At 59.4% G+C, this 56,202-nt stretch carries 53 protein-coding genes (1 of these 53 only partly in view); 32 read left to right on the top strand and 21 right to left on the bottom strand.

Annotated elements, in window-relative coordinates; all coding sequences use genetic code 11:
• The 3 genes in view from Q0478_RS07275 to Q0478_RS07265 are tightly spaced (at most 3 nt apart) and all read left to right on the top strand, a layout consistent with a single transcriptional unit that may run on beyond the window.
• Positions 1 to 866 carry the 3' portion of a YicC/YloC family endoribonuclease gene (locus tag Q0478_RS07275; RefSeq protein WP_298677713.1) on the top strand. The gene continues 22 nt to the left of window position 1, outside the view, so only the last 866 of its 888 coding nucleotides appear in the window; the start codon falls outside the window, past its left edge; it ends in the stop codon at positions 864 to 866.
• 3 nt (positions 867 to 869) lie between these two features.
• The gene (gene gmk, locus Q0478_RS07270; protein ID WP_298677711.1) at positions 870 to 1,511 is read left to right on the top strand and encodes a guanylate kinase; all 642 of its coding nucleotides are present in this window, start codon (positions 870 to 872) and stop codon (positions 1,509 to 1,511) included.
• Positions 1,508 to 2,029 carry a gamma carbonic anhydrase family protein gene (locus tag Q0478_RS07265; protein ID WP_298677708.1) on the top strand — a complete coding sequence of 174 codons (522 nt, stop codon included), beginning with the start codon at positions 1,508 to 1,510 and terminating at the stop codon, positions 2,027 to 2,029. Before gmk ends, Q0478_RS07265 begins: the two co-directional genes overlap by 4 nt.
• On the opposite strand, the gene Q0478_RS07260 is transcribed toward Q0478_RS07265, so the two are convergent.
• The gene (locus tag Q0478_RS07260) at positions 2,026 to 2,436 is read right to left on the bottom strand and encodes a hypothetical protein (RefSeq protein ID WP_298677705.1); all 411 of its coding nucleotides are present in this window, start codon (positions 2,434 to 2,436) and stop codon (positions 2,026 to 2,028) included. The two genes, Q0478_RS07265 and Q0478_RS07260, sit on opposite strands and share 4 nt — an antisense overlap.
• Before the next feature lie 264 nt (positions 2,437 to 2,700).
• Here Q0478_RS07260 and Q0478_RS07255 point away from each other — a divergent pair, with 264 nt between their 5' ends.
• The 7 genes from Q0478_RS07255 (at position 2,701) to phoB (ending at position 10,052) form a co-directional block, all read left to right on the top strand.
• Complete coding sequence (locus Q0478_RS07255) at positions 2,701 to 3,762, top strand: ATP-binding protein (protein WP_298677702.1); 1,062 nt, start codon at positions 2,701 to 2,703, stop codon at positions 3,760 to 3,762.
• Positions 3,763 to 3,896: 134 nt separating this feature from the next.
• Positions 3,897 to 4,937: a substrate-binding domain-containing protein gene (locus Q0478_RS07250; RefSeq protein ID WP_298677700.1), complete on the top strand. Its 1,041-nt coding sequence runs from the start codon at positions 3,897 to 3,899 to the stop codon at positions 4,935 to 4,937.
• 63 nt (positions 4,938 to 5,000) lie between these two features.
• Positions 5,001 to 6,461, top strand: coding sequence for a phosphate ABC transporter permease subunit PstC (gene pstC / locus Q0478_RS07245; RefSeq protein ID WP_298677697.1), 1,461 nt, complete (start codon positions 5,001 to 5,003; stop codon positions 6,459 to 6,461).
• The gene (pstA, locus tag Q0478_RS07240; RefSeq protein WP_298677695.1) at positions 6,458 to 7,816 is read left to right on the top strand and encodes a phosphate ABC transporter permease PstA; all 1,359 of its coding nucleotides are present in this window, start codon (positions 6,458 to 6,460) and stop codon (positions 7,814 to 7,816) included. Before pstC ends, pstA begins: the two co-directional genes overlap by 4 nt.
• A gap of 51 nt (positions 7,817 to 7,867) precedes the next feature.
• Positions 7,868 to 8,635 carry a phosphate ABC transporter ATP-binding protein PstB gene (gene pstB, locus Q0478_RS07235; protein WP_298677692.1) on the top strand — a complete coding sequence of 256 codons (768 nt, stop codon included), beginning with the start codon at positions 7,868 to 7,870 and terminating at the stop codon, positions 8,633 to 8,635.
• An 11-nt stretch (positions 8,636 to 8,646) separates the two neighbouring features.
• Positions 8,647 to 9,366, top strand: a complete 720-nt coding sequence (gene phoU / locus Q0478_RS07230) for a phosphate signaling complex protein PhoU (RefSeq protein ID WP_298677689.1) — start codon at positions 8,647 to 8,649, stop codon at positions 9,364 to 9,366.
• Positions 9,363 to 10,052, top strand: a complete 690-nt coding sequence (phoB, locus tag Q0478_RS07225; RefSeq protein ID WP_298677687.1) for a phosphate regulon transcriptional regulator PhoB — start codon at positions 9,363 to 9,365, stop codon at positions 10,050 to 10,052. The genes phoU and phoB overlap by 4 nt, the downstream gene beginning before the upstream one ends.
• A 146-nt stretch (positions 10,053 to 10,198) precedes the next feature.
• Here phoB and Q0478_RS07220 read toward each other — a convergent pair whose 3' ends face one another.
• Positions 10,199 to 11,098: a LysR substrate-binding domain-containing protein gene (locus Q0478_RS07220; protein ID WP_298677684.1), complete on the bottom strand. Its 900-nt coding sequence runs from the start codon at positions 11,096 to 11,098 to the stop codon at positions 10,199 to 10,201.
• 109 nt (positions 11,099 to 11,207) lie between these two features.
• Between Q0478_RS07220 and Q0478_RS07215 the strand changes: the two genes are divergently transcribed.
• On the top strand, positions 11,208 to 12,431 hold the full coding sequence (locus Q0478_RS07215; protein ID WP_298677681.1) for an acyl-CoA dehydrogenase: 1,224 nt from the start codon (positions 11,208 to 11,210) through the stop codon (positions 12,429 to 12,431).
• Positions 12,432 to 12,585: 154 nt separating this feature from the next.
• Here the strand turns inward: Q0478_RS07215 and tsf are convergent, their stop codons facing one another.
• Positions 12,586 to 13,461 carry a translation elongation factor Ts gene (gene tsf / locus Q0478_RS07210; RefSeq protein ID WP_298677678.1) on the bottom strand — a complete coding sequence of 292 codons (876 nt, stop codon included), beginning with the start codon at positions 13,459 to 13,461 and terminating at the stop codon, positions 12,586 to 12,588.
• A gap of 71 nt (positions 13,462 to 13,532) precedes the next feature.
• On the bottom strand, positions 13,533 to 14,303 hold the full coding sequence (gene rpsB, locus Q0478_RS07205; protein WP_298677675.1) for a 30S ribosomal protein S2: 771 nt from the start codon (positions 14,301 to 14,303) through the stop codon (positions 13,533 to 13,535).
• A gap of 221 nt (positions 14,304 to 14,524) precedes the next feature.
• Between rpsB and Q0478_RS07200 the strand changes: the two genes are divergently transcribed.
• The 3 genes from Q0478_RS07200 to Q0478_RS07190 all read left to right on the top strand — a co-directional run bounded on the left by Q0478_RS07200 (position 14,525) and on the right by Q0478_RS07190 (position 17,241).
• A complete protein-coding gene (locus tag Q0478_RS07200) occupies positions 14,525 to 15,424 on the top strand; it encodes a PfkB family carbohydrate kinase (RefSeq protein WP_298677672.1) in 900 nt (299 codons plus the stop codon).
• A complete protein-coding gene (locus tag Q0478_RS07195) occupies positions 15,417 to 16,334 on the top strand; it encodes a pseudouridine-5'-phosphate glycosidase (protein WP_298677671.1) in 918 nt (305 codons plus the stop codon). The genes Q0478_RS07200 and Q0478_RS07195 overlap by 8 nt, the downstream gene beginning before the upstream one ends.
• A gap of 166 nt (positions 16,335 to 16,500) precedes the next feature.
• Entirely contained in the window at positions 16,501 to 17,241 is a 741-nt protein-coding gene (locus tag Q0478_RS07190; protein ID WP_298677669.1) for a DUF502 domain-containing protein, read from the top strand.
• Positions 17,242 to 17,255: 14 nt separating this feature from the next.
• Here the strand turns inward: Q0478_RS07190 and Q0478_RS07185 are convergent, their stop codons facing one another.
• A complete protein-coding gene (locus tag Q0478_RS07185; protein ID WP_298677667.1) occupies positions 17,256 to 18,029 on the bottom strand; it encodes a 3-hydroxybutyrate dehydrogenase in 774 nt (257 codons plus the stop codon).
• Between the two features lie 301 nt (positions 18,030 to 18,330).
• On the opposite strand from Q0478_RS07185, the gene Q0478_RS07180 reads away from it, so the two are divergent.
• Positions 18,331 to 20,151, top strand: a complete 1,821-nt coding sequence (locus Q0478_RS07180) for an extracellular solute-binding protein (RefSeq protein ID WP_298677664.1) — start codon at positions 18,331 to 18,333, stop codon at positions 20,149 to 20,151.
• 198 nt (positions 20,152 to 20,349) lie between these two features.
• On the top strand, positions 20,350 to 21,003 hold the full coding sequence (locus tag Q0478_RS07175) for an MIP/aquaporin family protein (RefSeq protein ID WP_298677661.1): 654 nt from the start codon (positions 20,350 to 20,352) through the stop codon (positions 21,001 to 21,003).
• A gap of 1 nt (position 21,004) precedes the next feature.
• Here Q0478_RS07175 and Q0478_RS07170 read toward each other — a convergent pair whose 3' ends face one another.
• On the bottom strand, positions 21,005 to 21,631 hold the full coding sequence (locus tag Q0478_RS07170; RefSeq protein WP_298677659.1) for an XRE family transcriptional regulator: 627 nt from the start codon (positions 21,629 to 21,631) through the stop codon (positions 21,005 to 21,007).
• Between the two features lie 53 nt (positions 21,632 to 21,684).
• On the opposite strand from Q0478_RS07170, the gene Q0478_RS07165 reads away from it, so the two are divergent.
• The 5 genes from Q0478_RS07165 (at position 21,685) to Q0478_RS07145 (ending at position 27,763) form a co-directional block, all read left to right on the top strand.
• A complete protein-coding gene (locus Q0478_RS07165; RefSeq protein WP_298677656.1) occupies positions 21,685 to 23,199 on the top strand; it encodes a class I adenylate-forming enzyme family protein in 1,515 nt (504 codons plus the stop codon).
• A gap of 52 nt (positions 23,200 to 23,251) precedes the next feature.
• On the top strand, positions 23,252 to 23,890 hold the full coding sequence (locus Q0478_RS07160; RefSeq protein ID WP_298677653.1) for a DsbA family oxidoreductase: 639 nt from the start codon (positions 23,252 to 23,254) through the stop codon (positions 23,888 to 23,890).
• The gene (locus tag Q0478_RS07155) at positions 23,887 to 24,189 is read left to right on the top strand and encodes a potassium channel family protein (RefSeq protein ID WP_298677651.1); all 303 of its coding nucleotides are present in this window, start codon (positions 23,887 to 23,889) and stop codon (positions 24,187 to 24,189) included. Before Q0478_RS07160 ends, Q0478_RS07155 begins: the two co-directional genes overlap by 4 nt.
• A complete protein-coding gene (locus tag Q0478_RS07150; protein WP_298677648.1) occupies positions 24,186 to 25,394 on the top strand; it encodes a multidrug effflux MFS transporter in 1,209 nt (402 codons plus the stop codon). The genes Q0478_RS07155 and Q0478_RS07150 overlap by 4 nt, the downstream gene beginning before the upstream one ends.
• 164 nt (positions 25,395 to 25,558) lie before the next feature.
• Positions 25,559 to 27,763 carry an NADP-dependent isocitrate dehydrogenase gene (locus Q0478_RS07145; protein ID WP_298677645.1) on the top strand — a complete coding sequence of 735 codons (2,205 nt, stop codon included), beginning with the start codon at positions 25,559 to 25,561 and terminating at the stop codon, positions 27,761 to 27,763.
• Between the two features lie 51 nt (positions 27,764 to 27,814).
• On the opposite strand, the gene Q0478_RS07140 is transcribed toward Q0478_RS07145, so the two are convergent.
• On the bottom strand, positions 27,815 to 28,021 hold the full coding sequence (locus Q0478_RS07140; RefSeq protein WP_298677642.1) for a DUF6356 family protein: 207 nt from the start codon (positions 28,019 to 28,021) through the stop codon (positions 27,815 to 27,817).
• A 115-nt stretch (positions 28,022 to 28,136) separates the two neighbouring features.
• Here Q0478_RS07140 and Q0478_RS07135 point away from each other — a divergent pair, with 115 nt between their 5' ends.
• From Q0478_RS07135 to Q0478_RS07125, 3 genes are all read left to right on the top strand, one after another.
• Positions 28,137 to 28,592 (top strand): Lrp/AsnC family transcriptional regulator, encoded by a 456-nt coding sequence (locus tag Q0478_RS07135; protein WP_298677640.1) that lies wholly within the window; start codon positions 28,137 to 28,139, stop codon positions 28,590 to 28,592.
• Positions 28,593 to 28,603: 11 nt separating this feature from the next.
• Positions 28,604 to 28,933, top strand: coding sequence for an SMR family transporter (locus Q0478_RS07130; RefSeq protein ID WP_298677636.1), 330 nt, complete (start codon positions 28,604 to 28,606; stop codon positions 28,931 to 28,933).
• Between the two features lie 101 nt (positions 28,934 to 29,034).
• Positions 29,035 to 31,530 carry a penicillin acylase family protein gene (locus Q0478_RS07125; RefSeq protein WP_298677634.1) on the top strand — a complete coding sequence of 832 codons (2,496 nt, stop codon included), beginning with the start codon at positions 29,035 to 29,037 and terminating at the stop codon, positions 31,528 to 31,530.
• An 18-nt stretch (positions 31,531 to 31,548) separates the two neighbouring features.
• On the opposite strand, the gene hflX is transcribed toward Q0478_RS07125, so the two are convergent.
• The 9 genes from hflX to dusB form a co-directional block, all read right to left on the bottom strand.
• Positions 31,549 to 32,829, bottom strand: coding sequence for a GTPase HflX (hflX, locus tag Q0478_RS07120; protein ID WP_298677632.1), 1,281 nt, complete (start codon positions 32,827 to 32,829; stop codon positions 31,549 to 31,551).
• Positions 32,826 to 33,065 (bottom strand): RNA chaperone Hfq, encoded by a 240-nt coding sequence (gene hfq / locus Q0478_RS07115; RefSeq protein ID WP_089891201.1) that lies wholly within the window; start codon positions 33,063 to 33,065, stop codon positions 32,826 to 32,828. The genes hflX and hfq overlap by 4 nt, the downstream gene beginning before the upstream one ends.
• Positions 33,066 to 33,193: 128 nt before the next feature.
• Complete coding sequence (locus Q0478_RS07110; protein ID WP_298677627.1) at positions 33,194 to 34,708, bottom strand: TrkH family potassium uptake protein; 1,515 nt, start codon at positions 34,706 to 34,708, stop codon at positions 33,194 to 33,196.
• A gap of 5 nt (positions 34,709 to 34,713) precedes the next feature.
• Entirely contained in the window at positions 34,714 to 36,090 is a 1,377-nt protein-coding gene (gene trkA, locus Q0478_RS07105) for a Trk system potassium transporter TrkA (RefSeq protein ID WP_298677624.1), read from the bottom strand.
• Positions 36,091 to 36,183: 93 nt separating this feature from the next.
• A complete protein-coding gene (locus tag Q0478_RS07100) occupies positions 36,184 to 37,593 on the bottom strand; it encodes a sigma-54 dependent transcriptional regulator (protein WP_298677621.1) in 1,410 nt (469 codons plus the stop codon).
• A gap of 7 nt (positions 37,594 to 37,600) precedes the next feature.
• Positions 37,601 to 39,859: a PAS domain-containing sensor histidine kinase gene (locus tag Q0478_RS07095; protein ID WP_298677618.1), complete on the bottom strand. Its 2,259-nt coding sequence runs from the start codon at positions 39,857 to 39,859 to the stop codon at positions 37,601 to 37,603.
• A gap of 99 nt (positions 39,860 to 39,958) precedes the next feature.
• Positions 39,959 to 41,326: a sigma-54 dependent transcriptional regulator gene (locus Q0478_RS07090; RefSeq protein ID WP_298677616.1), complete on the bottom strand. Its 1,368-nt coding sequence runs from the start codon at positions 41,324 to 41,326 to the stop codon at positions 39,959 to 39,961.
• Between the two features lie 2 nt (positions 41,327 to 41,328).
• Positions 41,329 to 42,399, bottom strand: coding sequence for an ATP-binding protein (locus Q0478_RS07085; RefSeq protein WP_298677613.1), 1,071 nt, complete (start codon positions 42,397 to 42,399; stop codon positions 41,329 to 41,331).
• Positions 42,396 to 43,379 carry a tRNA dihydrouridine synthase DusB gene (dusB, locus tag Q0478_RS07080; protein WP_298677611.1) on the bottom strand — a complete coding sequence of 328 codons (984 nt, stop codon included), beginning with the start codon at positions 43,377 to 43,379 and terminating at the stop codon, positions 42,396 to 42,398. The genes Q0478_RS07085 and dusB overlap by 4 nt, the downstream gene beginning before the upstream one ends.
• A gap of 180 nt (positions 43,380 to 43,559) precedes the next feature.
• Here dusB and Q0478_RS07075 point away from each other — a divergent pair, with 180 nt between their 5' ends.
• The 4 genes from Q0478_RS07075 (at position 43,560) to Q0478_RS07060 (ending at position 46,993) form a co-directional block, all read left to right on the top strand.
• Entirely contained in the window at positions 43,560 to 44,696 is a 1,137-nt protein-coding gene (locus Q0478_RS07075) for a bifunctional 2-C-methyl-D-erythritol 4-phosphate cytidylyltransferase/2-C-methyl-D-erythritol 2,4-cyclodiphosphate synthase (protein ID WP_298677608.1), read from the top strand.
• On the top strand, positions 44,693 to 45,190 hold the full coding sequence (locus Q0478_RS07070) for a phosphatidylglycerophosphatase A (RefSeq protein ID WP_298677605.1): 498 nt from the start codon (positions 44,693 to 44,695) through the stop codon (positions 45,188 to 45,190). The genes Q0478_RS07075 and Q0478_RS07070 overlap by 4 nt, the downstream gene beginning before the upstream one ends.
• Positions 45,187 to 45,666, top strand: coding sequence for a CinA family protein (locus Q0478_RS07065; protein WP_298677602.1), 480 nt, complete (start codon positions 45,187 to 45,189; stop codon positions 45,664 to 45,666). Before Q0478_RS07070 ends, Q0478_RS07065 begins: the two co-directional genes overlap by 4 nt.
• A 148-nt stretch (positions 45,667 to 45,814) precedes the next feature.
• Positions 45,815 to 46,993, top strand: coding sequence for an ammonium transporter (locus Q0478_RS07060; RefSeq protein ID WP_298677600.1), 1,179 nt, complete (start codon positions 45,815 to 45,817; stop codon positions 46,991 to 46,993).
• A 32-nt stretch (positions 46,994 to 47,025) separates the two neighbouring features.
• On the opposite strand, the gene Q0478_RS07055 is transcribed toward Q0478_RS07060, so the two are convergent.
• Positions 47,026 to 48,303 carry an MmgE/PrpD family protein gene (locus Q0478_RS07055; RefSeq protein ID WP_298677597.1) on the bottom strand — a complete coding sequence of 426 codons (1,278 nt, stop codon included), beginning with the start codon at positions 48,301 to 48,303 and terminating at the stop codon, positions 47,026 to 47,028.
• Positions 48,300 to 48,746: a type II toxin-antitoxin system RatA family toxin gene (locus Q0478_RS07050; RefSeq protein ID WP_298677771.1), complete on the bottom strand. Its 447-nt coding sequence runs from the start codon at positions 48,744 to 48,746 to the stop codon at positions 48,300 to 48,302. The genes Q0478_RS07055 and Q0478_RS07050 overlap by 4 nt, the downstream gene beginning before the upstream one ends.
• A 70-nt stretch (positions 48,747 to 48,816) precedes the next feature.
• Between Q0478_RS07050 and hpt the strand changes: the two genes are divergently transcribed.
• The gene (hpt, locus tag Q0478_RS07045) at positions 48,817 to 49,374 is read left to right on the top strand and encodes a hypoxanthine phosphoribosyltransferase (protein WP_298677595.1); all 558 of its coding nucleotides are present in this window, start codon (positions 48,817 to 48,819) and stop codon (positions 49,372 to 49,374) included.
• A 73-nt stretch (positions 49,375 to 49,447) separates the two neighbouring features.
• Positions 49,448 to 50,347, top strand: coding sequence for a cytochrome c (locus tag Q0478_RS07040; protein ID WP_298677592.1), 900 nt, complete (start codon positions 49,448 to 49,450; stop codon positions 50,345 to 50,347).
• Between the two features lie 32 nt (positions 50,348 to 50,379).
• Here Q0478_RS07040 and lipA read toward each other — a convergent pair whose 3' ends face one another.
• Together lipA and Q0478_RS07030 are read right to left on the bottom strand one after the other, a co-directional pair.
• Complete coding sequence (lipA, locus tag Q0478_RS07035) at positions 50,380 to 51,333, bottom strand: lipoyl synthase (protein WP_298677590.1); 954 nt, start codon at positions 51,331 to 51,333, stop codon at positions 50,380 to 50,382.
• Positions 51,334 to 51,420: 87 nt separating this feature from the next.
• Complete coding sequence (locus Q0478_RS07030) at positions 51,421 to 52,530, bottom strand: DUF6456 domain-containing protein (protein WP_298677587.1); 1,110 nt, start codon at positions 52,528 to 52,530, stop codon at positions 51,421 to 51,423.
• Positions 52,531 to 52,758: 228 nt separating this feature from the next.
• Between Q0478_RS07030 and Q0478_RS07025 the strand changes: the two genes are divergently transcribed.
• Positions 52,759 to 53,136, top strand: a complete 378-nt coding sequence (locus Q0478_RS07025; RefSeq protein ID WP_298677585.1) for a DUF6477 family protein — start codon at positions 52,759 to 52,761, stop codon at positions 53,134 to 53,136.
• On the opposite strand, the gene Q0478_RS07020 is transcribed toward Q0478_RS07025, so the two are convergent.
• The gene (locus Q0478_RS07020; RefSeq protein WP_298677582.1) at positions 53,133 to 54,680 is read right to left on the bottom strand and encodes a trimethylamine methyltransferase family protein; all 1,548 of its coding nucleotides are present in this window, start codon (positions 54,678 to 54,680) and stop codon (positions 53,133 to 53,135) included. The two genes, Q0478_RS07025 and Q0478_RS07020, sit on opposite strands and share 4 nt — an antisense overlap.
• A 218-nt stretch (positions 54,681 to 54,898) precedes the next feature.
• On the opposite strand from Q0478_RS07020, the gene guaA reads away from it, so the two are divergent.
• Positions 54,899 to 56,202, top strand: a 1,304-nt coding sequence (guaA, locus tag Q0478_RS07015) for a glutamine-hydrolyzing GMP synthase (RefSeq protein WP_298677580.1), incomplete at its 3' end; no start/stop codon positions are given.

The following is a 56,202-nucleotide window of genomic DNA, read 5'->3' as shown; positions in this document are numbered from 1 at the left end:
TTGCCTCGGGCAAGGGCAGCCACGGAGCCCACAGCTGGAGCTGGGAGCTGCGGGCGGTCAACGGCAAGGGGCAGGATATCCGCATTCGGGTGCCCGACTGGATCACCGGGCTGGAAAGCCAGCTGCGCAGCACCCTCTCCAAAGCCACAGCGCGTGGCAATATCACCGTCAATCTGCGCCTGACCCGAGAGGAGGCCAGCTCGGAAGTGGCCCTCAACATGGCCCAGCTGGAAGCGGTTTTGAGCGCGATGGCAACGGTTGAACAGCGCGCCATGGATCTGGGCCTGTCGCTGGCGCCCAGCACCGCGAGCCAGGTTGTCGCGCAGCGTGGCGTCTTGGAGCAGCAGAGCGGCGAAGATGACCCCGCACCGCTCGCGGCGGCGCTTCTGAGCGATTTTGGCCCCGTGCTGGCCAGTTTCCTGGAGATGCGCCACACTGAGGGGGCCGCGCTGGAGCGGCTGATCAGCGCTCAGCTTGACGAAATAGAAGCCCTCACCAAGGCCGCCTTTGAGGCCACGCTGGCCCGCCGCGACGCCCATGCCCAAGCGCTGCGGGCAAGCCTTGCGCGGGTCGCGGAGGCGGTTGAGGTCGATGAAACACGCATCGCCCAAGAGCTCGCCCTTCTGGCCGTAAAAGCCGATATCACCGAGGAACTTGACCGCCTGCACGCCCATGTCGCTGCGGCGCGCGCCCTTTTGGAGCAGGGCGGGGCCATCGGGCGCAAGCTCGATTTTCTGGCCCAGGAGTTCAACCGCGAGGCCAATACGCTGTGTTCCAAAGCCCAAATGAGCGCCCTCACAAGCCTCGGGCTTGATCTCAAAGCCGTCATCGAGCAGATGCGCGAGCAAATCCAGAACGTGGAGTAAATCATGTCCGACCGTCGTGGCCTTCTGATCATTCTGTCCTCGCCCTCGGGCGCGGGCAAATCAACCCTCTCCAAACGGCTCATCGCCTGGGATCCGAGCATTTCCTTTTCGGTCTCGGCCACAACCCGCGCCCCGCGTGACGGCGAGACCGACGGGGCGGATTACCATTTTCTGACCGAGGAAGCCTTCAAGAAAACCGTCGCCGAAGAAGGGATGCTGGAGCATGCCCATGTCTTTGGCAATTTCTACGGCTCCCCGCGCGCGCCCGTCGAAGCGGCAATCGGGCAAGGCAAGGACGTGCTCTTTGACATCGACTGGCAGGGCGCACAGCAGATCCGCAATTCCGCCCTCGGCGCCCATACGCTCAGCATCTTTATTTTGCCGCCCTCGATCAAGGAGCTGCACCGCCGGCTTGTGAGCCGTGGGCAGGACTCTGCGGAGGTGATCGAAAAGCGGATGCGCAAGAGCTGGGACGAGATCAGCCGCTGGGACGCCTATGATTATGTGCTCATCAACGAAGATCTGGACGCCACCGAAGAGCGCCTGAAAACCATCATCACGAGCCGTCGCCACCGGCGGATTCAACAGCCTAAGCTTGTGGACCATGTGCGCAAGCTGCAAGCCGAATTTGAGGATATGCAATGACCCTTTACGCTCTGGGCGACAAGGCCCCGCAAATTGACCCGGACACATGGGTGGCCCCCGATGCCAACCTGATCGGAGATGTGGTGCTAGAGGCGGGGGCGTCTGTCTGGTTTGGGGCCACCATCCGCGCCGATCACGAGCGCATCACCATCGGTGCAGGCACGAATGTGCAGGAAAACACCGTGATGCATATTGATCAGGGGTATCCGCTCACCATCGGGAAAAACTGCACCATTGGCCATAAGGTTATGCTGCATGGCTGCACGATTGGCGACAATTCCCTGATCGGCATGGGGGCGATCGTGCTCAATGGCGCGGTGATCGGGCAGAATTGTCTGATCGGCGCAGGGGCGCTGATCACCGAGGGCAAGGTCATCCCGGATGGCAGCCTTGTGATGGGCAGCCCCGGCAAAGTGGTGAAAACCCTCGACAGCGCGGCCCACGCCCGGCTGACAGCCAGTGCAGAACACTACCAGCAGAACATGCGCCGCTTTCGCGCCGCGCTCGTGGCGCTCTAGGCCGGCAGCGGCGTGACAGGGCGGGCAAAGCTGAGCGCTTCACAATAGGCCTGGGCCAGCGTGGCGGCTTTGGCGGCACTCCAGAGCGAGAAGGACAGCTCGGGAAACGCGCCCGATAGCTCGCTCAAGACCATCTCGGGCCGCGGCAGGGAGGTCCGGCTGACCAGAAGGCAGCGCCCGGCAAAGCCACCCTTCACAAGCGCTTGGGCGCTGTCAAAGGCGTCATAATCACGCCCAATCAGCCAGCCCATGTAGGCCGCAGGGGGCGCAACCCGCTTTGCAAAAAGCGTCAGATGCGCCAAAGGCACGCGGGCCTCAACCCATTCGGGTGCAAGGGCAGGGGCGGTGTCGCCACTGGAGGTTATAATCACGATTTTCGGCTTCACTGGCAGCGAAATAAAGCTCATCTGGTCCGGATCCTCATAAAAAATTACCGTTCAACATGTCGCGTGGCCCGCCTATCCCCACAGTTCCCCCCCCTGGGTGGTGCGGTGTCCTAACGACAGCCATAGCATGGCCCGCCGCTGCGGGGTGTGCCACTTCCCTATTTTGTGGAATTGCAAACCCCGCCAAAACCCATAAAATGCGCGAGCGCCGGAAGCGCGGGGCTGTGATCCTGCCTCCGTTCTGCCTGTGCCCACTGGATCTGAGCCGAGACGGAACCCTGCCAAATGTCTGACCCTCTCCCAAGCCAATCCGCCGCCGCGCTGCTTGCGGCGTTTCCGATCCCGGCGCTGCTCATCACAGCTGATGGCCGCGTGCTCAGCGCCAATCCCCATATGCGCGAGCTTCTCGCAAGCACCGTGGCAGAGGGGCAGCCCTATGTGGCCGTCCTGCGCCAGCCGGCGCTGGTTGAGGCGCTGGAGGCCACCCTCAAGGACGGCACCCCGCGCAAAACCCGCTATCTGGCGCAATCTGGCGGCAAGGAAAGCGTTTATGAGGCTTTTACCGCCCCGAGCGGCACTGAGGGCAGCGTGCTGGTCAGCTTTCTGGACATTTCTGATCTGGAGCACGCCGGCCAGATGCGCCGCGATTTTGTGGCCAATGTCAGCCATGAGCTGCGCACGCCTCTGACCGCGCTCATGGGTTTCATCGAGACCCTGCAAGGCCCCGCCCGAGACGACAGCGTCGCGCACGCGCAATTTTTGGAGATCATGGCCTCTGAAGCCGCCCGCATGGAGCGTCTGGTGAGCGATCTGCTCTCGCTGAGCCGTGTCGAGGCAGAAGAACGCCTGCCGCTGCGGGACAGGGTCGAGCTTGGGCCGTTGCTGGCCTCGGTGCGCACCACATTTGCGACTCGCGCAGAGGAGGCGGATGTGGAGCTTGTCGCCGAGCTGCCCGCCGAACCGATCACGCTTTTGGCTCATGCCGACCAGTTGTTGCAGGTTTTCACCAATCTGGTGGAAAACGCGATCAAATATGGCGGCTCCGGCGGCAAAGTCGTGCTCAATCTGCGCCGCATCGATGGCCAGCCCGCTCTACGCGGCCAGCCTGGCGTGCTCGTCAGCGTCACCGATTTTGGCGCGGGGATCGACCCGCACCATATTCCGCGTCTGACGGAGCGCTTTTACCGGGTTGATTCGCACCGCTCGCGCGAAGTCGGCGGAACCGGTCTGGGCCTTGCCATCGTGAAACACATCGTTCAGCGCCACCGTGGCCGCCTCAAAATCGAATCAGAACTGGGCAAAGGCACCGAATTTAGCGTGTTGCTTCCCTTGGGTGTCGAGATTTAGTGTTTTATTACAGAACTCTAGACCTGTGTCATCAAACTGTTACATAGCTGTCACAAAAGCATCGTGTCGCGCCCCTAACAAGCGGGGCAAGGCGCCTGATCGCAGGGGCCAGAAACCTGACCTAGGAGTGACAAATGTCATACGCAAAAACAGCCGTTTCCGCCGTTGCCCTGTTTGCAGCCGCCACAACATCGGCCGCCGCCCGCGACAACGTGCAGATCGCCGGTTCTTCCACTGTTCTGCCCTATGCGGCCATCGTTGCCGAGGCCTTCGGTGAAAACTTTGACTTCCCGACACCTGTTGTCGAATCCGGCGGTTCGGGCGCGGGCCGTAAGAAGCTGTGTGAAGGCGTCGGTGAAAACACAATCGACATCGCCAACTCATCTTCAAAAATCAAGCAATCCGACATTGATCTCTGCGCCTCAAATGGCGTGACAGAAATCATGGAAGTGCGCATCGGCTATGACGGAATCGTCTTTGCCTCCGATATTTCCGGTCCGGCCTATGCCTTTACACCTGCCGACTGGCACAGCGCGCTGGCCGCCGAAGTCGCCAAAGACGGCGTGTTGAGCGCCAACACAAACACCACATGGGCCGAAGTTAACAGCGCGCTGCCCGCCGAAGATATTCTGGCCTTTGTGCCCGGAACAAAGCACGGCACGCGCGAAGTCTTTGACGACAAGGTGATCGTGGCTGGCTGTGAAGAAAACGGCACTTTTGACGCCCATATGGCGGCAAACGGCGGCGATAAGAAAGCCGCAGAAAAAGCCTGTATGCAGCTTCGCACCGATGGCAAGTCGATCGACATTGACGGCGACTATACCGAAACACTCGCCCGCGTGGACGCCAATAAAAACGGCATCGGCGTGTTTGGCCTGTCGTTCTACCAGAACAACACCGACAAGCTGCAAGTCGCAACCATGGGCGGCGTTGTGCCTTCGGTCGACTCAATCTCGACTGGCGAATACCCCGTCTCGCGTCCGCTCTATTTCTACGTCAAGAACGCCCATCTCGACGTGATCCCAGGGATGCAGGCCTATATCGAGTTTTTCGTCTCTGACGAAATCGCTGGCCCCGATGGCCCGCTTGCGGCCTATGGGCTTGTCTCTGACCCTGAGCTTGCAAAAACTCAGGACATGGTGGCAAACCGCGTTCCTATGGCGCCACTGAACTAAGCCTTCACACATCGGGGAGCGGCGCTTGAGTGCCGCTCCTTCTCTTCTTTCGCAGGATGCGCCATGACCACAAGCTCTCTCTTTCTCCTCGTTCTGGGCCTCGGCGTGGTTGGCTACCTGCTCGGGCGCAAGCGGGCCTTGGCGGTGGCAAAGGCAACAGGCCAGCGGTTGCATTCCCTGCCGGGCTATTACGGCCAGACCGTCGCGCTTTATTCGGCTGTGCCTGCACTTCTGTGTCTTCTGGCTTGGCTGTTTGTTCAGCCGGTTCTGATCGAGACGCGGATTTCGGCCATGGTCCCTGACAGCGCCATTCCCGAGGGCGGGGCGCGCAGCCTTGTGATGGCCGATCTGCGCCGGATTGCGGGCGGGCTCGATGCTTTGAAAGAGGCACAAAATATCTCCGAGGATGATCTTCTGGCGCTGCGCGTCGAAACCAGCGATATCCGCAAACAGCTTGGCGATGTGGGCGTGGCCATCGGATCAGAGGTGCAAGGCGCGGTGTTTGAGGCAGCCAAAGCCTATCGCGGTGCCGAGATCACAGGCAGGTTCTGGATGACGGTGCTGACCCTCGCGCTGGCGCTTGGCTGTTTTGTAACGACTCTGCTGCGCATTCGCCCCCAAGCGCGGGCGCGCAACACCAGCGAAACATTCGTGCTGTCCTTGCTGATCGGTGCCTCGCTTGTGGCGATTTTGACGACAGTGGGCATTCTTGGCTCACTGCTGTTTGAGACGATCAATTTCTTCAAGATGTATCCGGCAAAAGATTTCTTTTTCTCAACGGTCTGGAACCCGCAGTTCCGCGGCGGCTCCGATCTCGGGATCCTGCCCTTGCTCTGGGGCACGCTTTATGTGAGCTTTCTGGCGCTGGTTGTGGCGGTGCCGATCGGGCTGATGATCGCGATTTATCTGGCCGAATATGCCAGCAAGCCTCTGCGCTCGGTCGCCAAACCGGCGATCGAGGTTCTCGCGGGCATTCCAACCATTGTTTACGGTCTCTTCGCACTGATCACAGTAGGACCGTTTCTGCGCGACTATATCGCCTCTCCGCTCGGGCTGGGAAGCTCGTCGTCTTCGGTTTTGACCGCCGGGCTGGTCATGGGGATCATGCTCATCCCGTTTGTGTCCTCGCTTTCGGATGACATTATCAATGCGGTGCCCCAAGCCATGCGGGATGGTTCCTACGGGCTGGGCGCCACGCGGTCGGAAACCATCAAGCAAGTGATCCTGCCGGCGGCGCTGCCCGGCGTTGTGGGGGCTGTGCTGCTGGCTGCAAGCCGCGCGATTGGCGAGACCATGATTGTTGTGATGGGGGCAGGGGCCGCAGCCAAGCTCGGCCTCAACCCGTTTGAGGCGATGACAACCGTGACCGTCAAGATTGTCAGCCAGCTCACAGGGGATACCGAATTTGCCAGCCCCGAAACGCTTGTCGCCTTCGCGCTTGGCCTCACCCTCTTTGTCTTCACATTGGGCCTTAATATCATTGCCCTTTCCGTCGTGCGCAAATATCGGGAGCAATACGAATGAACGATATCACCGCCGCCGCCGCGCCTGAGGCTGCTCGCAAGCGGCATGGCTCGCTGCTTGTGCAGGATGCGCGCACCAAGACGCGCAACGCCTCCGAAACACGCTTTCGCAGGCTCGGCCTTCTGGCCGTGGCGCTCGGGATGCTGGCGCTCGTGGGTCTGCTCGGCTCGATCCTCTCCAATGGTCTGAGCGCGTTCAAGCAGACCTATCTTCAGGTCGAGGTGTTTCTCGACCCTGCCAAGCTGGACAAAACCGGCAGCGGCGATCTGGCCCAGATCGCCAAAGTCTCGACCTTTGGCTATGCGCCGCTCATTCAGGCCGCCATGCAGGGTGCCGCCAAGGAGGCCGGCGTGGACACATCCGCGCTCCCGGCCAAGGCGCTCGGCCAGATGGTCTCTAAAGAAGCGCCGGCGACGCTGCGCAACTTTGTCTTGGCCTCGCCCGAGAAGATCGGTCAAACGGTGTCCTTCAGCCTGCTCGCAAACGGGCGGATTGACGGCTATTTCAAGGGCCGCGTTACCATGGAGAGCGCCGCTCTGGACCGCAATATTTCGCCCGAGCAACTCGCATTCGCCGATCAGCTCAAAGCGGCGGGCGTGCTGGAGACAAAGTTCAACTGGGCGTTTTTCACAGCCCCCGACGCCTCCGACACCCGCCCTGAAGCCGCCGGGCTGGGCGTGGCGATCCTCGGCTCGATCTATATGATGCTGATTGTGCTGTGCCTGTCTCTGCCCCTTGGCGTTGCGGCCTCGATCTATCTTGAAGAATTCGCGCCGAAAAACCGCTTCACCGATCTGATCGAAGTGAATATCTCCAATCTGGCCGCCGTGCCCTCGATTGTCTTCGGTATCCTCGGCCTCGCGATTTTCATCAATCTGGTTGGCCTGCCACAATCCGCGCCGATTGTCGGCGGACTCGTGCTCACCTTGATGACCCTGCCAACCATCATCATCGCCACTCGGGCGGCGCTCAAATCGGTGCCACCCTCGATCCGCGATGCGGCCCTCGGCGTGGGGGCCTCCAAGATGCAGTCGATCTTTCACCACGTCTTGCCACTTGCCATGCCGGGTATTCTGACGGGGGCCATCATCGGCCTTGCTCAGGCCCTTGGCGAAACCGCGCCGCTGCTCCTGATCGGGATGGTTGCCTTTGTGCGCGAATATCCGGCAGGCCCGCCCGAGGGGCTGTTTGACCCCGCCGCCGCCTTGCCGGTTCAGGTTTACAACTGGACACAGCGCGGCGACCCTGCCTTTGTTGAACGCGCCTCAGGAGCGATCATCGTATTGCTGGTCTTCCTGATCGTGATGAACACCGCCGCCATCCTCTTGCGCCGCAAATTCGAGCGCCGCTGGTAAGAAAGGCCAACACCCGTGTATGATGCATCAGCCCCCAATTCGGAGCAAGACGTGACCCAGACTTCCCTCAAAATCACGGCCCGCAACTGTCAGGTCTATTACGGCGAAACCCACGCCATCAAGGATGTCAGCGTGGATATCGCCGATAATACAGTCACCGCCTTTATCGGCCCGTCAGGCTGCGGCAAATCAACCTTTCTGCGCTGCCTCAACCGGATGAACGACACGATTGATGTCTGTCGCGTCACAGGCGACATCCTGCTGGATGGCGAAGACATCTATGACGCCAAGGTGGACCCGGTGCAGCTGCGCGCCAAGGTGGGCATGGTGTTTCAAAAGCCCAACCCCTTTCCAAAGTCGATCTATGACAATGTGGCCTACGGCCCCAAAATTCACGGCCTCGCCCGCACCAAAGCCGAGCTAGATGAGATCGTCGAAACCGCTCTTAAGCGGGCCGCGCTCTGGGGTGAGGTCAAGGACCGTCTGCTTGCGCCCGGAACGGGGCTGTCGGGCGGACAGCAACAGCGCCTGTGCATTGCCCGCGCGATTGCAACTTCTCCCGAGGTGCTCTTGATGGATGAGCCTTGCTCTGCTCTTGACCCGATTGCCACAGCACAGGTCGAGGAGCTGATCGACGAGCTGCGCCGCGACTATTCTGTCGTGATCGTGACCCACTCCATGCAACAGGCCGCCCGCGTGAGCCAGAAAACCGCCTTCTTCCACCTCGGCAACCTTGTCGAATTTGGCGATACCTCGCAGATTTTCACCAAGCCCTCGGACCCGCGCACCGAAAGTTATATCACCGGCCGGATCGGTTAAGGAGCACTGCCATGAACGACCAACATATCGCCTCTGCCTTTGACCGCGACCTCCAGGACATCCAGACCCAGATCATGAAAATGGGCGGGCTGGTTGAAATGGCCATCCTGGACGCCGCCGATGCGCTGGCGGCGCGGGATGAGGAAAAAGCCGAAGAGGTGCGCGCCAAAGATGTGGTGATTGATGCGCTGGAAGAGCGGATCAATGATGACGCGGCCCAGCTGATTGCCCTGCGCGCGCCCACAGCGATTGACCTGCGCCTTGTGCTCTCGGTTCTGAAAATATCGGCCAATCTCGAGCGGATCGGCGACTATGCCAAAAACATGGCCAAGCGCACCAGCGTTCTAGCTCAGCTCCAGGCGATCGACGAGGCCCATGTCTCCTTGCGCCGTATGGCGCGCGATGTGCAGCTCATGCTCAAGGATGCGCTCGATGCCTATCTTCAGCGGGATGCGACACTGGCGATGGATGTGATCGAGCGCGACCGCGACATAGACCAGCTTTACAATGCGCTTTTCCGCGAGTTTCTGACATTCATGCTCGAAGATCCGCGCAATATCAGCGCCTGTATGCACCTGCATTTCATCGCTAAAAACACCGAGCGCATGGGCGATCATGTCACCGCGATCGCCGAACAGGTGGTCTATCTTGTGACCGGCCAGAAGCCCGATGAAGCCCGCACCAAAGGCGACATCACCTCCACCAACTCAGATGTAAGCGATCTCTCATGAGCACAGGAAAACCCGTTGTTTTGCTGGTTGAAGACGAACCCGCACAGCGGGCGGTTTTGGCCTATAACCTGAAATCGGAGGGCTTTGATGTGCTTGAGGCCGCCGATGGCGAAGAAGCTCTCTTGATGGCGCATGAGGCCATACCCGATCTGGTTTTGCTGGACTGGATGTTGCCTCATGTGTCGGGTCTTGAGGTCTGCCGCCGTCTCAAATCCGGCAAGTCGACACGGGCGCTGCCGGTGATCATGCTCTCGGCGCGCTCAGAGGAACTCGACAGGGTGCGCGGCCTTGAGACAGGGGCCGATGACTACATGGTCAAGCCTTACTCTGTGGCCGAGCTGATGGCGCGGGTGCGCAAGGAGCTGCGCCGCACGCGGCCTGCCTCGGTCGGTGAGGAACTCAGCTTTGAGGATATTTTGCTCGATGCCGGCAGCCACCGCGTGAGCCGCGCGGGCACGCCAATCAAACTGGGGCCAACCGAGTTCCGCCTTCTATCCACCTTTCTGGAAAATCAGGGCAGGGTGCTGAGCCGCGAACAGCTTCTTGACCGGGTCTGGGGGCGCGACATCTATGTCGACACCCGCACGGTGGATGTGCATGTCGGCCGGCTGCGCAAGGCCCTGATGCAGGGGGGCGGCTCTGATCCGTTGCGCACGGTGCGCGGCGCGGGCTATGCCTTGGGCTGACACAGCACGTTGAGCGCGTGCAGGGCCGGTGTGGGGCTGTGCTGTCCATACTGCTGTATGGACAGGTTGCCCTACAGGCAGCCCCACAGCAGATATGGCAAACGCGCATGACAAAAGCGCATAAGGCGGTTAACGAGTGCAACCGTCTATCTTGGCAGCAGGTCTTCGCCCTCGATTTCCTCTTTCAGCCAGTTGCGAAACGCCCTGAGCGGGGGGCTATCATGCTTTTCCAGCGGCCAGACAAGATAATAGCTGCCACGGCTGGGGGAAGGGCGCCCGAAAGCCAGCGCAAGTCGGCCCTCCATGATCTCTTCGCGGGCCAGATATTCGGGGAGCAGGGCCACGCCAAGCCCATGGCGCGCGGCTTGTAAAATCGTTGAAAACTGGTCATAGCGAGTGCCCGCCAGCCCCTGGCTCTCAACCCCATGTGCCAAAAACCAGTCGCGCCAAGCTTCCGGTCGGGTCTGGATGTGTAAAAGGGGAAACTGCTTGAGATCAGCGGCTGTTTCTATCGGTGTGGTGGCCAAAAGCTCCGGCGCGGCAAGAGGCAAAACAGCTTCTTTTTCCAACAACATAGACCGACAACCAGGCCAGTCACCGCTGCCATAGCTGAGGGCAGCATCCATATCGCTTGTGGAGAAATCAAACGGCGCCAACCGCGTGTTCATATTGACAGTGACATCGGGGTGGGCGCGCCCGAAACGGGGCAGGCGCGGCAGAAGCCAGCGCATTCCGAATGTGGGCAATATAGCCAGATTGAGGGTGCCACCCTCCGGATTTGTCTGTAAGCGCAGGGCTGCATTGGTGAGCAGATCAAGGGCGCGCGCAGCCTCTTTGGCATAGCGCGCGCCGGCAGAGGTGAGCGCGACCCGCTTCGCACGGCGCACGAAAAGCTCCACGCCAAGCTGGCTTTCCAGTGTTTGCAGTTGGCGCGAAACCGCGCTTTGGGTGAGGTTCAACTCCTGGGCCGCAGTGGTCACAGAGCCAAGCCGCGCCAAAGCGTCAAGCGCTTGCAGGGCTTGCGAGGAGGGAATATTGCGTCTCATTTGGCCACCCATTCCATAAACGCATCAATACACGCGAAATTAGCGTTATTATATTCGAAATCAGAATGTTATACAAAGCCAAATCGCAACCAACGCACGGAAGATAAAGATGAGCCAGCAAGCCCCTGAATTAAAAGCAAAAGACGCCCCCGAATTGGGCAAGTTTGACTGGCAGGACCCGTTGAACTTGCAAGCCGAGCTTGGCGAAGACGAACGCATGATGGCCGACAGCGCCCGCGCCTATGCACAGGAAAAGCTGATGCCGCGGGTGACAGATGCCTATGCCAAAGAGGCCGTCGCCCCTGAAATCTTCAAAGAAATGGGCGATATGGGGCTGCTGGGAATCACCGTTCCCGAGCAATACGGCGGCTTGGGGAGCTCCTATGTCGCCTATGGGCTTGTGGCCCGTGAGGTGGAGCGCGTGGACAGCGGGTATCGCTCGATGATGTCGGTTCAGAGCTCGCTGGTGATGTATCCGATCTATGCCTATGGCTCTGAAGATCAACGGAAAAAATATCTTCCTGGCTTGGCCGCAGGGGAACTGATTGGGTGTTTTGGTCTCACTGAACCAGATGCGGGCTCTGATCCGGCGGGCATGAAAACCCGCGCGGAAAAGACCGCCACCGGCTATAAGCTCACGGGCGCGAAAATGTGGATTTCCAATGCGCCGATCGCGGATGTCTTCGTTGTTTGGGCCAAGTCTGAGGCGCATGGAGGCAAGATCCGTGGCTTTGTTCTGGAAAAGGGTATGAGCGGCCTGTCTGCCCCCAAGATTGAGAATAAAATGAGCCTTCGGGCCTCGGTCACCGGTGAGATCGTGATGGATGGCGTAGAGGTGGGTGAAGACGCATTATTGCCCAATATTGAAGGGCTTAAGGGGCCTTTTGGATGTTTGAACCGGGCGCGCTATGGCATCGCTTGGGGGGCAATGGGGGCGGCGGAGTTCTGCTGGCACGCGGCCTTGCAGTATGGTTTGGACCGGCACCAATTCAAGCGCCCGTTGGCGCAGACGCAGCTTTTTCAGAAGAAACTGGCGGACATGCAAACAGAGATCACACTGGGGCTTCACAGCGCATTGCGCCTTGGCCGGTTGATGGACGAGGCGCAGGCCGCACCAGAAATGATCTCGCTGTTGAAGCGAAACAATTGCGGCAAAGCGCTTGATATTGCAAGACAATCCCGAGATATGCACGGAGGCAACGGCATCACGCTGGAGTATCATGTGATCCGTCACGCGATGAATTTGGAAACGGTCAACACCTATGAGGGCACGCATGATGTTCATGCGCTGATCCTCGGGCGCGCCCAAACCGGCTTGCAGGCGTTTTTCTAACCACTCAGAAGGGCTTCCACACGGGGGCCCTTTTTCGTTTATCCATTTAGCGCATAATATATATTATGGTAAATAATTTGTGCCGCAGAGGATAAAAAAACAGCGTCACCGGTCTGGTGACGCTGTTAAAAGTAAACGGATTTATGAGAAAACCTCAGCCTTGCATCGCTTTCGCGACTTCTTCAGCAAAGTTTTCCTCCTTCTTCTCAATCCCCTCACCAACTTCCATACGCACGAAACCGGTGATGGTTGCGCCAGCCTCTTTGGCGGCTTGCTCAACGGTCAGATCAGGGTTCACGACGAAGGCTTGCCCAAGCAGCGTGTTTTCGGCCATGAATTTCGCCATACGGCCAACGATCATCTTCTCGATCACTGCGTCGGGCTTGCCTGATTCTTTGGCGATATCGATTTGAACCTGGCGTTCCTTTTCGACCCATGCGGAATCAAGCGAAGCTTCGTCCAGAGCTTCGGGGCGCGCAGCGGCGATATGCATCGCGATTTGCTTGCCAAAGCCTTCGTTGCCACCGCTCATGGCGACAAGAACACCAATTTTACCCATGCCATCCGTGGCCGCGTTGTGAACATATGACACGACACTTTCGCCCTCGATGGAGGCCATGCGGCGCAAAGACATGTTCTCGCCAACCGTGGCAATCTTATCGGTGATCATATCTGAAACTGGCTTGCCATCGACAGCGGCTGCGGCGAGCTCTTCAACAGTGGAGACACCGGTTGCTGCGGTTGCGATTTTGCCAACCATGTCCTGGAACTCGGCGTTTTTCCCGACAAAATCGGTCTCGGAGTTCACTTCCACTGCCACGCCCTTACCGCCGGCAACTTTCACGGCCACAAGGCCTTCTGCTGCTGTGCGGCCTGATTTCTTGGCCGCTTTCGCAAGGCCTTTGGTGCGCAGCCAGTCAACTGCGGCATCCATGTCGCCGTCTGTTTCTGTCAACGCTTTTTTCGCGTCCATCATGCCTGCGCCCGTGCTGTCGCGCAGTTCTTTTACCAATGCTGCTGTGATCGCCATCTTGGCTCTCCTCATAACAAAATTGCGTTTTTGCAGGCGCCTGTTGGCGCCTGCGTTATTGAAGTGTCAGCTCAAGCTTCAGCAGGTGTTTCCGCTGCCAGCTCTTCCATTGGCGCTTCGGCCATTGCGCCAATATCAACACCGGCGTTGCCAAGCTGTGCGGACATACCGTCCAGAGCCGCGCGGGCCACAAGATCACAGTAAAGAGCAATCGCGCGGGCCGCATCGTCGTTGCCCGGGATGATGTAGTCTACACCATCAGGTGAGCAGTTTGTATCCACCACAGCCACAACGGGAATGCCCAGTTTGTTGGCTTCTGCAACAGCCAGAGCTTCTTTTTTGACGTCAATGACGAAGATCAGGTCAGGCACGCCGCCCATTTCGCGGATACCGCCGAGGGACGCTTGCAGTTTTTCCTGATCGCGCTCCATGCCGAGGCGTTCTTTTTTGGTCAGCCCGTCAAAGCCTGTTTCCATTTTCTCGTCGATGGATTTCAGACGGTTGATGGATTGGGAAACCGTTTGCCAGTTTGTCAGCGTGCCACCGAGCCAGCGGTGGTTCATATAATACTGTGCGCATTTTTCGGCTGCTTCTGCCACGGGCAGAGCCGCTTGGCGCTTGGTGCCAACAAAAAGCACACGTCCGCCCTTGGCGACAGTTTCGCGCACAACGTTGAGTGCGGCGTCGAGCATGGGAACGGTTTGGGTAAGGTCCAAAATATGAATGCCGTTGCGGGCACCATAGATGAACTCGCCCATGCGCGGGTTCCAGCGCTGTGTTTGGTGGCCGAAGTGAACGCCCGCTTCAAGCAGCTGGCGCAATGTGAACTCGGGAAGAGCCATTGTTCTTTTCCTTTCCGGTTTATGCCTTGATGGAGGGAAGAGAAGCGAAGCTTCAACCGGTGGACGCATGAGGATGTCTCCCCCATAGGCCCGCCTCCATCTGCGAAGTTAGTGGCGCGCGTATATAACTGCGCCCTGCCCTTTGCAAGCCCTGATTGTCTTGCTAACACGGCCTGCGCATTGCCATTGTCATCGCTTGCTCAGAAAGGCATTGAAGCCCCATGCAAACGCCCTCTGAAGATATCATCTGTATTGGCTCCGTCCTGTGGGACATCATCGGGCGCAGCCCGCGCGACATGATCGCGGGCAATGATGTGCCGGGACGTATTCACCGTATCCCCGGCGGGGTTGCGATGAATATTGCGATGACATTGGCACGCTTTGGCTTGCGTCCGGTTTTGTTGTCTGCGCTCGGGCGAGACGCTGCCGGAGACGAGCTGCTGCGGGCCGCCCAGCAGATGGGACTTGTCTGCGATCACATCCATCTCAGCGCCCGCCCGACCGATAGTTATATGGCCATTGAGGGCGCAAACGGTCTGATTGCGGCCATCGCAGATGCGCATTCCCTTGAAGAGGCAGGCAGCGCTATTCTGACCCCCTTGCTGGACGGCACCTTGGGAGATGCAGACCACCCCTTCCAAGGGGCGATAGCGCTTGACGGAAACCTCACAGAGGCGCTCTTGAGCGAAATTGCCCAAAGCGCGGCTTTTGCGCAGGCCGATCTGCGCATTGCGCCCGCCTCGCCCGGAAAAGCCGCCCGTTTGCGCAGGGTGATAGGGCATAAGGGCGCGACGCTTTATATCAACCTTGAAGAAGCCCGCTTGATCAGCGCCAAGCCCGCGCTCAACACCGCCAAAGCCGGGGCCATGGCCCTGCTAGACGCCGGTGCGCGCCGTGTGGTTGTTACCAATGGCGCAGAGCTGGCCTGTGATGCCTGTGCGGACGCTTGTTTTGAAGCTGGTCCAGCGCGCGTGACCCCGACAAGGATCACTGGCGCGGGGGACACATTCATGGCGGCCCATATTGCCGCCGAGCGGCAGGGCAAGAGCCGTGATGCGGCCATTGTGTTCGCCCAAGACATCGCAGCAAAATATGTGGCAGGAGATGAAAACTATGTTTGATATGACTTTCTCATCAGAGGTTCAAAAAGCTCTGGACAACAAGACACCGCTGGTAGCGCTGGAGAGCACAATCATCACCCACGGGATGCCCTACCCCCAAAATATCCAAACCGCGCGGGAGGTTGAAGCGCAAGTGCGCGCCCATGGTGCCACCCCAGCGACCATTGCGGTCTTGGAGGGGAGGCTGCATGTTGGGTTGGAAGACGCCGAGCTAGAGCAGCTTGCCATGGCGGGCGATATTGCCAAGTTAAGCCGCGCTGATCTGGCTGCTTGCATGGCCGCGGGCAAGACCGGAGCCACAACAGTGGCGGCCACAATGATCGGCGCTGCGCTGGCGGGGATTTCGGTTTTTGCCACCGGAGGGATCGGCGGGGTGCATCAGGGGGCCGAGCTGAGCTTTGACATTTCGGCAGATCTTCAGGAACTGGCCCAAACGCCGGTGACAGTGGTGGCGGCCGGGGCCAAGGCCATTCTGGATATTCCCAAGACACTGGAGGTTCTGGAGACACTGGGTGTGCCGGTGATCGCATATGGACAGGATGCGTTTCCGGCTTTCTGGTCGCGCCACTCGGGGGTGAAGGCCCCGTTGCGGATGGACAGCCCTGCCGAGATCGCCAAGGCGCATGGACTGCGCCAGGCCCTCGGGCTGCCGGGAGGACAACTTGTTGCAAATCCCGTCCCGCTTGAGGATGAGATCAGCCTTCAGGTTATGGCGCCGGTGATCGCACAAGCCCAGGCTGAGGCGGCGGCCCAAGGGATCAGCGGCAAGGCCGTCACCCCGTTTTTGCTGGGCCGGATTTTTGAACTCACAGATGGGCGCTCCTTGATGACCAATATTGCACTGGTCATGAACAACGCGCGCCTGGCTGCGCAGATTGCCTGTGCGCTGATGCAACCGGAAGATGCTTAAACCCTGTGCAGGAGGCTTCTGGAAGGCACAGGAACTGCACAGAAACCACACAGGATGCCAGCCCGGGCGCTCTATTCAAAAACCATGAGAAACAAAGCGCTTTAACGATTGTGTAACCCTGCGCCAGACCCTACATCTGAAGCAGTATTTCGGGATATGATCACGCATGACAACACCATTTGATGAAGAAACCCACAAGCGCCGCAGCCTGTTTGCCGGTTTGCGGGCCTCGTTTTTCACCGGTCTGATCGTGATCGCGCCTGTGGCCTTCACACTCTGGCTCTTGTGGAGCTTTATCGGTTGGGTTGATGGGTTTGTGATGCCCTTTGTGCCATTCAACTACCACCCCGAGCAGCTGGTCAACCGCTGGTTTGGGCGGACTTTGGGCACAGACGATTGGATCCACATCAACATCCGTGGTGTCGGTGTGTTCGTGTTTTTCTTTTTCACGATATTTGTGGGCTGGCTTGCCAAGGGCCTCTTGGGGCGCTCACTCATTCGCTACGCCGAGGGCCTTCTGGAGCGCGTGCCGGTGGTGCGCTCTATCTATAATGGCGTGAAGCAGATAGCCGAAACGATCTTTGCTCAATCCGAGCGCAGTTTTGAGAAGGCCTGCCTGATCGAATATCCCCGCAAGGGCATCTGGGCGATAGGGTTTGTCTCGACCCATGCCAAAGGCGAAATCGCCGCAAAATCGGATGTTGACGGCGGCTTGATGAGTATTTTCCTGCCCACGACCCCAAACCCGACATCAGGCTTTTTGCTGTTTGTGCCACGGGCCGATGTGATCGAGCTTGATATGAGCGTGGAGGATGCGGCCAAGCTCGTGATCTCTGCTGGGCTGGTCTATCCCAATGCAAAAGACCCTTCCAGCCCGCCAGCCAACGGCGGCGCGTCACAGCCCTGAGGGCGCGCGCCCTGTCACAGCGCGGTCCAGCCGCCGTCGACGGATAAGGTTGTGCCGGTGATCTGGGCAGCGGCTTCAGACGCCAAAAACACCGCCGTGCCGCCAAGCTGTTCAACGGTGGCAAACTCTTTTGACGGCTGGCGCGTGAGCATGACATTGCGGATCACATCCTCGCGGCTCATGTCATATTCCTTCATCGTATCCGGAATTTGAGCCTCGACCAGCGGTGTGAGCACATAGCCGGGGCAAATTGCATTGGCTGTGATCGGCTCTTCGGCTGTCTCCAGAGCCGTGGTCTTGGTCAGGCCCACAACACCATGTTTCGCCGCGACATAAGCCGCCTTATAGGGCGAGGCCGTCAGCCCGTGGGCGGAGGCGATGTTGATCACACGCCCCCAACCGGCTTGGCGCATCATGGGCAGCGCTGCGGCGGTAGTGTGAAAAGCAGAGCTGAGATTGATGGCAATGATGGCGTCCCATGTTTCGGTGGGAAAGGCCTCGATCGCGGCAACATGCTGAATGCCTGCGTTGTTCACCAGAATGTCACAGCGCCCTGCGGCCGCAATCAGTGCGCGGCAGGCCGCGCCCTTGGACATATCGGCCTGAATATAGCGTGCTGATACCCCCGTTTGCGCAGCGATTTGCGCCGCCAGCTCATGGTCTTCTGCGCGGTCGGTGAAGGAATTCAGCACCACATCGGCCCCTGCCCGCGCCATTTCCCAAGCGACCCCAAGGCCGATCCCTGAATTTGAACCTGTGATGACGGCGGTTTTGCCCTTGAGTGACATGCGGATCTCCCAGTTGATACCCGCCAGCCATAACGCGACAGCGCCGGCATTGCCAAGCCAAAGCACGCGGCCCGAGCAGGGCGCAACGCACACAAACGACTGCGCGCACGCAAAAAAAACGCCAGCACAAGGCTGGCGTCAAGTTATTGAGGCAGGTTTCATACAGGCAAGAAACCTATCGAGCAGTGCCCTCTTTATAAGCAATCTTAACACTCAATCCAAGCTAAAAGTTTGTATTGGGTTTTACGCACCGTTAAGGTTTGATTTAACAAAATAAGCATCAGGCAGGATTGTCGCAGAAATGAGATCAGTTTTTTTCCATGCGATCGCAGGGATTTGTGCGTCTATTGGGCTGGCTTTCGGGGGGGCTGGCCTGGCCCGGGCGCAGCCCGCGCATGGCATAGCTATGTATGGAGACCCTGCTCTACCACCGGATTTTGTGTCTTTGCCCTATGTGAACCCAGATGCCCCTAAAGGCGGCGAGCTGAGGGTCGGAAATACGGGCGGCTTTGACAGTTTGAACCCGTTTATCTTCAAAGGAACGCCCCCCTGGCAGCTGCGGTTTTTGGCGTATGAAAGCCTGATGGCGCGCAATTGGGATGAGCCGTTTTCGCTCTATGGGCTGCTCGCCGAATCGGTTGAAACGGGTCCGAATCGCGAATGGGTCGAATTTACCCTGCGCAAAGAGGCCCGATTCTCTGACGGCAGCCCGGTGACAGTAGACGACGTGATCTGGAGCTACGAGATTTTGGGCCGCGAGGGCCACCCGCGCTATCGCAGCTTCATGGCGCAAGTCCAAACAATTGAAGCGCGTGGCCCACGGTCTGTGCGGATCACCTTCAACACGGACAACCGCGAACTGGCCCTGATCGCTGGGCTGCGGCCAATCCTGAAAAAGGCACAATGGGAAGGCCATGACTTTGGACAGTCAGGTTTTGATGTCGCCCCGATCGGCTCTGCGGCCTATGTGATCGCTGATTATGAGCCAAACAGGTTTCTGACCCTTGAGCGCAACCCTGACTACTGGGCACGCAACCTGCCCATCCGCCGCGGCACGGGCAATATCGACAGGTTGAAGATAGAGTTTTTTGCCGATGACACGGTCCTAAAGGAGGCTTTCAAGGCGGGTTTGCTTTCGGTTGTGCGTGAGTATAACGCCAACAAATGGGACAACGCCTATGATTTTCCCGCTGTGGCGCGCGGTGATGTGATCAAGACCGAAATTCCAGATGGCAAACCATCCGGCATCACAGGGTTTGTCATGAACACGCGCAACCCGCTCTTCGCGGATTGGCGGGTGCGCGAAGCCTTGATCCTGGCGTTCAACTTTGAATTTATGAACGATGTGATCACTGGGGGAGCGCAAAAGCGGATCACGTCTTACTTCAGTGGCTCTTTTCTTGGTATGCAGCCCGGAGCGGCCACAGGGCGTGTCAGGGACTTGCTGTCTCCCTTTGCTGAGACACTGCCTGCTGGGGTGCTGGAGGGCTATGCCCTGCCCGTTTCCGATGGCACCAAGCGCAACCGTGCCAACCTGCGTGCGGCCCAAAAACTGCTGGCCGAGGCCGGATGGAGCGCGGCTGATGGCACATTGCGAAACGCATCTGGAGACGCTTTTGCCTTCAAGATCCTATTGGCCAGCGGCGCGGGCGAGCTGACCGCTTTTGCCAATATTTATAGTCAGGCGCTTAAAAGGCTGGGCATCAAAGCTGAGGTGGAAGCTGTTGACAATGCTCAGTATTTTGCACGCCAAAACACGTTTGACTTTGATATGACCAATATCCGGCGTGGCTTTTCGCTGTCTCCGGGCAATGAGCAAAAGCTCTATTGGGGCAGCGAGGGTGCGGATCAGCCGGGCTCGCGCAATCTGATGGGGCTGCGCTCGCCTGCGGCTGATGCGATGATACAAACCATGGTGTCCAGCGACAGCGTGGAAGAATTTGTCGCCGCGACGCGCGCGTTGGACCGCATTCTGACAGCCGGGCGCTATGTGATCCCAACATATGCTTATGGGGTGAGCCGCATTGCCCATGTCAAAGAGTTAAAACACCCCGCGCACACGCCCATCAACGGTGATGGATATTGGTTTATGCCCGATGTCTGGTGGTTTGATGGCCCTTAACCCAAGCTGATTTGGGTGAGGGCTGTTACAAATCCTTCATTTGCAGGGTGGCTGGCTTTTGGATTATGCGGCCCTGTGGGTTAGGACCGTAAGGACCTGGCACAATGGACTCTTGCGTTTGGGCCTTGGCTTTCTGGCCGGGGTAGCCAAAGGCAGGCCGAGAGATCAGGCCCGCGCGGCGAGAAGAGAGAATAGGCAATGCAAAAACTGTTTTCGGAAGCCTTGGGAACCGCCTTTCTTTTGATGGGTGTGATTGGCTCGGGGATCATGGGGGAAAGCCTGTCAGACGGGAACACAGCCCTTGCGCTCCTGGCCAATGCCATTGCAACGGGGTGTATTCTTTACGGTATCATCACCTGCCTAGGGCCTGTGTCGGGCGCCCATTTCAACCCGGCAGTCACCTTGTTCTTTGCCGCGAGGGGTGAGCACCCGTGGGCCGAGGTGGCGCCCTATATCTGCGCTCAGATTATTGGCGCGCTGCTGGGGGTTTTGGCTGCGCATATGATGTTTGATCAAGCGCTCTTTCAGATCAGCCAAACCCAGCACCGCACCGGCCTCGCCCAGTGGAGCTCAGAGATCATTGCAACCTTCGGGCTTCTGTTTGTGATCGCCGGCGGCGTGCACCACAAGCCTGACACGGTCCCCCCGCTTGTCGGCCTTTATATCACCGGGGCGTATTGGTTCACCGCGTCCACAAGCTTTGCCAATCCGGCGGTCACATTTGCGCGCGGCTGGTCAGATAGCTTTGCCGGCATAGCGCCACACCATATTGCGATGTTTGTGCTCATGCAGCTTATTGGGCTGGGGGTTGCGCTTGTTGTGTTGCCACACATCTTTGGCCGCAAAGCTTGAGTCAAACCAAAGAGGTTACCCAAAGCACAGTGGCATCATCGGCACTGATCGAGATCACATTGTGGCCCATAGATGCGTCATAATAAGCGCTGTCACCGCGCTTCATATCAACGGGCTCGTAAAACTCCGTATAAAGCCGGATCACCCCTGTGAGCACATAGAGAAACTCCTCGCCATCATGGCGCACCCAGCCGTCAAATTCTTCCATGTCCCGCGCCCGGATGCGCGCCTGATAGGGAAGCATCTTCTTGGCTGAGAGGCTCTCGCCCATCAAGCGGTGTTCGTAAGTTGCTGTGATATGGTCTGCGCCGTCACCCGCCCGTGTCAGGCTCATACGCGCCGTTGCCTGGGCCGTTTCGGGCGGTGTAAACAATTGCGGCACCGAGATTTGGAGCCCGATCGCCAGCTTCTTCAGCGCCTCATATGTGGGTGACATCTGGCCGTTCTCGATCTTTGACAGGGTCGAGCGAGCCAGACCGGCCTGTTTGCTGGCCTGCTCCAACGTCAGACCGAGGCTTTTGCGCAGGTCCCGCACCCGCGCACCCAGATCAATTTGTTCAGGCACAGGCGCCTCAGCGCCCGCGCGGGCGATCTTGATGAGAGATTTGGGATCAGCAGCATTTGTCATGGCGCTTTCATAGGGCCTTGCAGAGCCCGCGCCAAGCCCCTAGCACAGAGAGCATGGACAGCATTCTTGACAGAGGGGCGTTTGCGCCCTGCCCGAGCCCGTTTAACATGGCCCAACATGTCTTGGGCGCAGCTTCCCGGACCCCGGACAAACTGGCGCTTGCCGTCATGGCTGAAACCGGCATGACGCCCTACAGCTACGCTGCGCTTGAGGCGGCTGTGCGCGGCACAGGCACAGGCCTTCTGAGGGCAGGCATGACCCCCGGAGATATCCTCTTGTTGCGCTTGGGCAATACGGCGCAATTCCCAATTGCCTATCTTGGGGCAATCGCTGTCGGGATCGTGCCAGTGCCAACCTCCTCACAGCTGACCCAGGCTGAAGTGGACGCAATGGTGCAAACGCTCAAGCCCAAAGCCGTCGCACAATCGGCATCCGTGTCTGCGCCCACGGCTGGCGCCTGCCTCTCCCTGAGCGAGGCGGAGCTTCACGCCATGCAAGCGCTGCCTGCCTGTGACTATGACATGGGCCCGCCCGAGCGCTTAGCCTACATCATTTACACATCCGGCACCTCCGGTCAGGCCCGTGCGGTGCAACATGCTCATCGCGCTATCTGGGCACGCCAGATGATGTTTCAGGGATGGTATGGGCTCACCAGCGAAGACCGGCTCTGCCATGCCGGGGCCTTTAACTGGACGTTTACATTGGGCACAGGCCTGATGGACCCCTGGACCCTCGGGGCCACGGCCCTGATTGCACAAGATGCAACTCCCCCCGAAGCTCTTTTAACGCTTGTGAAGCAGCATGGAGCCACCGTGTTTGCGGCCGCACCGGGCGTATATCGCAAGCTGCTCAAACCGCGGCAGCCGCTCGATCTGCCACAATTGCGCCACGCGCTGAGCGCCGGAGAGAAGCTGAGCGAAACCTTGCGCACCCGCTGGCGTGACGCCAGTGGCACCGAAATCTATGAAGCCTATGGGATGTCGGAATGCTCGACATTTATTTCCGCCAGCCCCACGACGCGCGCAGCCCATGGCGCATTGGGCACAGCCCAGCCGGGCCGCCGTGTAGCGCTCCTCGGACCAGACGGCCCCGTTGCCCAAGGTGAGGTCGGAGAGATCGCAGTGCATCGCGACGATCCGGGCTTGATGCTCGGCTACTTAGGGGCCAAGCAAGAGACAGAGGCGCGCTTTGACGGCCAGTGGTTCAAGACCGGAGATCTTGGCCGGATGGATGCGCAGGGCCAGATATATTACGAGGCCCGCAAAGACGACATGATGAATGCAGGTGGCTATCGGGTGTCGCCACTGGAGGTTGAAGCCGCCTTGAGCGACTTTGAGGGCCTGAGCTCTTTGGCTGTCACAGATGTGGAGATCAAGGAAGATGTGCGCATCATCGTGGGGTTTTACACTTCAGAGCAGCCCATCGATGAGAAAGCCCTGCAACGCCACGCCCAAAACAGGCTGGCAGGCTACAAATGCCCCAGGCATTTTCAGAGGCTATCCGCCCTGCCCCTTGGGCCAAACAACAAGCTGCGCCGCAAGGCCCTCAAGGCGCTAATCGCGATTTGAGGTTTTGATTTGCGCAACACAGCGCTAAGGAAAGCTGGAAAGGCTCTGTTCCATGATGAAACTTGATATTATCTCCGACCCGATTTGCCCGTGGTGCTACATTGGCAAGGCCCAGCTCGACCGCGCTCTGGCTCAGCGGCCCGACCACCCCTTTGAGATTGAATGGCATCCGTTCCAGCTCAATCCGACCATGCCCGCCGAGGGAATGGAGCGGCGAGCCTATCTGGAAGGCAAGTTTGGTGGCAAGGAAGCGGCCTTCAACGCCTATAAACCTGTTGTGGAACACGCCAAGGCGGCGGGTGTTGTGATCGAATTTGACAAGATCAAGGTGACGCCAAACACGCTTGATGCGCACCGCCTGATCCATTGGGCAGGAATTGAGGGACGCCAAACAGCCGTGGTTTCGGCCTTGTTCAAAGCCTATTTTCAAGAGGCCCGCGATATCGGGGCGCATGAGGTCTTGGCGGATGTGGCCGACAGTATGGGCATGGACGCAGCGCTCGTGCTCAAGCTGCTGGCCTCAGACTCTGACCGCGCGGACATTCAACAACGCGACAGCCACAGCCGGGATATGGGCGTGAGCTCGGTTCCGACGTTTATCGTGGCCAATCAACATGCCGTTCCCGGCGCGCAGCCCGCCGATCTCTGGCTCAAGGTGATTGACGAACTGCTGCAAAGCCCGCCGCAATGAACGTCTCGACACGATCACTCCTTCTGGTCTTGGGGCTGGTCATCACTTCGGGGACCGTGTTTTTCCGCTTTGCCGAGGGCTGGAGCTGGATAGACGCCTATTTCTTCACCGTGGTGACGCTTTCAACCGTTGGCTATGGCAATCTTGTGCCTGCAACCGTTGTTGGAAAGATCGGCACAACTGTCTTTATCTTCACGGGTCTGGGCATTTTCGCCCTCGCGATTCAGCAATTTGGCCATTTTGCCTTTCTCAAGCGCCGCCAGAAAGCGCTCGAAAAACACAGGGACCCCAAGGAATGACCCAGTTGCAGATCAGCAAGCCCGAGTTCATTGCGCTGATGGCCATGATGTTTGCCATGACCGCATTTTCGATTGACGCCATGTTGCCCGCCCTGCCCCAGATCGGCCAAGAGCTCAGCCCTGAAAACGTCAATGCAGCCCAGCTGATCCTCACATCTTTTGTTCTTGGTATGGGGATCGGAACCTTCTTCACCGGCCCGCTCTCAGACAGCTTCGGGCGCAAACCCGTGATCTACGCAGGGATTGCGCTTTATATGGTCGGTGCCTGCCTGGCCTGGCTGGCGCAAACCCTTGAGCTCGTTCTGGCCGCGCGCCTGATCCAGGGTTTGGGCATCGCGGGCCCAAGGGTTGTGTCGCTCGCAATCATCCGAGACCTCTATGAAGGACGCCAGATGGCCAAGCTCGTTTCGATTGTCATGATGATCTTTACGCTTGTCCCAGCCATTGCACCGCTTGTCGGCGCAGGGATCATCGCACTGACCGGGTGGCGCGGGATCTTTGCGGCCTTTGTTCTCTTTGCCTTTGTCGTGACACTCTGGTTCGGGCTGCGCCTCAAAGAGACCCTGCCCAAACCGGCCCGTCGGCCTTTTGAGGCCCAAAAGCTCTGGACCGCCCTGAAAGAAATGTTGTCCCATTCGGTCGTGCGCACGGTGATTGTGGTGCAGACATTTTGCTTTGCTGTGCTCTTTGGCGCGCTCTCGTCTGTGCAGCCGATTTACGATGTCACATTCGGACGTGCCGAGAGCTTTCCGTTGTGGTTTGCTCTGGTGGCAGTCTTGGCTGGAAGCGCCAGCATTCTGAATGCGGCGCTGGTTGTGCGGCTTGGAATGCAATTTCTCACCACTGTGACCCTCGCGGTTCAGGTGTGCCTTTCTGGCGCAATGATTGTGATCACCCTGCTGACCTTGCCCGATGGGCTTTATTTCGGGCTTGTTGTGTTCTGGCAGTTTTCGCTCTTTGCGATGGCCGGGCTCACCTTGGGCAACCTCAACGCGATGGCGATGGAACCTTTGGGCCATATCGCCGGGCTTGCCGCCTCCATTCTGGGCGGAACATCCACCGTTTTTGCGATGTGCTTTGCCATACCGCTCGGGCTTGCCTTTGATGGCACGCCGCGCCCGGCGGCAATTGGGATCTTCATGCTCACGGTCTCAGCCCTTGTCTTCATGTTAAAGCTTGACCGCGTTCCGCGCTCAAACCGTTAACCGGTGATGCGTGCAGTAGGCTTGGAGCGCGTGCTGAAAATATTTTTGTATACTTTTGCATACCGTCTTTCATTTTGCGCAGATTTGGGCTATCACGCGGCCAATTCCAATGACTCGCCGTGCAGGCTGCTTGCCGCCCGGCCCCCTGTAAACAAGGATTGATCATGGCCGATACCACCACTCCCGACATCATCTACACAAAAGTTGACGAAGCCCCGGAACTCGCCAGCGCGTCGCTTTTGCCGATCATTAAGCGCTTTGCTGCGGCGGCTGATATTTCGGTCGGCACAAAAGACATCTCGCTTGCGGGCCGTATCCTGGCTGCCTTCCCCGACCATCTCACCGAGGCACAGCGCCAGTCAGACGATCTGGCCGCCCTTGGAGAACTGGTCAAGACAGCAGAGGCCAATGTCATCAAGCTGCCAAACATTTCCGCCTCCGTGCCACAGCTTGTCGCGGCGGTAAAAGAGCTTCAATCGCAAGGCTACGCCCTTCCTGATTACCCAGAAACACCCACGACAGAGGCCGAGAAAGCCGTGCGCGCGACCTATGACACGCTCAAAGGCTCCGCCGTGAACCCTGTGCTGCGTGAGGGCAACTCTGACCGCCGCGCCGCCGCCGCCGTGAAGAACTACGCCCAGAACAACCCGCACCGCATGGGCGAGTGGACAGCCCAAAGCAAAACCCGCGTCGCCGCCATGTCGGGTGGGGATTTCTTCTCCAACGAGGTGTCCGCCACCCTTCCCAAAGCCGCCACAGCCAAGATCGTTCTGGAAACAGCCTCAGGCGAAACTGTGCTGAAAGAGGCGGTCTCCTACCCTGCGGGCACGGTTGTAGACGCAACCTACATGAGCGCCGCAGCGCTTGATGCCTTCCTCGCGGAAGAGATCGAAAAGACAAAAGCCGAAGGCACGCTCTTTTCGCTGCACATGAAAGCCACGATGATGAAGGTCTCCGACCCGATCATCTTCGGCCACGCGGTCCGTGCCTTCCTCGCACCTGTATTCGAGGCCCATGGCGACAAGATGAAAGAGCTGGGCGTCAACCCCAACTCAGGCATGGGCGATTTGCTCGCGCGTGTCAAAGACGAAGCCGAGATCATGGCCGCAATCGAGGCCTGCATGGCCGCCCGCCCGCCGATGTATATGGTCGATAGCGATCGTGGCATCACCAACCTGCATGTGCCGTCTGATGTGATCATCGACGCCTCCATGCCCGCGCTCATCCGCGCTGGCGGCAAGGGCTGGGGCCCGGACGGCAAGGAGCATGACGCCAATTGCGTGATCCCCGACAACTCCTACGCCCCCGTCTATGACGAGACGATCAAATTCTTCAAAGAGCACGGCAAGCTCAACCCCGCCACAGCGGGCACGGTGCAAAACATCGGCCTCATGGCGCAAAAGGCCGAGGAATATGGCAGCCACCCAACCACCTTTGAGCTGCCCGAGGCCGGCACCGTCAAGATGATCCTGGATGATGGCTCCGTTCTGCACAGCCACACAGTTGAGGCCGGCGACATCTGGCGCTCCGCCTCCGCACGCCAGGCTCCCATCGAAGACTGGGTCAACCTCGCCATCGACCGCCAGCGCGCCACAGGCTACCGCGCGATCTTCTGGCTCGATGCGTCCCGCGCCCACGATGCGCAGCTCATTAACTATGTGAAACCGATCCTTGAGGCCAAAGGCGTGGCCGACAAGTTCGAGATCATGGCCCCCCGCGAAGCCACCCGCGCCTCGCTGGAAACCATCACCAAGGGTGAAAACACCATCGCCATCACAGGCAATGTGCTGCGCGACTACCTGACCGATCTCTTCCCGATCCTTGAGCTGGCCACCTCGGCCAAAATGCTCTCCATTGTGAAGCTCATGCAGGGCGGCGGGCTCTTTGAGACAGGCGCAGGCGGTTCGGCCCCCAAGCACGTTCAGCAGCTTGAGGCCGAAAACCACCTCCGCTGGGACAGCCTGGGCGAGTTCTGCGCGCTTGGCGAAAGCTTCCAGTTCCTCGCCGATGCCAAGGGCAACGAAAAGGCGCGTGTTCTGGGCAAGGCTGTCGATGCGGCAACTCAAGGCATCCTTGACAACAACCGTTCTCCCAGCCGCAAGGTCGGCGAGCCTGACAACCGCGATAGCCACTACTGGTTTGCCCGCTATTGGGCGGAAGCTCTGGCTGCACAATCAGAGGATGCCGCAATGGCGGCCGAATTTGCACCCGTCGCCAAAGCCTTGGCCGAAGGTGAGGCTGCTATCCTTTCAGAACTGGCCGCAGCGCAGGGCAAACCTGCCGATGTGGGCGGTTATTACCACGCCGATGACGCCAAACTTGCCGCTGTGATGCGCCCAAGCGCATCGCTCAATGCCATCATTGGCTAAAGGCGCAGGCGCGCGCAGACAGGCTCTGCGCGCGCCTTGAAAAGAGGCGTCTCAACGGCCTCTGTTTTGGGTTTTCCCATAGAGTTTGACGAGAATGCGGCTTGCAGTTTTTTCACAAAGCGCGGGCATAAAGGCGTGGACAAGCGCAGCAAGGCCCGCAACAGACAACCACATCGAAAACCCGAGTGCAAAGCGCATATGCTCAAAATAGCTTTCGTTGACGGAGTTTGGATGGCTTAAAAACAGTTTGTTGATCATGGCGCGTTCCTTTGCTTTGTGCTCCTGTGGGTAAAGCAGGTTCTCCGGCCGATTATCCCAAATTTTGCTAGAATCCCTTGTCTTTTCAAAATGTTTCCCAATAAAGTGGCAATTGATGGGACAAGATGAAATTGATCGTCGTATTTTGCGTCAGTTGCAGCGTGATTGCGACATCTCGCTCGACACGTTGAGCGCACAAGTTGGTTTGTCGCGCAATGCGTGTTGGCGGCGCATGAGGCAAATGCAGGATGACGGGCTCATTCAAAAGCGCGTCGCTCTGCTGGATGCCAAAGCACTCGGGCTGTCCTTGACTGTCTTTATCCAGATTCGCGCGGAAAAACATACGCCAGACTGGTCGGCGGCGTTTGCCCGCGCCACGCGCGCTATCCCAGAAATCAGCGGTGTTTATCGCATGTCTGGCGACCTTGATTATCTCATCCGGGCGCATGTTGAGGATATGGCAGGCTATGACAGGCTCTATCAGAAGATGATCTCCAAAATATCTATGGCCGATGTGTCTGCCAGCTTCGTGATGGAAGACATCAAGAACACCACTGAACTGCCCCTTTGAAAGCAAGCACCATGCCTTACCTTTTCCTTGCCATCGCCGTGATCTTTGAAACGATTGGCACCTCGGCCATGCAGGCCAGTCAGCAATTCAGCCGGTTCTGGCCCTCGGTTCTGGTGGTCGTCGGCTATGGGATCAGCTTTTATTTCATGGCCTTGACCCTGCGCTACATGCCGGTGGGGATTGTCTATGCCCTGTGGTCGGGGTTGGGGATCGTGCTTATTGCAACGATTGGCTATGCCGTCTTTGGCCAGAAGCTGGATGGGCCGGCCCTGCTCGGGCTTGGGCTGATCATTGCCGGGATCGCAGTTATCCAGCTGTTTTCCTCCACCACCTCTCATTGAGGCGCGGCGCGCCACATCTTTCCCCTTGCAGCCAATTGGCGTATCGTTTGTATCGGCACGAGCGCCGGGCGGCAGTCGCCAGTTAGGATCAGGGAGAAAAAATGCTCACAGTGTTTCGTTGGCTCATGCGCATCACAGCCGTGATGCTTGCCTGTTCAGTGGTGTTGGTTCTGGCCGCCTATTACCTCGCCGCGCGCTCCTTGCCCGAGTATCAGAAAACCCTCGATGTCAAAGGGCTTAGCGCACCAGCCCGGATCCTGCGCGATCATTCCAATGTGCCTCACATTTTTGCCGAAGCCGCGCAGAGCGATGATTCTCCGGTCTTTTTCGGGCTTGGCTATGCTCACGCTCAGGACAGGCTCTGGCAGATGACCGTGTTACGGCGCACGGCGCAAGGGCGGCTCTCGGAGGTCTTTGGGCTGTCCACATTGCCCATCGACAAACTCTTGCGCCGATTTGAAATCTACAGCCTCGCCCGCAGCTCTTTGGCGGTGCAGGATGCCGGCACGCTTGCTGCGCTTGAAGCCTATGCGGCAGGCGTGAACGCCCGGCTGGCCGAGATCAACGCCCATGCGCTTGGGCGGGGTGCGCCTGAGATGTTTCTCTTCAACGCGCCCATTGCGCCTTGGCAGCCCGAAGATTCCCTCGCCATCTTGAAGCTCATGGCGGTGCAGCTGTCGGGGCATGCTGAAACCGATATTTTGCGCGCCCGCACCTCGCTCATCCTCAAAGATGACGCCCGCCTGAAAGATCTGCTGCCCGATGTGCCCGGCACCGGTGTGGCCGCCCTGCCCGCCTATGCCAGCCTGTTTCCCCAATCGTCACTGCCCTCGCAATTTGCACGGCGCCCTGAAGCGTCCGGTCTCAACCATCCGCTGTCGCCGTTTAAGCCACGCGCGCTTGCTGGCGCGTCCAATGCCTGGTCTGCCGCCCCCTCTCGCTCGGCCACCGGCGGCACTTTGTTGGCCAATGACCCCCATCTGGAGCTGACCGCGCCAGCCATCTGGTATCTCGCCCGCCTTGAACTGGCCACAGGCGGAGTCATCGGTGCAACAATCCCGGGAATGCCCCTGGTGCTTGTCGGGCGCGGCAAGACATTGGGCTGGGGGCTCACATCTTCTTACCTGGATGATCAGGATGTCTTTATCGAAGAGCTCAACCCGGCCAACACCGAAGAATACCGCACGGCTGAGGGCTTCAAACCCTTTGAAACGCGCCGCTCGATCATCAAGATCAAAGATGCGGCGCCCGTTACCCTGGTGTTACGCCGCACTGAGAACGGTCCAGTGCTGCCACCGAGTTATCACAATGTGGGCACCATCACCCCCGCCGGTCATGTCGCCTCGCTAAATTGGACCGGGCTTGACCCAGCCGATACCTCCATGAGCGCGGGCCTAAACCTGATGCGGGCGCAAGACATTTCCCAAGCGCTGGCAGCCAGCGCCGCATTTATAGCCCCCTCTCAAAACCTCACATTGGCCGACCGCTCCCACATTGCCATGAAAACCATCGGTGCCATGCCCCGCCGAGATGCGCGCTCTGAAAGCAAAGGCCGTCTCCCGGCGCGTGGCTGGATCTCGGAAAATCGCTGGCAGGGCTATCTGCCCAACACCGCAAACCCGGAGTTTTTGCGCCCCTCGGGGGGCATTGTCGGCAATACAAACAACAAGCTGCTTGAGCGCCCCTTCCCGCTGCATGTGTCCTATTCCTGGGGCGACACCCAGCGAATTCTGCGTTGGCAACGTCTCATGCAGGGGCGCAAGGCGCACACACGCGACAGCTTCATCGAGGCCCAGCTCGATGCGGTGAGCCAATCAGCGCGCACCCTCTTGCCACTTGTGGCCGCGAACCTGTGGTTTTCCGGCACAGCGGCCAATGAAGGGACCCCAGAGCGCAACCGCCAGATTGCGCTTGATTTGCTTGCAGACTGGAACGGCAATATGAACGAGCACCTGCCCGAACCGTTGCTATACTCAGCTTGGATGCGGTTTTTGCAAGACAGGCTGATCCGGGACGAGCTCGGCCCTCTTGCGCAAGATTTCACACATCTGGAACCGCTCTTTATCGAACGTGTTTTTCGCAACATAGACGGGGCCGCAAGCTGGTGCGATCTGCGCCAATCTGCGGCACAAGAAACTTGCACAGATATCGCGCGCCAATCTCTTGACGAGGCCTTGATCTGGCTGGAAGAAACTTACGGCACCTCGCTGGAAGCCTTGCGTTGGGGCGATGCCCATGAGGCCACCCACGACCACCCGGTCTTGGGGAGTGTTCCGATCCTGCGCCACTTTGTGAATATTCGCCAAAGCACCTCGGGGGGAGACAACACATTGATGCGCGGGCGCAGCCGTGGCACAGGCGCCGCCCCGTTTCAAAATGTCCACGCCGCCGGCTATAGGGGCGTCTACGATCTCACAGATCCGGACAGCTCTGTTTTTGTGATTTCCACAGGCCAATCCGGCCATCCGCTGTCGCGCCACTATGATGATCTGGCACAGCTCTGGCGGCGCGGGGATTATGTCACGATGTCGCTTGACGAGGCGCTGGCGCGCGCAGCCTCGGTGGGCGAAACATGGCTGCTACCCATAACAGAATGACGGGCGAGGCCAGCCGGCTTATAGTTTGCGAAACTGGTCTGACTGGCGCTTGGTCCAGTTCACTTTCAAGGTATAGCCATCCTCGCTCTGGCGTTCGGCCTCGACAACGCCCTGCTCAAACAGCCAGGCGCGTTTGCGCCCCTCATTGAAGCCCAAAGCCAGCGCCTCACGTTTTTTGAGCCCCTGCAAGCTTTCTGCAATGGCCGCCAGCAGTCCATCTAAGCCGTCACCTGTGAGCGCAGAAACCGCAAAAACTCCGTCGCTGCGCGCCGCTTGGGTGCGCGTGGCCTGTTGCGCGTCCTCTTCCAGAAGATCGACCTTGTTGAGCACCTCAAAGAAGGGCGTTTCCCCATCAATCCCAAGGCTTTCCAAGATGGTTTTGACATCTTGGGCCTGGGCATCTGTTTCGGCATGGGCAATGTCACGGATATGCAAAATGAGATCTGCGCTCAGCACCTCTTCCAGAGTCGCGCGGAACGCGGCCACAAGCTCTGTGGGAAGATTGGAGATAAATCCGACCGTGTCGGACAGAATGACCTCAAGCCCGCTGGTGGGCAGTTTCACCTTGCGCATTGTCGGATCAAGCGTCGCAAAGAGCATGTCCTTGGCCATCACGTCGGCCCCTGTGAGGCGGTTGAACAGCGTAGATTTGCCCGCGTTGGTATAGCCCACAAGCGCCACAATCGGGAATGGGACCTTCGCACGCGACTTGCGGTGCAGCTCGCGTGTTTTGACAACTTTGGCAAGCTGGCGCCGCAGCCGCACGAGCTGTTCATCAATTGCGCGCCGGTCGGCTTCGATCTGGGTTTCGCCCGGCCCCCCGACAAACCCCAGCCCGCCCCTTTGGCGCTCAAGATGGGTCCAGGCACGCACAAGCCGGGTGCGCTGATAGCTGAGCGCGGCCATCTCAACCTGCAAGACACCCTCCCGGGTGCGCGCACGATCAGAAAATATCTCCAGGATCAGCCCGGTGCGATCGAGAATTTTGACCGCCCATTTCTTCTCAAGGTTGCGCTGTTGAACCGGGCTGACAGGGCCGTCGATCAAGACAAGCTCCACCTCTGCCGCCTTGAGGGCAAGCCGGATTTCCTCAAGTTTTCCGGTTCCAAACAACAGGCCCGGATGCGGTTTCTTGAGGCGCACAACCTCTGCGCCCACAATTTCGAGGCCCGGCATGGCCTCGGCCAAGGCCACGGCCTCGTCCAACGCATGGGCTGCTGTTCGGATTTGCGCGTCTTTGCGAATGATGTCTGGGTGAAGAACCCACGCCCTCGTCAGCGCCGGATCAAGATCGCTCACTGAGCTTCTTCACCCTCATAAAGCGAAATCGGTTGCGCTGGCATGATCGTGCTTATGGCGTGCTTGTAAACAAGCTGGCTTTGCCCATCGCGGCGCAACAAGACGCAAAAATTGTCAAACCAAGTGATAACGCCCTGCAACTTGACACCGTTGATTAGAAAAATCGTCACGGGTGTCTTGGTCTTGCGGACATGGTTGAGGAACGCATCCTGAAGATTTTGACGGTCGGAAGCCATGGTTCTTATGCCTTATTATCAGTTTCCGGCCGAGGTCTGGCCGTGTTGTGCTGTTAAGTATGTCGTGCAAAATCGGAACAATAAACCCCCAAAACATCCAAGAGCGGCAAATCTGTTGCAGCTGCGTATCAGTCGCGCCACAGGCTTGGGTTGAACATTGCAATGATGGCGAGTGTTTCCAGCCGCCCCAACACCATCGCCGCACAGAGCGTGAGCTTTGCGGCCTCACTCAATTGTGCCAGCAGGATGGGTGTCTCTGCCGCAGCATGAACAAGCGGCCCGGTGGTCGAAAGGCTGGCCACCGACAAGATAATGGCCTGCTCAAATTCAACCCCCGTTGCAGTCAGCAAAAGCATCACAACCGCAAGGGACAGCGCAAAGAGCATGAAGAAGATCCAGGCGATATAGGCCCCTTTCGAGCGGATCCGCCGGCTTTGATTGCTGGCACGCCCCACAGAGTTGGGGTGCACAAGCCGCTCCATCTCGCGCAGGCCGTTGAGATAGAGCGCATAGACGCGCAACAGCTTCACGCCGCCCGCTGTGGTGGCCACCCCGCCCCCAATCAACGCCAAGCCCAGCAACATCAATCCGGAGGCCCCCAAGCCCGACCAATCGCGCGCCGCCTCCCAATCGGCACTTTCAAAGCCGGTGGTGGTCAGAAAGGACATCACGGTAAAAAAGCTGCCCCAAAGCGCGCGCAAGGCCGCGCGCAGGTTCTCCTCCTGGGCCATATCAAACGAGGCCAGCCAGTGGCGCACAAAGAGCAGCAAGGTCACGCCCACGACAATAAACATTCCCAACCGAAACTCAGGATCATTGTGCAGCCCCTGACGGCGGGTTGTGATGGTATCGGCCGAAAACGTCAGCCGCGACAAGGCAAAGAAGAGAAACAGGAAAATGACAAATTCCCCCCTGAGGCCGGTGACACTGCCCTCCAGCCCGCCGGTGGCGGAAATACCGCTGGTCGAAAGTGTTGACATCGCATGAATGGCCGCCACGAGGGGGCTGTCTCCGATGATCATGAGGCAGGTCGCCAAAACGGCTGTTAGCCCGACATAGAGCGGCGCAAGCCCTTCCAGCCCCCGCATGAGGCGCTTTCGGTCATTGTGTGGCACATAGTTGTCCAGAGGCATCTCACCCCGCCCCGGCTCCGCAGATGCGGTCACTTCAAACCCGCCAAGCGCCAAGGGTGCCAAAACGGCCGCCGCCGTGATCCAGACAAACAGCCCGCCCAGCCAGCCAACTTGGGCGCGCCACAGGTGCATCGTTCCAGAAAGCCGGCCCGGCTCAAACAGCGGTGCTCCGGTGGTGGTGAAGGCCGAAACCATCTCAAAGTAGGCGTTGAGAAAGCTCGTGGTCTGCACCCCTTCATAAAAAGGCACCGCCAGCATCAGAGGCAAGAAGACATAGGCCGCCACAACAGCAGCAAGGTTGCCCAGCCCCCCCCGGCGGCGCATCGCGCCGGCATGGACAGTGATGGCCACCAAACTTGAGACAAACAGCCCCAAAGTGCCGGCATAAAAGAAGCTGCGGGCCTCATGGTGGTTGTTCCAACTTAAGGCATGGATCGCTGGGGCATACATGGAGACCGACGCCAGCAGCGTGAGCTGCAAGAAAAGCGGGATCTCTGTCAGCCGGTTCATCACGTTCAGAAAAAGTCGATAGAGACTTGCAACAACCGCTCCACCTCAGGCACATCGGCGGCCATGGCGAAGAGCACAATCACGTCTCCCTCTTCGATCCGTGTGCTGCCCTTGGGTTTGATCACCTCGCCCCCTTTCATCAAAGCGCCAATCAGCACCCCCTCCGGAAAACTGATGTCGCGCACCGCTTGCCCGGAGATCGGCGAGGTGGAGAGAACTTCGGCTTCGATAATTTCAGCCTCTGCATCACCGATCGAATAGACCCCCTTGACCCGCCCATGGCGGATATGGCGCAAGATCGAGCTGACGGTGGTGGCGCGCGGGTTGATATAGGCGTCAATTCCCATAGGGCCCATCAGCGGAATCAATGTCGGGTCATTGATGAGCGCAATCGCCATCGGGCAGCCCTCACTCTTGGCGCGCACGGCGGCCAAAAGGTTGGTCTTGTCGTCATCTGTCACACATAGCACGGCATCTGCCCGCTCGATATTGGCCTCTGCCAAAAGCGCCACATCAAGCCCGTCACCATTGAGCACAATCGTGCGCTCCAGCGCATCGGCGGCCTGCTCGGCGGTTTTGCGGTTGCGCTCGATCACCTTGGCGCGAATGCGGGTTTCGTGCTTTTCAAGCGATTGGGCCACGGTAAGCCCGACGTTTCCGCCGCCTATAAGCACCACACGCTCCTGTTTGGTCGAGGTTTTTCCAAAAACTTCCAATGCGCGGGGCACATCTTCCCGAGCGATACACAAATAGCACTCATCGCCAACAAAGATCTGGTCGCCCGCCTCGGGCGCAAAAAGGCGTCCCTTTCGGCGGATCCCGATCACGATCACTTTCAGGGTGGAAAACAGGTCTGTGAGCTGGCGCAAAGGCGTGTTGACCACCGGGCAATCCAGATCAATCCGGATCCCCAGGACCTGCACCTTGCCCTCCATGAAGGTTTCTATGTCAAAGGCAGATGGGGCCGACAAACGCCGCAGCGCCGCTTCGGCCACCTCGCGCTCAGGGCTGATCACCACATCAATCGGCAGATGGTCGCGGCGGTACAGATCAGAGTAGATCGCTGTGAGATAGCTTTGCGAGCGCAGCCGCGCAATCTTGCGGGGCACCGCAAAAATAGAGTGGGCCACCTGACAGATCACCATATTGACCTCGTCCGAATAGGTGGCCGCAATCACCATATCCGCGTCGCGCGCACCGGCCCGGTCCAGGATATCCGGATAAGAAGCAAACCCCGCAATGCCTTGCACATCCAAAGTGTCCATGGCGCGGCGCACAAGGTCGGGGTTGCTGTCAATCACTGTGACATCATTGGCCTCGCCTGAAAGATGCCGGGCAATCTGCCAGCCAACTTGCCCTGCGCCGCAAATAATAACTTTCATGGGGTATCCCTACCAGATCCAGTGGTGTCGTGCCAGATGCACGGGAAGCCGTCAATCCTTTGTCTTGCCCCATGCGCTCAGGATTGGCGGTCCTTAGTCTTCCTCATCTTCTAACAGGGCCACGCGCGCGCCGGAGCGGTTGGATGTGACCACCCCGAGAGATTTGAGTTTGCGGTGCAACGCCGAGCGTTCCATCCCGACAAACTGCGCCGTGCGCGAAATATTGCCGCCAAACCGGTTGATCTGGGTGAGCAAATATTCACGTTCAAATTCTTCACGCGCCTCGCGCAGCGGCAAAGTGGCCATCACACTTGGCAAAACGATCTTGCCGCCTTGATCGCCGCTTTGGGTTGTTTCACTTACGGAAATTTCCTTGCCAGTGATGTCGCCGTTGCCCGCTCCCATGATCAAGAGGCGCTCGATCATATTCTTGAGCTGGCGCAGGTTTCCAGGCCAGGTCATGGTCTGTAACAGTGCCAGGGCGTCTTCCGAAAGGCGGCGCGCGGCCAGCCCTTGTTCTTTTTGCAAGAGGGCCATGAAATACTCCGCCAGCATCGGAATATCATCGCGGCGCTCCTCAAGCGAGGGAACCGCAATGGGCACAACATTCAACCGATGATAGAGCTCCTCGCGAAAGCGCCCCTCAGCGACCTCCGTGTCAAGCGACTTGGCCGTTGACGAGATCACCCGCAAGTCAACCTTGACCTTGTTGGACCCCCCAACGCGCAAAAACTGCTGGTCCACCAACACCCGCAAGATCTTGGACTGGGTGCCCAGCGGCATATCGGCGATCTCGTCAAAATAAATCACCCCCCCGCTGGCTTCTTCCAGCAGCCCCAGTTCCACGCCTTTTTCCGCGCTTTCGCGGCCAAACAGAACCCGCTCCATCTGCTCTGGCTCGATAGAGGCGCAGGCGACTGTCACAAAGGGCGCGCTTGCGCGGTTGGAACCATTGTGCATATAGCGCGCCGCGGTTTCCTTGCCCGAGCCAGAAGGCCCCGTGAGCATAACCCGGCCGTTGGATTTGGTCACCTTGTCGAGCTGGCCCTGCATGGTGCGAAACGCCGCAGAGCTGCCAATCATCTCTGATGGCACCGTGTCTTTGCGCTTGAGCTGGATGTTCTCGCGCCGCAGTCGGGAGGTTTCCATCGCCCTGCGGATCACAACCAAAAGCTGATCAATGTTAAAAGGCTTCTCGATAAAATCATAAGCGCCCTGTTTGATGGCCGCGACCGCAATTTCAATATTGCCATGCCCCGATATGATCACAACCGGCACTTCTGGATAATCGGTTTTGACCGCCTTCAAAATGTCGATTCCGTCCATCTTGCTGTCTTTGAGCCAGATGTCCAAAATCAGCAGCCCCGGCCGCGCATCATGGACCTGCTTCATGGCCTCATCCGAGTTGCCGGCCAGCCGCGTGGCATAGCCCTCGTCTTCCAGAATATCGGAAATCAGCTCTCTGATATCGCGCTCGTCATCTACAATCAGAATATCGCTCATGTGTCCCTCATACCGCAGCAGTTTCTATGTCTGGTTCTGTCTCGTCGCCCCGTGTCAGAGGCAGCCTGATCAAGGCCATGGCTCCCCGGTGGCTTTCGCCGTCAAACAGGGGCGCATCTTCAAGCTTGAGCGTTCCGCCATGCTCTTCGATGATCTTCTTCACAATCGGCAACCCAAGCCCTGTGCCCTTGTCGCGTGTGGTGACATAAGGCTCAAACAGCTTGGCACGATCTTCGGGCAAGCCAATTCCGTTGTCTGAAATGGAGATTTCCGCTTCATGACCAACCCGCTGAGCAACCACCCGGATTTGCGGCGTAAAGCGGCCACCGAGCTCATCGCGTCGGCTGTCGAGCGCTTCACCGGCGTTCTTGATGAGATTGGTGAAGGCCTGCCCGATCATGGTTGCATCAAACTGCCCTTCAAGCGGCGCATCCCCCATATCCGCAGAGATATGCACATCCGGCTGCCCCGCTTTTTGCAAGGTGACAGCCCCGCTGAGCAAAACAGTCAGATCTTCCGCGCGCCGCTCGGGTTCGGGCATCCGGGCAAACTTTGAAAACTCGTCAACAATGCGCCGTAAGTCATTGGTTTGGCGCACGATAACTCCGGTGAGGTCTTCCAGTGTGCCAGCATCCTCAGCGGGCAAGGCGCGGGCAAACTTGCGCTTGATGCGCTCGGCTGAAAGCTGGATCGGGGTGAGCGGATTCTTGATTTCATGGGCAATACGCCGGGCCACATCGCCCCAAGCGGCCATACGCTGGGCGCTGACAAGATCGGTGACATCATCAAAGGCCACAACATAGCCTTCAATCTGCCCTGCCTCCCCTTCGCGCACAGACATGCGCACCAGAAGATTCTCAAGCTGGCCCTCGCGGGTCACCTTGATTTCTTCCTGCACAATCCCGGTTTGGCTGTCCAGCAAGCTGTCAAACAACGCGCCAAATTCGGGCACAGCCACGCGCAACTCGGGCGCTTCGGTGGTTTCGTGCCAGCTCAACAGCCGTTTGGCCGAGCGGTTCACAAAGCTCACACGCCCCTTCGGGTCGACCCCGACAACCCCCGAGGTCACCGAGCTCAACACAGAATCAAATAACCGGCGGCGCAGCTCGATCTGGCCTGTGTTTTCAAGCAAACGATCGCGTTGGCCTTTCAGCTGACGGGTCATTTGGTTGAAGAGGCGGCTTAGCTGGCTGATCTCGTCATCGCCCTCCTCCTCAAGAACCTGTGTGTCAAGATTGCCGGCCCCGACCTGCATTGCAGCCCCTGTTAAGCGGCCAACAGGGCGCGAGAGGCGCTCGGCAAACCACAGTCCAAGCCAGACAGCGGCCAGAATGAGGATCACGGCAAACCCCAGGTAAACAAGCCCGAACTGGAACAAGACAGTGCCACGGTCACTCTCCAACTGGTTGTAAAGGCGCACATTTTCCTGTGTTTCACTCAACAGATTCAAAATCTGCCCATCCACATCCCGGCTCACATAGACAAGCCTGTCCGGAAAGGTTGCCAAAGGCACAATGGCGCGAAACTCGTTGTTGTCCCAATCCTGGATGACGGCGATCCCGGCCCTGCGGGCCTCTTCGATCTGCGCCGCCGTCGGGCGCTCAAAATTAAACAGATAAGAGCGTTCCCCGCGCGCCTTGAGCTCGCCCACACCATCAATGACATAAGCCTCGCGCATGTTGGGCTGAAAGCGTTGTTGGCCAACAGTCAACGCCTCACGCAGATCAGGATCGCGCATCATCGGTGTGATCGAATGCTCCAGATCGATCACCCGCGCGAGCGATTGTGCGTTGCGCATCAAATTATCACGATGCTCGCCCTCATAGGCCTGTGCAGCGGCCAACGATGACCCCACCACCTGGCGCACACGGTCTGAAAACCACCCCTCCAACCCGAGATTGACGGTGAGCACCGCAAATATCGCCACGGTCACCGTGGGAATGAGCGCCATGATGGCAAAAACGCCCGTCAAGCGCAGATGCAAATTGGACCCCGCCGAATTGGAACGGCGGGCAGAGATCATTTTGGCCACCCGGTGCAATACGAGAGCCGCCACCAGCAAGACATAGACAAGATCCGCGAGCAAGACGATCCGCAGTGCAGGCGAGCGAGCCCCCTGTTCAAACGGGCCAAACACAAGGAATGTCGCCAAGACAAGAAGCGGCCCCAGCGTGACCAGACCGAGCGTTGCAAAATTTTGCACACGGCGCAGACGCCGCAACTTGCTCAGCTTGTTCCATGTCAAACTATGTGCTCGGGTTGCCAAATCGGCCTCCCGCTCTGCTGTAACGCATTCTTCCCCAACCGCCTTTTACGGTGGCTTTTCCCCGATATGGTGCAGGGGTGCCACGCTTCTGTTGCGGTTTTACATCAATTTGCGCCGCCGTGTCACGCTTATATCGAGCTCGCTGATCTTCTTTCTGAGCGTATTTCGGTTGATGCCCAGCAAATCGGCGCATTTCGCCTGATTTCCGCCAGTGGCGTCCAGGGCGATCTCAATCAGCGGCATTTCCATTTCCCGTAGGATGCGCCCATAAAGCCCCGGCGCGGGCAAGGCATCGCCGTGCAGGTCAAAGTATCGCTGCAAATGCCGGGCAACACTCTCTGACAGCTTTTCATCCGACAGCGCCCCCAAGCTCGGTGCCAGCGCCGGTTGCGTTGACAAGACGGCCTCAACCTCATTTTCGCTGATCTGGCTGGTGCGGCCTGTGAGGGCGAGGCGCTCAACCGTGTTGGCAAGCTGGCGCACATTGCCCGGCCAATTGTAGCGCCGCATCCGCTCCAGGGCCTCCGGCGCAAAGCTGTTGGCCCCATTGGTGCTGGCGAGGGTCTTTGACAGAAAATGCTCGGCCAGCAGGCCGATATCTTCCACCCGCGCCCGCAAGGGCGGCAGCGCCAAAACCGCGCCGTCGAGACGGTAAAACAAATCATTGCGCAGCTTTCCCTCGGCCATGGCCAGCGCGAGGTCAACCTGTGAGCTGGCCATAAACCGCGGACCGCTCTTGCCCGCCGCATCCATGAGGTGCACGGCCTTCACCTGATAGGCATCAGGCAGCTCGGCAATGTCTTCAAACAGCACAGTCCCCGTCCCGGCCTCGGCCAGCACATCCGCCAGTGCAGCGCCGCGCGCAAAGACGCTCTCGCTCAGCGTCACAAAGGGGCGCGCCCGCCGGTCCGACATATCGTGAATGGTGCGCGCCACCAGAGATTTTCCAGTGCCGCTTTCCCCCGTCACAATCACCGGCAACTGCGCGTTGAGCACCCGTGCAATCAGCTTATAAACTTCCTGCATCGCGCCTGAACGCCCCACCAACGGAAGCTCCTGTGGCTCGGCATCAGGGCCAGCGGCCTTGCGAGATTTGCGCCCACCGGCCACTTCCAGCGCCTTGGCGGTGCGCTTCATGAGATCGGGTAAGTCAAAGGGTTTGGGTAAGTAGTCAAAGGCCTGTGCCTCGGCGGCCTTGATCGTGGTCATGATCGTATTTTGCGCCGAGATGACAATCACCGGCATATCCGGCCTATCCTCTGCAATCTTGGGCAGCATCTCAAGCCCGTTGCCATCCGGCATCATCACATCAGTGATCACCACATCCCCCGCGCCTTCGGACACCCACCGCAAGAGCGTGGTCAAAGAGCTGGTCGCCTGAACCTTGCAACCTGCCCGTGTCAGCGCCTGGGTGAGCACGGTTCGAATGGTGCGGTCATCATCAGCAACAAGGACAGTTCCGTCCATTTTCAGGCTCCTTCTGAAGGCTTCGGCACACGCTGAAGCGAAAGTTTGAAAATTGTTTCACCCGGTTTTGAGCTCACCGAAACCCACCCCCCGTGGGCCGTGATAATCTTGGCAGTGAGCGCAAGGCCCAGCCCGGTGCCGTTCTCACGCCCGGAGACAAACGGATCAAAGATCTGCTCGATCAGGTCCGGCGCAATCCCGGGGCCGTTGTCGATCACCTCGATCTGAAGCGGCAAAAGCGGCCCCAGCCCTTCTTCCGTACGCAGCCGGAAGCCGTGTTCATAAGAGCTGCGCAAACGGATGGTGCCCCCCGGCCCGGTGGCTTCGGCAGCATTCTTGAGCAGATTGAGCAAGACCTGCAAAAGCTGGTCAGCATCTGCCCAGGCCTCCGGCAAGGAGGGGTCATAATCTTCGTGAATATGTATCTGCGCTCCGACCCCGAGCAGCGCCGAGCGCCGCGCCCTGTCAAGCACGTCATGCAGATTCACCGCCGTAAGTTGGGGCGGGCTGAGATTGCCAAATTCTTCTACCTGCTCCAAGAGCTTCACGATCCGGTGGCTCTCGGCCACGATCAGATCGGTGAGTTCCAGATCATCCCCGCTCAGCCCCATGGACAGAAGCTGCGCCGCACCGGTGATCCCGGCCAATGGGTTCTTGATCTCATGCGCCAGCATCTCGGCCATGCCAATCACCGAACGGGCCGCCGTCTTGGGGCCCAAGGCCAGCGGCAGGCTGCGCCCCTGCGTCAGGGGTGTGATCAGCAGCAACATCTGGCGCGCAGCGGCGTCATAGGGGGCGAGCTGCAAATCGCAACGCTCACGCACCCGCCCGGCGCGCGCAACGCCCACATCCTTGACAAACAGAGGGGCGTCCTCGCGCAGGGCGCGCTCAAAAGCCACCCGCAAATCCCCTTCAAAAGACACAGCGTCAAACAACACCTGTCCGCGCAACGCCCGCTCAGAGCTCATCAACAGCTGTTCCGCCGCCGGGTTGAGGGCCAGTATGGAAAACTTCCCATCCACCAACACGGCCGGCAAAGGCAGCGCGGCCCAGAGATATTTGTGCTCATTCATGCCGCGTATCTCTCGCCTGCTGTCAGAATTTCAGGCAATAAGCGGTGCACTTGTGCCGGGGCCGGCTCAGTCAGTATGCGTTTGCGCAACTGTGGCTCTGTGCCTGCCTCATCCATATACCACCCAAGGTGTTTGCGCGCGACGCGCGTGCCCAGCTTGTCCCCGTAAAAACTCAACATAGCCTCGTAGTGGTCCGCCACCATAGTGCAAAATGCGCCTCCCCTTGGGCGCTGCGGTGCTTTTGCCCCCCATATTTCATGGGCAATCTGTTGCAAGAGCCAGGGCCTTCCCTGCGCGCCACGTCCGATCATCACACCATCCGCCCCAGACTCCCGAAGGGCCGCACGCGCGCTCTGGGCACAGCGGATATCGCCATTGGCAATCACCGGAATGGCAACCGCCTCTTTCACCTGTCGGATCGCCGACCAATCCGCATGACCCTTGTAGAACTGACACCGCGTGCGCCCGTGAATCACAAGGCGCGCCACGCCCGCCGCTTCGGCCCGTTGCGCGAGTGCTGCGGCATTCAGGCTCTGGTCATCCCAGCCCAACCGCGTTTTGAGCGTGACCGGCACAGAAACCGCCTCCGTCACAGCCTCGATCATCCGCAGGGCATGATCCAGATCGCGCATCAAGGCCGAGCCTGAGAGCCCGCCCACCACCTTTTTGGCGGGGCACCCCATATTGATATCAATCACACCAACCCCGTTGTCTTGCAACATGCGGGCTGCCTCTGCCATCCAGTGGGGCTGGCATCCCGCAAGTTGCACGGCGGTGTTTGCCGCGCTGAGTCCGAGTTCGGCGCGCTCACGCACCCCGGCTTTGGCCTCTACCATCTCCTGGCTGGCCACCATCTCGCTCACCACAAAGCTCGCGCCGAAGCCTGCGACAAGATCGCGAAACGGGGCATCCGTAATCCCGGCCAGAGGCGCAAGCGCAACCAGCGGGTTGGGTGTCGGGGTTGGGGCGTGTTCGGACATGGGTTATTCTCTGATTGGCTTTAGGCCTAGGGCCGTTTGTTGGGCAGTCTCAAGCATTTACCACCGCGCTTTGGGGGCGGTTAAGCCCTTTTGCACAATTTTTAACCACTCTGCACTCTTTTTCACCGCATTGCCCTTGCCCAGAGTCCTGCTAAAACCGTTTCAACCAGAGGACTTCGGATGAAAACTGCCGCCATACTTGTTGCTGCCGGGCGCGGAACCCGCGCCGGGGCCGGGTTGCCCAAACAATGGCGCAGCTTGGCCGGGCGCACCGTCTTTGAACACAGCTACCGCGCCTTTGCCAATCACCCGATGATTGACACGGTGCTCGCAGTGATTCACCCCGATGACAGCAGCTATCTCCCGGCCCAGATCCGCTTTGTTTCCGGCGGTGAGACCCGGGCCGCCTCGGTGCTTGCGGGGCTGAGCGCCCTGCGCGGCGAAGGTTACAGCCATGTGCTCATTCATGACGCGGCCCGCGCCTGTGTCTCGGCGCAAGTGATTACGGCGGTCTGCAACGCTCTCGCCACGCATCAGGGCGCGGCCCCGGCGGTCCCGGTCACCGATGCGCTTTGGCGAGGACAGGACGGCCAAGTGGTCGCAGCCCACCCGCGCGCGGGGCTGTTTCGCGCCCAAACGCCGCAAGGGTTTGCCTTTGAGGCTATCCTGTCTGCCCATGAGCGCCAGACAGACACAGCAAATGCCGCGCTTTTGGATGATGTGCAAATCGCCCGCAGCGCAGGGCTTGAAGTTGCCATCGTGACAGGGGATGAAGACAATCTGAAACTCACCCACCCCGCAGATTTTGCCCGCGCAGAGCGGATCTTGAGAGAAAATATGGATATACGTCTTGGCAATGGTTTTGATGTGCACGCCTTCACCGAAGGGGATCATGTGGTGCTCTGTGGCGTAAAGGTTGCCCATAGCAAAGCCCTCTTGGGGCATTCGGATGCAGACGTCGGGATGCACGCCATCACCGACGCGCTCTATGGTGCGCTGGCGGCAGGTGACATTGGCCAGCATTTCCCCCCGTCGGATGCAAAATGGAAAGGGGCGCCCAGCCACATCTTTTTGGCGCACGCCTGCCAACTGGTGCGTTCACGCGGTTACGAGATTTCCAATGTCGATTGCACACTGATCTGCGAAGCCCCCAAAATCGGCCCACATGCGCTGGCCATGCGTAAAACCCTGGCCAAGATAATGAACCTTGAGGAGAGCCGGGTGTCCGTCAAGGCCACCACGTCGGAACGGCTTGGCTTCACCGGGCGCGAGGAAGGGATTGCCGCATTGGCCAGCGCAACTGTGGTGCGCCCATGAAGCCGCTTGCCACCCTTTTGGGCACCTTTTTCTACATCGGTTATCTGCGCCCGGCTTCGGGCACATGGGGTTCTGCGGCGGCTCTGCCTGCGGCCTATGGGCTTGCGCTTCTGGGCGGGCCATGGCTGCTGGCACTGGGCGTGCTCGGCGTGTTCTGTCTCGGCTGGTGGGCCACATCCGTGATGGTTGAGGGCCGCGACACCCACGACCCGTCCGAAGTTGTGATTGATGAGGTTGCGGGCCAATGGGTCGCGCTCCTGCCGGTTCTGGTGGGAGCCTCTCATGCCGGGGTGGATGCACTGGCGCTCTGGCCCGGCTGGCTTGTGGCCTTTTTGGCTTTTCGCTTTTTTGACATCCTCAAGCCCGGTCCAATCGGTTGGGCCGACCGGCGCGCAGATGCGCTTGGGGTCATGTTGGATGACATGATCGCCGGACTGGCCGCAGCGCTGACGGTGATGCTGGCGGCAGCTCTTTTTCACGGGCTTATCGCATGACAGAGCCAGCTCGCTTGCTTGCGCGCGCGCGCCGCAACGGAATCAAGATCGCCACCGCAGAAAGCTGCACCGGCGGGCTGGTTGCCGCGGCACTGACAGATGTGGCCGGCAGTTCTGATGTCTTTGAGCGCGGTTTCATCACCTATTCCAACGCGGCCAAAGTCCAGATGCTTGGGGTTGCACCGGCCAGCCTGCAAGCCTTTGGGGCGGTGAGCGAGCAGATCGCGCGCGAAATGGCCGAGGGCGCGCTGGCGCAGTCAGAGGCCACCCTTGCGGTTTCGCTCACAGGCATTGCCGGGCCCGGAGGCTCCGAGCACAAGCCAGAGGGCCGGATCTGCTTTGGCGTGGCCCGAAAAGACACGCCGTGCCACACAGAGACCGTCGAGTTTGGCCCGCTTGGGCGCGCTGACGTGCGCGCCGCCGCCACGCGCCATGCTTTGGCGCTGCTGGATCAGGCCCTGCCCGCCAAACGTTAACACAGCGCCCAGCTTTAAGGCAAACACCCGTCAAAGCGCCCATTTATTGTGCAATTTGCAAACTGCCCGCAATTTCAGCGGCTCTGGGGGTTTTTTCAGCGGCCGAGCTGGGCTTTGAGCGGGGCAAAGCAACAAAGGAAGTTCAATTATGAATGGTGCTGACACAGCTTGGATCATCGTCGCAACGGCGCTGGTCCTTTTCATGTCCCTGCCCGGGCTCGCCCTCTTTTATGGCGGGCTTGTGCGCGCGCGCAACGTGCTGAGTGTCTTCATGCAGGTCTATGCAATTGCCTGTCTGATGAGCGTGCTCTGGCTGGTTGTGGGCTATTCCATTGCCTTTGGCGGGGCGAGCCCCCTCTGGGGTGGGTTGGGGAAGGCCTTTCTCACCGGGGTTACCCCGGACAGCTTGTCCGGAAGCCTGCCGGAGGTGCTGTTCTTTGCCTTCCAGATGACCTTTGCCATCATCACACCCGCGCTGATTGTGGGGGCTTATGTGGAGCGGATCGGTTTTGGGTTTGTCCTGCTGTTCTCAAGCCTCTGGATGCTGCTCTGTTATGCGCCCGTCGTGGCCTGGATCTGGGGCGGCGGGTTTCTCTCGGATGGCGGGATCTTCGGGGAGACTGGCGTGCGCGACTTCGCTGGGGGAATCGTGGTGCATGAAACGGCCGGTATTGCCGCCTTGGTGATTGCGGTCGCCCTGGGGCCACGGCGCAACCAGACAACCCCGCCCCACAACCCCGGCTATGTCTTTATTGGCGCGGCCATGCTTTGGGTGGGCTGGTTTGGCTTTAACGGCGGTTCTCAGCTGGCCGCAGATGGGGGCGCGGCCATGGCGCTGACCGTCACCCATATCTCCGCCGCCACGGCCTCGCTCACCTGGGCGCTTTGGGAGCGGCTGAAATACGGTAAATCCTCGCTTGTTGGCCTTGTCACAGGCACCATCGCCGGGCTTGCCAGCATCACCCCCGCCTCGGGCTATGTCGGCCCTGTCGAGGCGCTGGTGATCGGCGCCGTGGCCGGGATTCTTTGTCAGGAAGCTGTCACGGTGACCCGCAACAAGCTCAAGATTGATGACACATTGGACGTTTTTGCCGTGCATGGTGTCGGGGGCATCTTTGGCACGCTGATGATCGCGGCCTTTGGAGCCGGCTCCTGGGCTGCGCAGCTGGGCAGCCTTGCCATCGTGGGCATCTTTACATTTGTGATGAGCTATGTGTTGCTCAAGATCTGCGCGCGCATCACTCCGTTGCGGGTTGATCTGGAAACCGAGGTCAACGGCCTTGACCTCGCCGTGCATGGCGAGCGGGCCTATGATCACTCCTCATAACCGGCAGGGCGCGGGCGCACAAAGCGCCCGCCTCACGCGCGTATGGCCGCGCTCAGGGCCGAGAGATCTGCGCGCGCCAATATCTCCCAATACTGCGTGGTCTGGCCCGGCGCCAAAACACCCTCGCCCTTGGCCATGAGCTTTTCAAGCCGTGCCTCAAAGCTTAACGGCGCACGCAAGTCATGCGTCGCCACCCGGTGCTGCCCCTCTGCCTTGAGCGTGACATGGGCTTCTTCTTCGCCAAGGCTCTCTTGCGCAAGAACCTCAACCCGCCCCATGAGCGCGCGGGTCTCTGCGCTGAGCGGAAACAACGCTTGCAAGGCAGCCTCATCCACCGTCGCGCCCGCGTTTTGCACCAAAAGAGCCGCCAACGCGCGATAGGAAAATTTTGCCTCCAACGCATCTGCCACCTCGGGCTTGTTGCACACGCTCATCCAGCGTGGATGGGTGCGCACCGTTATTTTTTCGGGCCGAGGCCCCCCGGGGAGCGTCTGGCGTAGGGCCTCGATCATGGCATGGGTGCCGTGACAACAGGGGTAAAACTTATGGGTCACCCCCTCAAAAAGCCAACGCTGCCCAAGGGCGTCCCAGGCTGTATCGTCTCGCTCCCCGTGATGGATCTGCGCAAAGGCCTCAAGGCTGTTTGACGCGCCGCTCAACCCCGCCATGGCCATCTGCACCGCCTCCACGCCATTGGCCGCAGCCATGCCCGCGTTGACAGGTTTCATCGCCGTGCCAAACTGCGCTTTCAGCCCCGCAGCAAATCCCGCCACATTGCTCAGGCTGCCCCGGATGTCCGCAAGATTGGCCGCAGCCCCGGCAGCCACAGCGGCTCCGATCGCTCCGGCCGTCGCCGTTTGATGATACCCGATCTGATAATGCCCCCGCCCCAGCCAGACACCAAACCGCGTTGCCGCCTCTGCCCCCAAGAGCGCGGCGCGCAAAACCTGCTCAAGGGAGGCGCCGCTGGCCTGCCCCTGCGCGAGTGCCGCAGGAATCACAACCGTGCTCACATGGCCGATATGGGCAAAATGCGTGTCGTCATAATCGAGTGCATGGCTGATTGTGCCATTGACCAACGAGGCCCTGCGCGGATCTGCGCTGCCTCCGAAAAACAGCGCTGATGGGCCCTCTGTCCTCTGGTGATGGGCGAATTGCAGCATGGCCTGCGCCACCTGATCTGCCTTGGCCGCGCGCCCAACAATCATCCAATCCAAAAAGCATAGCCGCATGATGTCCAGCGCGGGCTCTGGCACATCTGCCAGCCGCGCCTGCGCATAAAACTGCCCGAGCGTCTCAAGCGCACTCATCCGTAAAGCGCCTTGGCACGGGCCTCAAAGGCCTTCACGATCCGCTGCATGGCCTCGTAAAAGAAAACGCCGCCGGCTTTTTGAAGCAGAAAGTTCTTGAACTCAAAATCCACATCAAACCGTACCCGGCACCCCTCCTCGGCCGGCTCAAACCACCAGTGCGAGCGCATATATTTGAACGGGCCGTCCAGATACTCCGTCTCGATGTGTCCGGCTTCGGGCAACAAGCGCACCCGGCTGCCAAACCGCTCGCGAAACACCTGAAATCCGATCACCAGATCAGCCAGCATCTCCTCGCCGTCTTGGGCAAGCGGGCGGCGCGTGCGCACCCGTGCAGCGGCACACCAGGGCAGAAACTCAGGGTAGCGCGCCACATCGGCAACAAGAGCAAACATCTGCTCGGGCCGATAGGGCAAGAGGCGGGTTTCTTCGTGCTTGGGCATATTGCGGCGAATTCTCATTTACAGTGGCCCCCCATTTCGTATGGTGGCGCGCAGAATTCAAGGGGGAAGCATGACTGAGCGTGCATATGTTATCGACGAGTTGATCTCTGCCAAGGCCATTGCGGCGCGGATAGAAGAGCTCAGCCGGGCCATCAAAACCGAGTTTAAAGACACCGACAAGCTCGTGGTTGTGGGGCTCTTGCGCGGGTCTTTTGTCTTCATCGCCGATCTGGTGCGCGATCTGGACATGCCTGTTGAAGTCGATTTTCTGGAGGCCTCCTCCTATGGGGATGGCATGGAATCATCGCGCGAAGTGCGGATTCTCAAAGACATCCGTGGCCAGATCGAGGGCCGTGATGTGCTGGTGGTGGAAGACATCGTAGACACCGGCTACACGCTGGAGCATGTCTTGCACCTGCTGGAGAGCCGCAAACCGCGCAAGCTGCGCACCATCGCACTGCTCGACAAACCCACCCGGCGCGAAACGGGCGTAAAGGCCGATTGGATCGGGTTTGAGATCCCCGACGAATTTGTGGTCGGCTATGGAATCGATTTCGCACAGCGCAACCGCAACCTGCCCTTCATAGGCTGCGTGCGCTTTCTGGAAAACGCGCCGCAAACCAGCTGAAAACGCTTAACGCTTTACTTACTGAGGCGCGCGCCTATCCTGAGGCCATGTTTGTGACAGCCCGGGGTGTCTTATGCGTCGTGTTTTAGTCCCGCTTGCAGGGCTTGCGGCCCTCTGTGCGCTGGCGCTCTGGCAATTGAGCGCGCCCAAGGCGCTTCCCCCCGATGCCTTTGACGGGTTCACCGGACACCCGAAGGCCGGCGAATTGGTGTTTCACGCCGCCGGCTGTGCATCTTGCCATATGGCCCCGCAAAGTGACAGCCCCGAGCTGGCAGGCGGAATGCGCTTTGCCTCCCCTTTCGGCACTTTCCGCGCGCCCAATATCTCTGCGCACCCGGTCCATGGCATTGGCCGCTGGACCGTGCGCGATCTGGGCAATGCCATGATCTACGGCACCTCTCCGGCGGGGCAACATTATTACCCTGCCTTTCCGTATAGTTCTTATGGGCGCATGGCGCTCTGGGAGGGCGGGCTTCAGGATATTGCCGATCTGCACAGTTACTTGATGACATTGCCGGCCTCTGACAGCCCCTCAGAGCCCCATGATCTGGCCTTTCCCTTTACCCTCAGACGTGGATTGGGGCTTTGGAAACAGCTTTTTGCCCAGCAAGCCTGGGTGACACCGCTGGACACAGAAAACGCGCACACCCTCGCGCGCGGGCGCTATCTGGTCGAGGCACTTGGACATTGCGGTGCCTGTCACACGCCGCGCAACCTGTTGGGAGGCTTGCAAACCTCTGCCTGGCTTAGCGGCGCGGCCAACCCCACCGGGCGCGGGCGCATTCCGCCCATTGATGCGCTGGAGTGGGGCGAACGTGATTTGACATATTACCTGAAAACCGGTTTCACACCCGATTTTGACAGCGCCGGCGGACATATGGCTGCGGTGATCGCCTCGCTTTCCAAACTTCCCGAGAGCGAGCGCGCCGCCATCGCGGCTTACCTGCTCGATCTGGCCGCACGCCCGCGGTGAGCGCGCTCGGATCGGCCCCGGGGCGTCAACTCTTATCTCTGAGCGAGTTTCTTCTCGCGCGCAGCCTTGAGGCGCGCAAAATCATCGCCCGCATGATAGCTGGAACGGGTCAAAGGCGTGGCCGACACCATGAGAAAGCCCTTGCCATAGGCGGCTGCTTCATAGGCCTTGAACTCGTCAGGATGCACGAAGCGGTCCAACACATGGTGCTTGGGCGTCGGTTGCAGATATTGACCGATCGTCAGGAAATCGACATCCGCCGCGCGCATGTCATCCATCACCTGCATCACGGCCTGTTTGTCCTCTCCCAGGCCCACCATGATACCTGACTTGGTGAAAATGGAAGGATCAAGCTCCTTGACCCGTTGCAACAGCCGCAGCGAATGAAAATACCGCGCCCCGGCGCGCACCTCGGGGTAGAGCCCCGGAACCGTCTCCAAATTGTGGTTGAACACATCGGGTTTTGCCGCGACAACAACCTCCAACACCTTGGGGTCACAGCGTAAAAAATCTGGCGTGAGAATTTCGATGGTTGTTTCAGGCGCACGGTGGCGAATGGCGCGAATGGTCTGGGCAAAATGCTCTGCCCCACCATCTTCCACATCGTCCCGGTCCACCGAGGTGATGACAACATGGTTCAACCCCAGCTTTTCAACAGCATTGGCCACACGCCCGGGCTCGAACGGATCAAGGTCTTCCGGCGGCTTGCCCGTGGCGATATTGCAAAACGAACAGGCCCGCGTGCAAACCTCGCCCATGATCATCATGGTTGCATGGCCCTGGCTCCAGCACTCCCCCGCATTGGGGCAGGCCGCCTCCTCGCAAACCGTGGTGAGCTTGTGCTCGCGCATGATCTCGTGGGTTTTCTTGTAGCCATCGCCCTGCGGCGCCTTCACCCTGATCCAGCTGGGCTTGCGCGGCTGGGCATTGTCGGGCTTGCGCGCCTTTTCGGGGTGGCGCTGGTCGGGCATCTTCAGGTCACGCATGGGGTGTTCCTTACAGGCAGTTCCTTACGGTTGCCCTACCCATAGCCAAATCCGGCGGGGCTGTCACGCAACAAGCGCCAGCCCCGTTTAGCCAATCATCGCATTGCGCGCCCCAAGGCTTTCATAGTGGCGCGCCAATTGCTGAAGGGCGATCCTGAGCACAATCTTGCCCGAGCGCGCCGACCAGCCCAATCCGCGTTCGGCTGATTCCACGCCCTCCAGCTGGCAACAACAGCGCAGCGCCACATGCCCCAGCCCCGGGCCAAGCGCAATCAGCGCCGCCGCCACACGGTCGGCTGCGGCCTCCGCACTCAGCGGCGCAGCGCTGCGCCGTGCCGTGCAGGGTTCCGCCACGATCACCGCCTCCCAATCATAGCTGGCCCCCTCCACCATCTGTGCCAGCTCGTAATCCTCGCGCAGCCGTTCTGCGGCGTGCACCTGTTGCGGGCTCAAAAAACGGCTTCCGTCCTTTTCCCGGCGCCGCGCAAGGATCATCAGCGGTGTTTCACCCGGCCGCGCGCGCAGCTGCCGGCGTTCATGCGCGCGGCCCAGATCAAAGCCCGCACCTGCCTCGGCAAAGCCATTGGCGCGGTTCTCCGCATCTGCCAGGATCTCGCCAAGCGCGCTGCGCCCCGCCGTGGTGATCCGGTAACGCAAGATCCGGCCCTCCTTGGCGCAAGCGATCCAGTCCTTCATGGCCAGAGCCTGTGCCAAAGCGCGCTCGACAACCGCAGTGCGCAGGGTTGTGCCAGCTTCGGTCTCCCGCACAACAACGCCTTTTTCCATATCCGTCGCAAGCGCCAACACAGCCCCCGGCTCCGACATCCGGCGCAGGATCCGGCGCGCTTGGGCCAAAAAGGTCTGATCGTCGGGCAGACAGGAACTTTCAGGGGTCATAACAGTTTTCAAAGCAGAATCCTCTTGGCTGATGCGCAGCTTTGGCGTCTGAGATTTGGGGCGCAGATGTGTGAAGGCTTCATCAATCAGACTGTCATCGCGCAGCTTCTCCCAACGGCTGATCTGTCGGGAAATTGTCGAGGGGTGGCATTGGCTCAAGCGGCTGAGCGCACGCACCGAAACCCCGAGCTCGGTATGGGCCAGATAGGCCAGAGCCGAGCTGGGAACCCAGGCTGGCCAGCGGCCCGGAGCGGCGCCAAAGCGCTCCTCGTCAGCCAACTCAAGGCGGTAAACGGTCATAATGATCCCTCTTGTTACTCACAGGTTGCTCACAACTTTGTCCACAGACCCTACACAACCTAAACTTGTGTGGTTACGCATTCGTTAATTTTTACACTTTGGCAACACTTGTTGATAAATTCTAAACAATGCTAAACCCTGCGCACGGCGATATTCCAAAACACGCAACACCCGTTAAAGTTGATTAGCGTGCTCTCACACCCAGTTGTCTTTGTTGTGAGGTATCCCATGCAAGATCCGCTTTCGCGCTATCAGGCCCTGCGCCGCCCCCGGTTGCTGCTTCAGGCGGCCTGTTCCGGCCTTGGCCATTACAGCCGAAAAGCCCATTTGCCACAGGTGGTGGGGCACATACCCAACCCCCGGTTGCGCCCTTGCTTGCCGATGCTGGAGGAGCTGCTGGACATGGAAGCCAAACTCAACGAGGCGCGCCGCCTGAAAGTGGCAGGCTACAGCTACACGCGCCATGTGGCTGTGCTCATCGCCACGCTTGCCGAAGCCCAGGGCTTGCGTGAAGCCACATCCGACGCACCGTTGGGGACCCCCCCAAAAAAACAGGCCCCGAAATCTATCGGGGCCTGTCTGTCTCTTGCCTGTGAAAAAGCCTAGATGAAGGCGTCCGGCATGGCGGCTTTCTTCTCTGCCACATAGGCCTCAAGCGCCTCGTTGACGGCCGGGTCCAAGGCTGGCTGCTGGTATTGCGCCAGGAGCTTTTCAACGCGCCCGCTTGCCAGCTGGCGGGTGTCGCGCGCGCCTTCGTCTTCCCAGGTTTCAAAGGGTTTGTAATCAAACAAATCAGATTTCCAGAACGCTGTCTTGAAATTGGCCTGCGTATGGGCGCAGCCCAGATAATGCCCGCCCGGCCCGACTTCGCGGATCGCATCCATCGCCTGAGCATCCGCGCCCACGTCAATGCCCTTGGCCATCTGGTGCAACGTGCCCAGCTGATCGGCATCCATGACGAATTTCTCAAAATCTGCCACCAGACCGCCCTCAAGCCAGCCACAGGAATGCAGCATGAAGTTCACCCCGGAGAGCAGCCCCATGTTGAGCGAATTCGCGGTTTCATAGGCCGCCTGCGCGTCCGGGAGCTTGGAGCCGCAGAAAGACCCCGCCGAGCGGAACGGCAAGCCGAGCCGGCGTGCCAATTGGCCCGCCCCATAGGTCACAAGGCTCGCTTCGGGCGTGCCAAAGGTCGGCGCGCCGGAGTTCATGTCAATCGAGCTTACGAAGGCTCCGAAAATCACCGGTGCGCCTTTCTTGCAGAGCTGGCTATAGGCCACACCCGCCAGAACCTCGGCCAAAACCTGGGTGAGCGTGCCGGCAACCGACACCGGCGCCATCGCCCCGCCCACGATAAAGGGCGAAATGATGCAGGCCTGGTTGTTGGCCGCATAAACCTCAAGCGCCCCCATCATCACATCATCAAAGGTCATCGGCGAGTTGATGTTGACCAGCGAGGTCATCACCGTGTTTTCCTGAACAAACTCCTTGCCAAAGAGAATACCACACATGTCCACACTGTCCTGCGCACGGCTCGGCTCGGTCACAGAGCCCATAAACGGCTTGTCCGAAAGCTGCATATGCGCCAGCAACATGTCCAGATGGCGCTTGTTGACCGGCACATCGGTGGGCTCGCACACTGTCCCGCCAGAGTGATGCAGCCATTTTGACATATAGCCAAGCTTCACGAATTTCTTGAAATCATCCATCGTGGCATAGCGCCGCCCGCCGGCTGCGTCGCGCACGAAGGGCGGGCCATAGACCGGCGCAAGCACAAGGTTGCGCCCGCCGATCACCACATTGCGCTCCGGGTTGCGCGCGTGTTGGGTGTATTCGCTCGGGGCGGTCTTGATCAGCTCGCGCGCCAGCCCTTTGGGCAGGCGCACACGCTCGCCCTGAACATCCGCGCCCGCCGCGCGCCAGCGCTCCAGCGCGGCCGGGTTGTCGACAAAGTTCACCCCCACCTCTTCAAGGATCGTCTCGGCATTGGCCTCGATCACGGCCAGTGCTTCTTCGTTGAGCACCTCAAAATTCGGGATGTTGCGCTCGATATATTTCGCTGTCTCAAAGGAAACGGCGCTGCGCTCGGCGCGCCGAGCGGCCCCGCCCCCGGCTGAACGGCCACGTCTTTTTGTTGCTGCCTCGGTCATGAGTCTATCCTCGATTCTGGGACATTCGGAAAATCTGCCTCTTCATAGCCCGCAGCCCGCGCGCCGCGCGGCGCTTTTGCGCCCCTTGGCAGGGAAAAGCGACATTGCCCACAAGCAAACCCGCCCCCGCCACTGGCTTGCCCGCGCGTGCTTGAAAAACAGCGCCCCGTTCCCTTGGGGGAATTGACCTTCACCGCAAGCTGCCCTAGAGCCAGACCATGAAAAATATCACGCATGAAACCCTCCTGATCATCGACTTTGGCAGCCAGGTCACGCAGCTTATTGCGCGGCGTTTGCGCGAGCTGAACGTTTATTGCGAAATCCATCCCTACCAAAAGGTGAGCGATGCGCTGCTGGCGGAGCTTGCGCCAAAAGCCATCATCTTTTCAGGCGGGCCTGACTCTGTCATGCGCGAAGGGTCTCCACGACCGCCGGAAAGCGTCTACCGGCTCGGGGTTCCGATCCTCGGAATTTGTTACGGCCAGCAGGTCATGATGCATGATCTGGGTGGCAAGGTGGAAGCGGGCGAGCACGCCAAAGCCGAGTTTGGCCGCGCCTTTGTTGCGCCCAAGGCGGCGCGCCCGGCCTTTCTTGACGGCTGGTTCCTAAGCCACGAGGGGCGTGAGCAGGTCTGGATGAGCCACGGCGATCATGTCAGCGAAATTGCCCCCGGGTTTGAAGTGTTCGGCACATCGCCCGGCGCGCCCTTTGCGATCACCGCAGATCTGGCACGCCAGTTCTATGCGGTGCAGTTCCACCCCGAGGTGCACCACACCCCAAATGGCAAGGCGCTGTATGAAAACTTCGTGAAACTGGCAGGCTTTACGGGTGACTGGACCATGGGCGCCTACCGCGAAGAGATGATCCGCCTCATCCGCGAGCAAGTGGGCGACAAGAAAGTGATCTGCGCACTTTCGGGCGGTGTGGACAGTTCGGTGACCGGCCTCTTGCTGCACGAAGCCATCGGCGAGCAGCTCACCTGCGTGTTTGTTGATCACGGGCTGCTGCGGTTGAATGAGGCTGAAGAAGTCACCACCATGTTCCGTGACAACTACAACCTCAACCTCATCCACGCCAATGAATCCGAGCTCTTTTTGGGCGAGCTTGAAGGGGTCTCTGACCCTGAAACCAAGCGCAAGATCATCGGCCGCCTCTTCATCGACGTGTTCCAGAAATATGCCGATACCATCGAAGGTGCCGAGTTCCTGGCCCAAGGCACGCTCTATCCGGATGTGATCGAGAGCGTGAGTTTCTCCGGCGGCCCCTCGGTCACCATAAAATCTCACCACAATGTCGGCGGCTTGCCCGAAAAAATGGGCCTCAAACTTGTGGAGCCGCTGCGGGGCCTCTTTAAGGACGAAGTGCGCGAGCTGGGCCGCGAGCTGGGCCTGCCCGACAGCTTCATTGGCCGTCACCCCTTCCCCGGCCCCGGCCTCGCCATCCGCTGCCCCGGCGAGATCACCCGCGAGAAGCTGGAAATCCTGCGCAAGGCCGATGCGGTCTACATCGATCAGATCCGCAA

It is taken from the genome of uncultured Lentibacter sp., assembly GCF_937123735.1.
Classification (GTDB): domain Bacteria; phylum Pseudomonadota; class Alphaproteobacteria; order Rhodobacterales; family Rhodobacteraceae; genus Lentibacter.
Note: the sequence above shows the minus strand (reverse complement) of the source record. Positions and strands in the feature narration are given on the sequence as shown.

Bases quoted from the DNA above. Each gene is read 5' to 3' on its own strand.
- gmk (WP_298677711.1), top strand. From the start codon at position 870: ATGTCCGACCGTCGTGGCCTTCTGATCATTCTGTCCTCGCCCTCGGGC.
- Q0478_RS07265 (WP_298677708.1), top strand. From the start codon at position 1,508: ATGACCCTTTACGCTCTGGGCGACAAGGCCCCGCAAATTGACCCGGAC.
- Q0478_RS07260 (WP_298677705.1), bottom strand. From the start codon at position 2,436: ATGAGCTTTATTTCGCTGCCAGTGAAGCCGAAAATCGTGATTATAACC.
- Q0478_RS07255 (WP_298677702.1), top strand. From the start codon at position 2,701: ATGTCTGACCCTCTCCCAAGCCAATCCGCCGCCGCGCTGCTTGCGGCG.
- Q0478_RS07250 (WP_298677700.1), top strand. From the start codon at position 3,897: ATGTCATACGCAAAAACAGCCGTTTCCGCCGTTGCCCTGTTTGCAGCC.
- pstC (WP_298677697.1), top strand. From the start codon at position 5,001: ATGACCACAAGCTCTCTCTTTCTCCTCGTTCTGGGCCTCGGCGTGGTT.
- pstA (WP_298677695.1), top strand. From the start codon at position 6,458: ATGAACGATATCACCGCCGCCGCCGCGCCTGAGGCTGCTCGCAAGCGG.
- phoU (WP_298677689.1), top strand. From the start codon at position 8,647: ATGAACGACCAACATATCGCCTCTGCCTTTGACCGCGACCTCCAGGAC.
- phoB (WP_298677687.1), top strand. From the start codon at position 9,363: ATGAGCACAGGAAAACCCGTTGTTTTGCTGGTTGAAGACGAACCCGCA.
- Q0478_RS07220 (WP_298677684.1), bottom strand. From the start codon at position 11,098: ATGAGACGCAATATTCCCTCCTCGCAAGCCCTGCAAGCGCTTGACGCT.
- Q0478_RS07215 (WP_298677681.1), top strand. From the start codon at position 11,208: ATGAGCCAGCAAGCCCCTGAATTAAAAGCAAAAGACGCCCCCGAATTG.
- tsf (WP_298677678.1), bottom strand. From the start codon at position 13,461: ATGGCGATCACAGCAGCATTGGTAAAAGAACTGCGCGACAGCACGGGC.
- rpsB (WP_298677675.1), bottom strand. From the start codon at position 14,303: ATGGCTCTTCCCGAGTTCACATTGCGCCAGCTGCTTGAAGCGGGCGTT.
- Q0478_RS07200 (WP_298677672.1), top strand. From the start codon at position 14,525: ATGCAAACGCCCTCTGAAGATATCATCTGTATTGGCTCCGTCCTGTGG.
- Q0478_RS07195 (WP_298677671.1), top strand. From the start codon at position 15,417: ATGTTTGATATGACTTTCTCATCAGAGGTTCAAAAAGCTCTGGACAAC.
- Q0478_RS07190 (WP_298677669.1), top strand. From the start codon at position 16,501: ATGACAACACCATTTGATGAAGAAACCCACAAGCGCCGCAGCCTGTTT.
- Q0478_RS07185 (WP_298677667.1), bottom strand. From the start codon at position 18,029: ATGTCACTCAAGGGCAAAACCGCCGTCATCACAGGTTCAAATTCAGGG.
- Q0478_RS07180 (WP_298677664.1), top strand. From the start codon at position 18,331: ATGAGATCAGTTTTTTTCCATGCGATCGCAGGGATTTGTGCGTCTATT.
- Q0478_RS07175 (WP_298677661.1), top strand. From the start codon at position 20,350: ATGCAAAAACTGTTTTCGGAAGCCTTGGGAACCGCCTTTCTTTTGATG.
- Q0478_RS07170 (WP_298677659.1), bottom strand. From the start codon at position 21,631: ATGACAAATGCTGCTGATCCCAAATCTCTCATCAAGATCGCCCGCGCG.
- Q0478_RS07165 (WP_298677656.1), top strand. From the start codon at position 21,685: ATGGACAGCATTCTTGACAGAGGGGCGTTTGCGCCCTGCCCGAGCCCG.
- Q0478_RS07160 (WP_298677653.1), top strand. From the start codon at position 23,252: ATGATGAAACTTGATATTATCTCCGACCCGATTTGCCCGTGGTGCTAC.
- Q0478_RS07155 (WP_298677651.1), top strand. From the start codon at position 23,887: ATGAACGTCTCGACACGATCACTCCTTCTGGTCTTGGGGCTGGTCATC.
- Q0478_RS07150 (WP_298677648.1), top strand. From the start codon at position 24,186: ATGACCCAGTTGCAGATCAGCAAGCCCGAGTTCATTGCGCTGATGGCC.
- Q0478_RS07145 (WP_298677645.1), top strand. From the start codon at position 25,559: ATGGCCGATACCACCACTCCCGACATCATCTACACAAAAGTTGACGAA.
- Q0478_RS07140 (WP_298677642.1), bottom strand. From the start codon at position 28,021: ATGATCAACAAACTGTTTTTAAGCCATCCAAACTCCGTCAACGAAAGC.
- Q0478_RS07135 (WP_298677640.1), top strand. From the start codon at position 28,137: ATGGGACAAGATGAAATTGATCGTCGTATTTTGCGTCAGTTGCAGCGT.
- Q0478_RS07130 (WP_298677636.1), top strand. From the start codon at position 28,604: ATGCCTTACCTTTTCCTTGCCATCGCCGTGATCTTTGAAACGATTGGC.
- Q0478_RS07125 (WP_298677634.1), top strand. From the start codon at position 29,035: ATGCTCACAGTGTTTCGTTGGCTCATGCGCATCACAGCCGTGATGCTT.
- hfq (WP_089891201.1), bottom strand. From the start codon at position 33,065: ATGGCTTCCGACCGTCAAAATCTTCAGGATGCGTTCCTCAACCATGTC.
- Q0478_RS07110 (WP_298677627.1), bottom strand. From the start codon at position 34,708: ATGAACCGGCTGACAGAGATCCCGCTTTTCTTGCAGCTCACGCTGCTG.
- trkA (WP_298677624.1), bottom strand. From the start codon at position 36,090: ATGAAAGTTATTATTTGCGGCGCAGGGCAAGTTGGCTGGCAGATTGCC.
- Q0478_RS07100 (WP_298677621.1), bottom strand. From the start codon at position 37,593: ATGAGCGATATTCTGATTGTAGATGACGAGCGCGATATCAGAGAGCTG.
- Q0478_RS07090 (WP_298677616.1), bottom strand. From the start codon at position 41,326: ATGGACGGAACTGTCCTTGTTGCTGATGATGACCGCACCATTCGAACC.
- Q0478_RS07085 (WP_298677613.1), bottom strand. From the start codon at position 42,399: ATGAATGAGCACAAATATCTCTGGGCCGCGCTGCCTTTGCCGGCCGTG.
- dusB (WP_298677611.1), bottom strand. From the start codon at position 43,379: ATGTCCGAACACGCCCCAACCCCGACACCCAACCCGCTGGTTGCGCTT.
- Q0478_RS07075 (WP_298677608.1), top strand. From the start codon at position 43,560: ATGAAAACTGCCGCCATACTTGTTGCTGCCGGGCGCGGAACCCGCGCC.
- Q0478_RS07070 (WP_298677605.1), top strand. From the start codon at position 44,693: ATGAAGCCGCTTGCCACCCTTTTGGGCACCTTTTTCTACATCGGTTAT.
- Q0478_RS07065 (WP_298677602.1), top strand. From the start codon at position 45,187: ATGACAGAGCCAGCTCGCTTGCTTGCGCGCGCGCGCCGCAACGGAATC.
- Q0478_RS07060 (WP_298677600.1), top strand. From the start codon at position 45,815: ATGAATGGTGCTGACACAGCTTGGATCATCGTCGCAACGGCGCTGGTC.
- Q0478_RS07055 (WP_298677597.1), bottom strand. From the start codon at position 48,303: ATGAGTGCGCTTGAGACGCTCGGGCAGTTTTATGCGCAGGCGCGGCTG.
- Q0478_RS07050 (WP_298677771.1), bottom strand. From the start codon at position 48,746: ATGCCCAAGCACGAAGAAACCCGCCTCTTGCCCTATCGGCCCGAGCAG.
- hpt (WP_298677595.1), top strand. From the start codon at position 48,817: ATGACTGAGCGTGCATATGTTATCGACGAGTTGATCTCTGCCAAGGCC.
- Q0478_RS07040 (WP_298677592.1), top strand. From the start codon at position 49,448: ATGCGTCGTGTTTTAGTCCCGCTTGCAGGGCTTGCGGCCCTCTGTGCG.
- lipA (WP_298677590.1), bottom strand. From the start codon at position 51,333: ATGCGTGACCTGAAGATGCCCGACCAGCGCCACCCCGAAAAGGCGCGC.
- Q0478_RS07030 (WP_298677587.1), bottom strand. From the start codon at position 52,530: ATGACCGTTTACCGCCTTGAGTTGGCTGACGAGGAGCGCTTTGGCGCC.
- Q0478_RS07025 (WP_298677585.1), top strand. From the start codon at position 52,759: ATGCAAGATCCGCTTTCGCGCTATCAGGCCCTGCGCCGCCCCCGGTTG.
- Q0478_RS07020 (WP_298677582.1), bottom strand. From the start codon at position 54,680: ATGACCGAGGCAGCAACAAAAAGACGTGGCCGTTCAGCCGGGGGCGGG.